Source organism: Streptomyces sp. NH27 (genome assembly GCF_056859195.1).
Genome location: NZ_JACEGK010000006.1, coordinates 1 through 42,438, shown reverse-complemented (window position 1 = coordinate 42,438; position 42,438 = coordinate 1). Strand labels below are relative to the sequence as shown.

General features: G+C 70.0%; 32 protein-coding genes. 19 read left to right on the top strand and 13 right to left on the bottom strand.

Features of this window, described 5'->3' with window-relative positions:
- Positions 1–111: 111 nt before the first annotated feature.
- Positions 112–1,101: a sterol desaturase family protein gene (locus AC13HU_RS01530; protein WP_483039848.1), complete on the top strand. Its 990-nt coding sequence runs from the start codon at positions 112–114 to the stop codon at positions 1,099–1,101.
- Positions 1,102–1,345: 244 nt separating this feature from the next.
- On the top strand, positions 1,346–2,335 hold the full coding sequence (moaA, locus tag AC13HU_RS01525; protein ID WP_483039847.1) for a GTP 3',8-cyclase MoaA: 990 nt from the start codon (positions 1,346–1,348) through the stop codon (positions 2,333–2,335).
- Here moaA and AC13HU_RS01520 read toward each other — a convergent pair.
- Together AC13HU_RS01520 and AC13HU_RS01515 are read right to left on the bottom strand one after the other, a co-directional pair.
- Positions 2,318–2,542, bottom strand: coding sequence for a hypothetical protein (locus tag AC13HU_RS01520; protein WP_483039846.1), 225 nt, complete (start codon positions 2,540–2,542; stop codon positions 2,318–2,320). The genes moaA and AC13HU_RS01520 overlap by 18 nt on opposite strands.
- A gap of 212 nt (positions 2,543–2,754) precedes the next feature.
- Positions 2,755–3,129 carry a DUF3099 domain-containing protein gene (locus AC13HU_RS01515; protein WP_483039845.1) on the bottom strand — a complete coding sequence of 125 codons (375 nt, stop codon included), beginning with the start codon at positions 3,127–3,129 and terminating at the stop codon, positions 2,755–2,757.
- 405 nt (positions 3,130–3,534) lie between these two features.
- On the opposite strand from AC13HU_RS01515, the gene AC13HU_RS01510 reads away from it, so the two are divergent.
- Positions 3,535–3,816 carry a GlsB/YeaQ/YmgE family stress response membrane protein gene (locus AC13HU_RS01510; RefSeq protein WP_483039844.1) on the top strand — a complete coding sequence of 94 codons (282 nt, stop codon included), beginning with the start codon at positions 3,535–3,537 and terminating at the stop codon, positions 3,814–3,816.
- Positions 3,817–3,909: 93 nt separating this feature from the next.
- On the opposite strand, the gene AC13HU_RS01505 is transcribed toward AC13HU_RS01510, so the two are convergent.
- From AC13HU_RS01505 to AC13HU_RS01495, 3 genes are read right to left on the bottom strand one after another with little or no spacing between them, the layout of a single operon-like run.
- Positions 3,910–4,494, bottom strand: a complete 585-nt coding sequence (locus AC13HU_RS01505) for an RNA 2'-phosphotransferase (protein WP_483039843.1) — start codon at positions 4,492–4,494, stop codon at positions 3,910–3,912.
- A 53-nt stretch (positions 4,495–4,547) separates the two neighbouring features.
- Positions 4,548–5,954, bottom strand: a complete 1,407-nt coding sequence (locus AC13HU_RS01500) for a metallopeptidase TldD-related protein (protein ID WP_483039842.1) — start codon at positions 5,952–5,954, stop codon at positions 4,548–4,550.
- A complete protein-coding gene (locus AC13HU_RS01495; RefSeq protein WP_483039849.1) occupies positions 5,951–7,492 on the bottom strand; it encodes a TldD/PmbA family protein in 1,542 nt (513 codons plus the stop codon). The genes AC13HU_RS01500 and AC13HU_RS01495 overlap by 4 nt, the downstream gene beginning before the upstream one ends.
- Before the next feature lie 166 nt (positions 7,493–7,658).
- On the opposite strand from AC13HU_RS01495, the gene AC13HU_RS01490 reads away from it, so the two are divergent.
- Genes AC13HU_RS01490 through AC13HU_RS01480 form a run of 3 tightly spaced genes read left to right on the top strand, consistent with a single transcriptional unit; the run spans position 7,659 to position 20,304 of the window.
- Positions 7,659–12,935: a DEAD/DEAH box helicase gene (locus tag AC13HU_RS01490; RefSeq protein ID WP_483039841.1), complete on the top strand. Its 5,277-nt coding sequence runs from the start codon at positions 7,659–7,661 to the stop codon at positions 12,933–12,935.
- Between the two features lie 5 nt (positions 12,936–12,940).
- Positions 12,941–15,991 (top strand): helicase-related protein, encoded by a 3,051-nt coding sequence (locus AC13HU_RS01485; protein ID WP_483039840.1) that lies wholly within the window; start codon positions 12,941–12,943, stop codon positions 15,989–15,991.
- Positions 15,988–20,304, top strand: coding sequence for an Eco57I restriction-modification methylase domain-containing protein (locus tag AC13HU_RS01480; protein ID WP_483039839.1), 4,317 nt, complete (start codon positions 15,988–15,990; stop codon positions 20,302–20,304). Before AC13HU_RS01485 ends, AC13HU_RS01480 begins: the two co-directional genes overlap by 4 nt.
- A gap of 66 nt (positions 20,305–20,370) precedes the next feature.
- Here the strand turns inward: AC13HU_RS01480 and AC13HU_RS01475 are convergent, their stop codons facing one another.
- The gene (locus AC13HU_RS01475) at positions 20,371–20,592 is read right to left on the bottom strand and encodes a DUF397 domain-containing protein (protein ID WP_483039838.1); all 222 of its coding nucleotides are present in this window, start codon (positions 20,590–20,592) and stop codon (positions 20,371–20,373) included.
- Positions 20,589–21,455, bottom strand: coding sequence for a helix-turn-helix domain-containing protein (locus AC13HU_RS01470; protein ID WP_483039837.1), 867 nt, complete (start codon positions 21,453–21,455; stop codon positions 20,589–20,591). Before AC13HU_RS01470 ends, AC13HU_RS01475 begins: the two co-directional genes overlap by 4 nt.
- Positions 21,456–21,648: 193 nt before the next feature.
- Here AC13HU_RS01470 and AC13HU_RS01465 point away from each other — a divergent pair, with 193 nt between their 5' ends.
- The gene (locus AC13HU_RS01465) at positions 21,649–22,158 is read left to right on the top strand and encodes an ATP-binding protein (protein WP_483039836.1); all 510 of its coding nucleotides are present in this window, start codon (positions 21,649–21,651) and stop codon (positions 22,156–22,158) included.
- 210 nt (positions 22,159–22,368) lie between these two features.
- Here the strand turns inward: AC13HU_RS01465 and AC13HU_RS01460 are convergent, their stop codons facing one another.
- The 4 genes from AC13HU_RS01460 to AC13HU_RS01445 form a co-directional block, all read right to left on the bottom strand.
- On the bottom strand, positions 22,369–22,821 hold the full coding sequence (locus AC13HU_RS01460) for a hypothetical protein (RefSeq protein ID WP_483039835.1): 453 nt from the start codon (positions 22,819–22,821) through the stop codon (positions 22,369–22,371).
- Positions 22,822–22,998: 177 nt separating this feature from the next.
- Positions 22,999–25,191, bottom strand: coding sequence for an ATP-binding protein (locus tag AC13HU_RS01455; RefSeq protein WP_483039834.1), 2,193 nt, complete (start codon positions 25,189–25,191; stop codon positions 22,999–23,001).
- 229 nt (positions 25,192–25,420) lie between these two features.
- Positions 25,421–26,044, bottom strand: coding sequence for a DUF6879 family protein (locus AC13HU_RS01450; protein ID WP_483039833.1), 624 nt, complete (start codon positions 26,042–26,044; stop codon positions 25,421–25,423).
- Complete coding sequence (locus AC13HU_RS01445; protein WP_483039832.1) at positions 26,037–26,306, bottom strand: hypothetical protein; 270 nt, start codon at positions 26,304–26,306, stop codon at positions 26,037–26,039. Before AC13HU_RS01445 ends, AC13HU_RS01450 begins: the two co-directional genes overlap by 8 nt.
- A 298-nt stretch (positions 26,307–26,604) precedes the next feature.
- Between AC13HU_RS01445 and AC13HU_RS01440 the strand changes: the two genes are divergently transcribed.
- The 7 genes from AC13HU_RS01440 (at position 26,605) to fabI (ending at position 34,283) form a co-directional block, all read left to right on the top strand.
- Positions 26,605–28,809: an AAA family ATPase gene (locus tag AC13HU_RS01440; protein WP_483039831.1), complete on the top strand. Its 2,205-nt coding sequence runs from the start codon at positions 26,605–26,607 to the stop codon at positions 28,807–28,809.
- Positions 28,806–30,017 carry an McrC family protein gene (locus tag AC13HU_RS01435; RefSeq protein ID WP_483039830.1) on the top strand — a complete coding sequence of 404 codons (1,212 nt, stop codon included), beginning with the start codon at positions 28,806–28,808 and terminating at the stop codon, positions 30,015–30,017. Before AC13HU_RS01440 ends, AC13HU_RS01435 begins: the two co-directional genes overlap by 4 nt.
- A gap of 394 nt (positions 30,018–30,411) precedes the next feature.
- Positions 30,412–30,825, top strand: a complete 414-nt coding sequence (locus tag AC13HU_RS01430; protein WP_483039829.1) for a globin family protein — start codon at positions 30,412–30,414, stop codon at positions 30,823–30,825.
- 90 nt (positions 30,826–30,915) lie between these two features.
- The gene (locus AC13HU_RS01425) at positions 30,916–32,022 is read left to right on the top strand and encodes a globin domain-containing protein (RefSeq protein WP_483039828.1); all 1,107 of its coding nucleotides are present in this window, start codon (positions 30,916–30,918) and stop codon (positions 32,020–32,022) included.
- A 10-nt stretch (positions 32,023–32,032) separates the two neighbouring features.
- A complete protein-coding gene (locus AC13HU_RS01420) occupies positions 32,033–32,587 on the top strand; it encodes a DivIVA domain-containing protein (RefSeq protein ID WP_483039827.1) in 555 nt (184 codons plus the stop codon).
- Positions 32,588–32,769: 182 nt separating this feature from the next.
- Complete coding sequence (gene fabG / locus AC13HU_RS01415) at positions 32,770–33,489, top strand: 3-oxoacyl-[acyl-carrier-protein] reductase (protein ID WP_483039826.1); 720 nt, start codon at positions 32,770–32,772, stop codon at positions 33,487–33,489.
- A 5-nt stretch (positions 33,490–33,494) separates the two neighbouring features.
- On the top strand, positions 33,495–34,283 hold the full coding sequence (gene fabI / locus AC13HU_RS01410) for an enoyl-ACP reductase FabI (protein WP_483039825.1): 789 nt from the start codon (positions 33,495–33,497) through the stop codon (positions 34,281–34,283).
- A 107-nt stretch (positions 34,284–34,390) separates the two neighbouring features.
- On the opposite strand, the gene AC13HU_RS01405 is transcribed toward fabI, so the two are convergent.
- Positions 34,391–35,074, bottom strand: a complete 684-nt coding sequence (locus tag AC13HU_RS01405; protein ID WP_483039824.1) for a FadR/GntR family transcriptional regulator — start codon at positions 35,072–35,074, stop codon at positions 34,391–34,393.
- A gap of 22 nt (positions 35,075–35,096) precedes the next feature.
- On the opposite strand from AC13HU_RS01405, the gene AC13HU_RS01400 reads away from it, so the two are divergent.
- From AC13HU_RS01400 to AC13HU_RS01385, 4 genes are all read left to right on the top strand, one after another.
- Entirely contained in the window at positions 35,097–36,476 is a 1,380-nt protein-coding gene (locus AC13HU_RS01400) for a CynX/NimT family MFS transporter (protein ID WP_483039823.1), read from the top strand.
- Between the two features lie 43 nt (positions 36,477–36,519).
- Complete coding sequence (locus tag AC13HU_RS01395) at positions 36,520–36,642, top strand: SGM_5486 family transporter-associated protein (protein WP_272933063.1); 123 nt, start codon at positions 36,520–36,522, stop codon at positions 36,640–36,642.
- Between the two features lie 265 nt (positions 36,643–36,907).
- Positions 36,908–37,168, top strand: a complete 261-nt coding sequence (locus AC13HU_RS01390; RefSeq protein ID WP_483039822.1) for a hypothetical protein — start codon at positions 36,908–36,910, stop codon at positions 37,166–37,168.
- Between the two features lie 177 nt (positions 37,169–37,345).
- Positions 37,346–37,867 (top strand): SixA phosphatase family protein, encoded by a 522-nt coding sequence (locus tag AC13HU_RS01385; protein WP_483039821.1) that lies wholly within the window; start codon positions 37,346–37,348, stop codon positions 37,865–37,867.
- 325 nt (positions 37,868–38,192) lie between these two features.
- Here AC13HU_RS01385 and serB read toward each other — a convergent pair whose 3' ends face one another.
- A complete protein-coding gene (serB, locus tag AC13HU_RS01380) occupies positions 38,193–39,461 on the bottom strand; it encodes a phosphoserine phosphatase SerB (RefSeq protein WP_483039820.1) in 1,269 nt (422 codons plus the stop codon).
- A 309-nt stretch (positions 39,462–39,770) separates the two neighbouring features.
- On the opposite strand from serB, the gene AC13HU_RS01375 reads away from it, so the two are divergent.
- A partial coding sequence (locus tag AC13HU_RS01375; protein WP_483039819.1) for an FHA domain-containing protein occupies positions 39,771–42,438 on the top strand: 2,668 nt, incomplete at its 3' end.

Here is a 42,438-nt window from a genome sequence, read left to right as displayed (position 1 = left end):
GGATAAGGGCCGTCGCCGACAGCGTTTCCCACCCCTCGGCTGCACAAGGTCGTTCTACCAGTGGGTAACAACGTCTGGCGTACCCCGGGTAACAGCCTCTATGGTGCGTTCATGCCAGATCTGCCGAACGTCGTGCTGTGGTCGGTGCCGGCCTTCGTGCTGCTCACCGTCGTGGAGTTGGTGAGCTATCGGATCCACCCCGACGAGGACGCCGCCGGATACGCCGGCAAGGACACCGCCGCCAGCCTGTCCATGGGCGCCGGCAGCCTCTTCACCGACGCGCTGTGGAAGATCCCGATCGTGGCGGTCTACTCCGCGCTGTACGCGCTGACGCCGCTGCGGGTGCCGCTGCACTGGTGGACCCTGCTCCTGGTGCTGCTGGCACAGGACTTCTGCTACTACTGGTCGCACCGCGGGCACCATGTGATCCGCGTGCTGTGGGCCTGTCACGTCGTGCACCACTCCAGCCGCAACTTCAACCTCTCCACGGCGCTGCGCCAGCCCTGGACCAGCCTCACCTCCTGGCCGTTCTACCTGCCGATGGTCGCGCTCGGCGTGCACCCGGCCGCGCTCGCGTTCTGCACATCGGTCAACCTCGTCTACCAGTTCTGGATTCACACCGAACGGGTCGACAAGCTGCCGCGCGCGGCCGAGTTCGTCCTCAACACCCCCTCGCACCACCGCGTGCACCACGCCTCCCAAGGCGGCTACCTCGACCGCAACTTCGGCGGCATCCTCATCGTCTGGGACCGCCTGTTCGGCTCCTTCACCGCGGAGACCGAGCGGCCGGTGTTCGGGTTGACGAAGAACATCGCCACGTACAACCCGCTGCGGGTCGCCACCCACGAGTACGCGGCCATCGCCCGCGACTTCGCGGCTGCCCGGACCTGGCGCGACCGGCTCCGCCACCTCTACCTCGGCCCAGGCTGGCAGCCGGCGGCTTCCGTCGTGGATGCGGGAGGTGCGGTACGTGCGGGTGACGTGGGAGGCGTGGAAGGTGCGGGGGATGCGGGGGAGCGCGCGTCCGTGGGGCTCGGCGTGGGCGGCGCCCCTGACCGTGACGGCGCCGCGGCCGGCCCGCGGGCCCGGCGCTCGCGCTGACGCCACCGGCCGCCGCCCCGGGCCGTCGCCACGCCGCCGCCCCGGCCGTTACGGGCCCGGGGAAGCGTCGAAGCAACGGCTTCAACAAAATGTTGCAAGGGTGTGAGTCGCGTACGCTGCGGCGGTACCCGCATCCGCATCCGCACCCGCGCGAGCCGCCGTATCGACGTCAGCGCGATCTAGTGTGGAGGCGAGGAAGCGGCAGCGGGCGCCACGCGGGCGTCCCGGCGGGAGAGGAGGAGCCGTGCTCGTCGACACCTACGGGCGGATCGCCACGGACCTCCGGGTCTCGCTGACCGACCGCTGCAACCTGCGCTGCACGTACTGCATGCCCGAGGAGGGCATGCAGTGGCTGGCCAAGCCCGACCTGCTCACCGACGACGAGATCGTCCGGCTGATCCGCGTCGCCGTCACCGAACTCGGCGTCACGGACGTGCGCTTCACCGGCGGCGAGCCGCTGCTGCGGCCCGGCCTGGTCGGCATCGTGGAGCGCTGCGCCGCGCTGCGGCCGCGCCCCCGGCTCTCGCTGACCACCAACGGGATCGGGCTGCGCCGTACCGCCGCCGCCCTGCGGACCGCGGGCCTGGACCGGGTCAACGTGTCGCTCGACACCCTGCGCCCGGACGTCTTCCGCACCCTGACCCGCCGCGACCGGCACCACGACGTGCTGGACGGCCTGGCCGCCGCCCGCGCCGCCGGGCTCACGCCGGTCAAGGTCAACACCGTGCTGATGCGCGGGGTCAACGACGACGAGGCGCCCGACCTGCTGAGCTGGGCACTGGCCGAGGGCTACGAACTGCGGTTCATCGAGCAGATGCCGCTGGACGCCCAACACGGCTGGCAGCGCTCCGACATGGTCACCGCCGACGAGATCCTGACCGCGCTCCGGACCCGCTTCGCGCTCACCGCCGAGGGCGAGTCGATCCGCGGCCACGCGCCGGCCGAACGCTGGCTGGTGGACGGCGGCCCGGTCCGGGTCGGGGTGATCGGTTCGGTCACCCGGCCGTTCTGCCGCGCCTGCGACCGGACCCGGCTGACGGCCGACGGTCAGGTGCGCAACTGCCTGTTCGCCCGCGAGGAGTCCGATCTGCGCGGCGCGCTGCGTTCCGGTGCCGCGGACGCCGAGGTCGCCGAGCTGTGGAAGGCGGCGATGTGGGGCAAGAAGGCGGGCTCGGGCCTGGACGACCCGTCCTTCCTCCAGCCGGACCGTCCGATGTCAGCTATCGGCGGCTGACCGCGCCTCCCACTCCGTCAGCAGCACCACGTCCTTCAGGAAGCCGCGCACCCCGAGGAACTGGGACAGGTGCTCGCGGTGTTCCTCGCAGGCCAGCCAGGTCTTGCGCCGCTCCGGTGTGTGCAGCTTGGGGTTGTTCCAGGCCAGTACCCACACAGCGGCCGCCCGGCAGCCCTTCGCCGAGCAGGTCGGCGTCTCGTCGCTCATGGCACCCAGTAAACACGGCGACGCCGGGCAGCCACGGGGGGAGCCGCCCGGCGTCGGTCCATCGCTCCGACGGGGGATGCGGAGCGCGTACCGCAGTATGTCACGCGGTCGGCCGCTCGTGGAGGGGAAATCCGATGATTGATCTGAGCCTTTCTTGAGCTTCCCGGTCGACCGTCATAGGTCTAGACCGGAGGTCGACGGAAACGGCGGGGTCAGCCCGCGTCCGGGTGTTCGCCGACCGGCTCATCGACCCGCTCGGGGGCGCGCTCCGCGGCCGCTTCCACCCTCGACGGCTCCAGCGCCGGCCGGGACAGCGGCGGGACGTAGGAGGAGGTGGGCAGGTGGGGCGTGTTCTCCCGCCCGCCGTTGGCGAATACCACGGCCACGTAGGGCAGCAGCAGACCCACCACGAGCGTCGCCCAGGCCAGCGGCCGTTCGATGTTCCACAGCACCACCGTGAGGACCACGGAGACGGTACGGATCGACATCGAGATGATGTAGCGCCGCTGGCGCCCGCGTACGTCGTCGGTGAGCCCGGTCCGTGCCCCGGTGATCTGGAAGATCTCCGGCCCGCCCTGCTTCCCCATTCCGCTCCACCGCCTGCTCCATACACCCGGACCGTGCCGATCACGGGTCACGACACCTGGTGCCCGGTAGGTCCAAGGTACGCCGCCGTGCTGCCGCGCAGCAGGGCGGGGCGGGCCCGTGTGCGGTGCCGGACCTGCGTCCGACGTGTTGGACCGGCCGGCACATGGAGGGCGGCGTCGCGGGCCGATGGCTCTCGCCCGGCCGGCTTCTCCTCGGTCACCACCGGCTCCGCCATGGCTATCTCGTCGGCACCGCCCGGACTCGGCCCCCGACCGCTCCTTCTCCCATCCACCATTTCCCGGTCGGTCCTATGTCACTGCCCGACATGCGGCGTAGACCACTCGGACGGACACTGGCGGGACGGCTGCCGGGCACCCGCCGTCCGGCCGGAGGAGGCGAGCGGCATGGGTTGGTTGTGGGCGATCATCGTCGGCCTTGTGCTCGGTCTGATCGCAAAAGCGATCATCCCGGGAAAGCAGAGTTTGCCCCTGTGGCTCACTCTGATCTGCGGTATGGGCGGCAGCGCGCTCGGCAACGGCGTGTCCAGGTGGCTCGGCGTCCGCGACACCAAGGGCATCGACTGGACCCGGCACGTCCTCCAACTGATCGGCGCGATCGTGCTGGTGGCTGTCGGCGACGCGCTGTGGTCCGCGCACAGGCGGCGGAAGCACACGACGACGGTGTGACGCTCGTACGCGGGGCGATGGGGGCGGCGCGGGGGCGGATGTCGGCGCGTGGCCGGCACGACGGGGATTGCGTGGGGGTACGACGGTGCCGGCTCAGCCGCGCGGCGCCCGCCGCGGCTCCCCGGGCTCCGGCAACTGCCGCAGCCACTGCGGCGGTACCCGGTCGGTGAGCCACACTCCGTTCGCACTGAGCCGGAACTCGTGGCCGTCGGCGGCCAGTCCCGCCGCGTCCACCGCCAGCACCACCGGGCGGCCGTGCCGCGAACCCACGCGCGCGGCCGTCTCGGTGTCCGCGGACAGGTGCACGTCCCGCCGGGACATCGGCCGCAGCCCGTCCCGCCAGATGAGCGGCAGCGTGGCCGCCGCGGTGCCGTGGTAGAGCTCCGCCGGGGGAGTGGCGGCGGACAAGCCCAGTTCCACCGGCACCGAGTGGCCCTGGCTGGCCCGTATCCGGCGGCCGTCCACGGAGTAGGCGAACCTGCGCTTGTTGTTCGTCGCGACCACGTGGTCCAGGTCGGCGCGCGAGATACGGCGGCCCTTGGCGGCGCACCCGGCGAGCAACTCGTCGACCTCCACCCAGCCCGCCTCGTCGAGCGTGATGCCGACGGCCTGCGGATCGTGCCGCAGCACCAGCGACAGGAACTTCGAGACCTTGACGGTCTGCTTCTCGTCGAGCATGTGGCCCTCCTCGGCCGGGGCCGGCCGGGTCCGTCCCGGCCGGCCCGTGCCGGTCAGACGCCCTGGCTGACCGAACTCATGTTGAAATCGGGAATCCGCAGCGCCGGGGTGGCGGCGCGGGTGAAGTAGTCGCCCCACTCACGGGGCAGGGTGCGCTCGGTGCGGCCCGCCTCGGTGGCCCGGCCCAGCAGGTCGACCGGCGACTCGTTGAACCGGAAGTTGTTCACCGCGCCGGTCACCTCGCCGCCCTCCACCAGATACACGCCGTCCCGGGTCAGGCCGGTCAGCAGCAGCGTCGCCGGGTCCACCTCGCGGATGTACCACAGGCAGGTCAGCAGCAGGCCGCGCTCGGTGTCGGCGACCATCTCCTCCAGCGACCGGGTGCCGCCGGCGTCCAGCACCATGTTGTCCACCGCGGGTGCGAGCGGCACCCCGGTCAGCTCGGCGCTGTGCCGGGTGGTGACCAGCTGGTTGAGGGTGCCCTCGCGGACCCAGTCCACCGGGCCGAGCGGCAGTCCGTTGTCGAAGACCGACGAGTCGTCGTCCGACGCGTGCGCGATGACGAACGGCGCGGCCTCCAGGCCGGGTTCGGCCGGGTCGCTGCGCAACGTCAGCGGCAGCGCGGCGATCTTCTCGCCGATCCGGGTGCCGCCACCGGTGCTGGAGAACACCGTGCGGCCCTCGCCCGCGTCGCGGGCCCCGGACGACCACAGCTGGTAGATCAGCAGGTCCGCGACCGCGGTGGGCGGCAGCAGCGTTTCGTACCGCCCGGCGGGCAGGTCCACCTTGCGCTCCGCCCAGACCAGGCGCTGCGCCAACTCGGTGTCCAGCGCCAGCGGATCGACGTCGGTGAAGTCGCGGGTGGAGCGGCCCGCCCACGCGGAGCGGGTGCGGTCGGGCGATTTCGCGTTCACCTCAAGGGTGCCGGACGGCTGGTCGTGCCGCAGCCGCAGCCCGGTGGAGGCGCCCAGGTAGGTGGAGGTCACGTAGTGGTGCGCGAAGCCGTACAGCTCCCGGCCGCCGGCGCGGGCGGTGCCGAACGCCTCGCCCAGCGCGGGCGCGAAGGCCGCGAACACGTCGGAGGAGGTCTCCGCGGGCGGCGCGGTGAAGTCGGCCGACGGGGCGCGGCCGGCCACCAGCGGCTGGGCGTCCTCCGCGGGCCCGGCCGCCTTGGCCGCCGCCTCCGCGGCCCGCACCAGCGGTTCCAGCTCGTCGGCGGTCACCGCGGAGCGCGACACCATGCCGGAGGCGGTGCCCTGGGCGCCGTCGACCGTGGCGATCACCGTGAGCGTACGGCCGCGGGTCACGCCGTTGGTGGTCAGCGCGTTGGCCGCCCAGCGCAGATTGGTGCTGGACTCCTCGTCCGCGATCACCACGCAGCCGTCGGCCCGGGACAGCGCCAGGGCGCGTTCGACGATCTCGTGCGGCTTGGTCGCCGCGCTGCTGGCACTGCTGCTCATCGGCCGGCCTCCTGCGTGGTGTTGAGAATGCTGACGTCCCGGAAGAGGGCCGACGGGCAGCCGTGGCTGACCGCCGCGACCTGGCCCGGCTGGGCCTTGCCACAGTTGAACGCGCCGCCGAGCACGTAGGTCTGCGGGCCGCCGACCGCGGCCATGGAGCCCCAGAAGTCGGTGGTGGTGGCCTGGTAGGCGACGTCCTTGAGCTGGCCGGCGAGCTTGCCGTGCTCGATCCGGAAGAACCGCTGGCCGGTGAACTGGAAGTTGTACCGCTGCATGTCGATGGACCAGGAGCGGTCGCCGACCACGTAGATCCCGCGGTCGACCGAGCCGATCAACTCCTCGGTGGACGGGCCGTCCGGCGCGGGCTGCAGCGACACGTTCGCCATGCGCTGCACCGGGACATGGCCGGGGGAGTCGGCGTAGGCGCAGCCGTTGGACCGCTCGAAACCGGTGAGCTCGGCGATCCGCCGGTCGAGCTGATAGCCGACCAGGACGCCGTCGCGCACCAGGTCCCAGGACTGGCCGGCCACGCCTTCGTCGTCGAACCCGACGGTGGCCAGGCCGTGTTCGGCGGTGCGGTCCCCGGTCACGTTCATGTGCGAGGAGCCGTACTTCAAGATGCCGAGCTGGTCGAAGGTGGCGAAGGAGGTGCCCGCGTACGCCGCTTCGTATCCCAACGCGCGGTCCAGCTCGGTGGCGTGGCCGACCGACTCGTGGATGGTCAGCCACAGGTTCGACGGGTCGACCACCAGGTCGTACCGTCCCGCTTCCACCGAGGGGGCGCGCATCTTCTCGGCGAGCAGGCCCGGGATCGCGGCCAACTCGCCGTCCCAGTCCCAGGTGTCGCCGGTCAGATACTCCCAGCCGCGGCCGACCGGCGGGGCGAGGGTGCGCATCGAGTCGAAGTCGCCGCTGTCCGGGTCGACCGACACGGCCGTCAGCGACGGGTGCAGCCGGATCCGCTGCTGGGTGGTGCTGGTGCCGGCGGTGTCGGCGTAGACCTTGTTCTCCTGCACGGTCAGCAGCGACGCGTCCACATGGGAGACGCCGTCGGCGGCCAGCAGCCGCGAGCTCCACTCGGCGAGCAGACCGGTCTTCTCCTCGTCGGGCACCTCGAACGGATTGACCTCGTAGGCCGACACCCAGGTGCGGTCCGAGTACACCGGCTCGGCGGCCAACTCCACCCTGCCTTCGGCGGAGGGACCCCCATGGGAGCTGGCGGCGGCGATCACCTTCGCCGACAGCCTGGCCATCGCGACGGCCTGCGCCGCGACCTTCGCCGCGCCGTCCATCGTCAGGTCCACGCCGGCGGCGAAGCCCCACGCCCCGCTGTGCACCACGCGCACCGCGTACCCCAGGTCCGTGGAGTCGGAGGCGCCGGCCGGCCGGGCGTCCCGCAACCGCCATGCCGCACTGCGCACCCGCTCCAGCCGGAAGTCCGCATGCTCAACGCCCAGCGCCCGCGCCCTCGCCAGCGCGGCGTCGGCCAGCGCGCGCAACGGCAACGCCACGAACGACTCATCCACCTCATGCGGCACGACGATCTTCCCTTCCTTCGCGTCTTCGCAGTGAACCATGTCGCGCGCTGTGCGGTCTTCGCCATAACGTTCCTCAGCGCCGGTAGGGTGAGGGGCGCCGGTCGCCCGGAGGTCGGGACGGTGCGACCGAACTCAGGTGTGTGCAAAAGGGAGATCGCCTTACACCGTGGATGTCTTCAGAGTTCACCAGCAGCTCATCGCCGACTACGACGCCTTCACCAGCTCTCTGGTCGGCGTGCGGAATCCCGAGATCCAGCGGCACTTGGACGACGAGAGAAGTCGCAAGGCCCGCTGGCCGGACCCCCGGATCTCCCTGAATCCGAATTTCCGCAGCGGCGGCACGGTTGCCCAGCTCACCGAGGAGTTGGCCCTGCAGCCCGAGTGCCGGAGCTACTTCCGGCACAAGGACCATGAGCGCGACCCTGGCGAGCGCACTCTTTCCCTGTACCGCCACCAGCGGCAGGCCCTCGAAGCGGCGTCATCCGGCGACTCGTTCGTGCTGACGACCGGTACCGGGTCGGGCAAGAGCCTCGGCTACATCCTTCCGATCGTCAACGACGTGCTGAAGCATCCGAACCCGCACGGGATCTCGGCGATTGTCGTGTACCCGATGAACGCCCTGGCCAACAGCCAGGTGTACGAGCTGCGGCGCTACTTGGAATGGGGAATTCCGGAAGAGCGTCGCCGGGTCACCTTCGCCCGCTACACCGGTCAGGAGAAGGCAGACCAGAAGAGCGCGGCGCTGCGGTTGAAGCCGGACATCCTGCTGACCAACTACGTCATGCTGGAATATCTGCTGACCCGGCCGGAAGAACGCCACGAGCTCATCAGCGCCGCCCGAGGGCTCCGCTTCCTGGCGCTCGACGAACTCCACACCTACCGCGGCCGCCAGGGCGCGGACGTGGCCATGCTGGTGCGCAGGTTGCGCGACGCCTGCGAAGCGCCGTTGCTGCAGTGCATCGGCACATCGGCGACCATGGCCAGCGCCCGCACTTTCAGGCAGGCGCAGATCGCGGTATCGGACGTAGCAACACGTATCTTCGGCACCTTGGTCCGTCCCGAGCAGGTGATCGGTGAGACGCTTGAGCGGGCCACCGACCCCGGCCCCGATATTCCTGCCGTAGCCCACCGTGAGGCACTCGCCCAGGCCGTCCGACGGGCTGCCGAGCCCTCCCCGGAACTGTCACGTGACTACCGCGCCTTGTCCGCCGACCCGCTCGCGGTCTGGATCGAGGACGCCTTCGGTCTCACCCGGGAGCCCGACACCGGCCAGCTGGTCAGGCGCGCTCCCATCACCGTCCAGCAGGCCGCCGTGGATCTTGCCGGGGACAGCCGTGTTCCTGTCCAGACGTGCGGTACTGCGATCGAGGCGATGCTCAGGGCAGGCGCGCGCGTGTTCCACCCAGATCACAAACGCCCTCTCTTCGCCTTCCGGTTGCATCAGTTCCTGTCCAAAGGCGACACGGTCTACACGAGCTTCGATCTACCGACGGAAGGGCGCCACCTCACCAGCCAGTACCAGGTGAGCGTGCCCAACGCGCCGCAGAAGCCGCTCATCCCGCTTGCCTTCTGCCGCGACTGCGGGCACGAGTACATGGTCGTCACGCGGGAACGGGAGGCTGTCGACGACCGCTTCGTCGCCCGTCGGGACCCGGATGCCCCGGCTGAAGAGGGTGACGGCTACCTCTACGCCAGCCCGGAGCGCCCGTGGCCGACGGAAGCCGACGAGATCCTCGCCCGGCTGCCCGACAGTTGGGTCGAGACGGGCAACGACGGACGCCAGGTCGTCAAGGCCCGCGCCAATGATCTGCCGCGAGAGGTCCAAGTGGCCCCGGACGGCCGGATCGTGCAGGGACCGGACGGACTGCGAGCCTGGTGGATGCCGGCGCCGTTCCGCTTCTGCCTGCGCTGCCGGGTCTCCTACGAGCAACTCCGGGTCAGCGACTTCGCCAAACTGGCGACCTTCTCCGCAGAAGGTCGCAGCTCGGCCGTCTCGCTCATCAGCGCCAGTATCGTGCGTTCCCTGCGCGGTGACGAAGGGCTCGACGACCCGGCCAGGAAGCTGCTCACTTTCGTCGACAACCGTCAGGACGCCAGTCTCCAGGCCGGACACTTCAACGATTTCGCCCAGGTCACCCAGGTACGTGGTGCTCTCTACCGGGCTCTTGCGCAGGCCGGGCCCGGCGGCCTGCGCCACGACGTGCTCCCCGAAGCGGTCACTGGCGCCCTCGGGCTGGACATGGACGTGTTCGCGCGCAACCCGCATGCCCGTCACCTTCAGCGCGAGCTGGCGCATGCGGCTCTGCGATCCGTTCTCGCCTACCGCGTCTACGCCGATCTGGAACGCGGCTGGCGGATCACGATGCCCAACCTGTCCCAGACCGGGTTGCTGAGTTTCGCCTACACCTCTCTCGACGAGATCGCCGCGGACCAGCAGTGCTGGCAGGACGCGCACTGGGCGCTGGTAGATGATTCGCCGGCCCACCGGACGAAGTTGGCCCGCACGCTGCTGGACGAGCTGCGCCGCTCGCTGGCCGTCGACGAACCACTGCTGACAGTGGACGGTTTCGAGGACCTGGTGCGGAGATCCGACGCACACCTGCTCGGTGTGTGGGCGGTCCCGCCCAGGGAACCGCGGGTGGCCTCGCGCGCGGTGTTCGCCGGTCCCAGCCCCAAGGGTTCCCGGTCCCACGACGACACGGTCCACCTCAGCGGCCTGGGGGCGTACGGACGGTACCTGCGGCGCCCCGGCCAGTTCGCCGCGCTGCCGCAGCTGGCCGGGAGACGTATGGCCGTGGCCGACGCTGACGCGGTGATCCGCAGCCTGCTGAAGATCCTCGAAAAGGAAGGGCTGGTGCGCGTCGCACGCGAGGAGAAGGATGGTTCGCTGGGTTACCAGGTGAGCACGGCCGCCTTGTGCTGGCTGCCCGGCGACGGGACCCACCCCGAGCCCGATCCACTGCGGAAGGTCGGCGACGTGGGCGCGGAACCGCGCGTCAACACGTACTTCCGCGACCTGTACCAGTTCACCGCCGCCGGCTTGAGTGGGCTGGTCGCCCGCGAGCACACCGCACAGGTTCCCGCCGACCTCAGACGGGATCGGGAAGATGCGTTCCGCACCGGGGAACTGCAACTGATGTACTGCTCGCCGACCATGGAACTCGGCGTGGACATCGCCACGTTGAACGCGGTGGCGATGCGCAACGTGCCGCCGACCCCCGCCAATTACGCGCAGCGCTCGGGACGGGCAGGGCGGTCCGGGCAGCCCGCGCTGGTCACGACATACTGCTCCACCGGCAGCGCCCATGACCAGTACTACTTCCGCCGACCCGAGCTGATGGTCTCCGGCAGCGTCACACCGCCCCGGCTCGACCTCGGCAACGAGGAGTTGCTGAGCTCTCACGTCCGCGCCATCTGGCTCGCCGAGACCGGAGTGGCGCTCGGTTCGAAGCTCACCGAGCTCATTGATGCCGAAGCACCCGCACCGGCTCCGGGAGAAGACGCTCCTCTGCCGCTGACAGCCACGATGCGAGTGAACCTCGACGACGAAGGTGCCCGGCGCCGAGCTATCGCCCGGGCTACCGAGGTGCTGGCTCCGCTCGTTCCCGAACTGGCCGAGCGCACCAGTTGGTGGCACGACAGTTGGATAGAGGACACCGTGCGCGGCGCCCTCGGCCGCCTCGACCGAGCATGTGACCGCTGGCGCCGGCTCTACCGGGCCGCCCAGGCGGAAGCAGAGCAGCAGCACCGCATCGTGGGCGACCTGTCGGTCGCGCCCAAGAAGCGCAACCAGGCCGCAGCCCGGCGTGCTGAGGCCGAGAACCAGCAGGCGCTTTTGCGCAACGAGGAGAGCAGCGAGGACTCGTTCAGCGACTTCTACTCCTACCGCTACTTCGCCTCCGAGGGATTCCTGCCTGGTTACTCCTTCCCGAGGCTGCCGCTCGCCGCCTACATCCCCGGCCAGCGCACCGAAGGCAGGCTCGGCCAGAAGAACGGCAGCTACATCCAGCGCCCCCGGTTCATCGCCATCGGCGAGTTCGGACCCGGCGCGCTCATCTACCACGAGGGCCACCGGTACGCCGTCGACCGGGTCCAGGTGCCGTACGGCGCGACCCCAGGCCAGGTCGCCACCAACGACGTCAAAGTATGTGACAGCTGCGGCTATTGGCACGACCGCAAGAGCGGCGCCGACCGCTGCGACGGCTGCGGAGCCCGGCTCACCCGCATCCTCAGCCGGCTGATGCACCTGAGCACGGTCTATGCCTCGCCTCGCCGCCGGATCTCCTCCGATGAGGAGGAGCGGCTGCGGGCCGGCTTCGAGCTGCGTACCTTCTTCCGCTTCAACGCGGGCGCGGGTCAGCGCCCCGGCGAACTCGGCGCGACCGTCTTCGGAGCCGACGGTCCCGTCGCCCGGATCACCTATGGCGACACCGCGGCCCTGCGCGTGGTCAATCTCGGATATCGCAAGCGCAAACACCGTGCGGACACTGGCTTCTGGCTCAATCCGGCCGACGGCAAATGGCTGGGCACCGGCAAGGCCGAGGCACTCACGGAAACGGCCTCCGAGGACGAAGGGCTCAGCCCGTTCTCCAGCGCCGACCGCCCCATGCAGGTCATCCCGTATGTCGAGGACCACAAGAACATCGCGGTCGTGCGCCTGTCGGAGCCGGTCGACGAGACGACCGCAGTGACGGTCCGCTACGCCCTGGAGCGGGGCATCGAGGCGTTCTACCAACTGGAGGACTCCGAATTGGGCAGCGAGGATCTGCCCGACGACGAGGACCGGGCCAGAATGCTCCTTGTCGAGGGTGCGGAGGGCGGCGCGGGAGTGCTCCGGTTGCTGCATGACGACGAGCAGGCGCTGGCCGATGTGGCGCGCGCAGCGCTGAAGATCATCCACTACGACCCGGACAGTGGCGAGGACCAGGATCGGGCCGACGGCGCCCACGAACGCTGCGAACTCGGTTGCTACGACTGCCTGCTGTCCTACACCAACCAGCGCTACCACACCCGCATCAACCGGCACCTGGCGGTGGGTGTCCTGATGGCGCTCGCGAAGTCCCGGACCAGCCCGGACCGTGCCCCTGCCGCCGATCCCCAGGAGGCCGCCGCCGGCCTTGCGACCAAGGCGGAGCACCCGGTGGGCGGCCCCTTTGTCGAGTGGCTGCGCGAGTGCGGGCACCGGCTTCCCGACCTGGCCTCGATGGAGGCAGCGGACACGGGAGTGGTGCCGGACTTCATCTACTATCTGCCGGGTGCGGAGGTCGCGGTCTTCCTGGAGACCTCCGGTCTTGCCGGGCTGCAACACGACGAGCGCGCCTCGTACCGGCTGATGAACGCCGGCTGGCTGGTGATCACCGTGCCGGGCGACGACGAAGAGGACTGGGAGCAGACAGTGCGCAGCCATCCGGACGTCTTCGGCACCGGGCACGGTGTCCGATGACACCCTTGGCGACAACCTCACCCACCCCCGGCACCCTGGTCTCGGCGCGTGGCCGTGACTGGGTGGTGCTTCCTGGCACGACCGAGGACCTGGTGATCGCCCGTCCGCTGGACGGCGACGTCGAGTTCACCGCCGGTCTCTTTCCCGACGAGGTCGGCACTCCCGGGTTCGGGCTGCCCGTCCTGGGCAGCGACGAGGTCGGCGACCACACGTCCGCGGGCCTCCTGCGCACGGCGTTGCGGATCGCGTCTGCCTCGTCGGCCGGTCCCTTCCGCAGCCTTGCCGGGATCGCCGTCCAGCCACGCCAGTACCAGCTCGTGCCGCTGATGATGGCGCTGCGTATGGACACCGTACGGTTGCTGGTCGCCGACGATGTCGGCATCGGGAAGACTGTTGAGGCTGCCCTCATCGCCAAGGAACTGCTCGAACAGGGTTCGGCTGCTCGGATGGCAGTGCTGTGCGGGCCGGCGCTGGCCGACCAGTGGCAGCGTGAACTACGGGAGAAGTTCGGACTGGAGGCAGAACTCGTCCTGCCTTCCACCGCGGATCGTCTGCAGAAGAGCGTCGGCGGTGACGGCCGTACCATCTTCGACCACTACCGCTGCACGGTCGTGTCCACCGACTTCATCAAGCAGCGCGACCGGCGCGAGGTGTTCCTTCGGACCTGCCCGGACCTGCTCATCGTCGACGAGGCCCACACCTGCGTCGGCACCGGCTCCGGCCACCAGCTGCGGTACGAACTGCTGTCCCAGCTCGCCACCGACCCCCAACGTCACCTGGTCCTCGTCACCGCCACCCCGCACAGCGGAGATCCGGTCGCCTTCGCGAAACTCACCGGGCTGCTGTCCGCAGACCTCAGCGAGCTCGACCCGAAGTTGCCCGCCCACCGCGATCGGTTGGCGCGCCACATGGTGCAGCGTCGCCGCGGCGACATCCGCTCGTTCTTCGGCCAGAACACGCCGTTCCCCCGCGACCGCAAACTCGGCGACACCCCGTACCGGCTCGACGAGGACTACGCACGCTTCGTCGCGGACATCCTGGCCTACTCCCGTGAGCAGGTCCGCCGCCCCAGCGGTGCCCTGCGGCAGCGTCTGAGCTGGTGGTCGGTCCTGGCATTGCTGCGCTGCGTGCTGTCGTCACCGGAGGCGGCAGCGGCCACCCTGGTCGCACGAGCCGGGATCACCGCCGCCAAGTCCGAGGAGGAGGCCGATCGGATCGGTCGCGAAGCTGTCCTCGAACTTACCGACGGTGAGGCGCAGGAAGGCTTGGACACGATCCCCGGAACCCGGCTTGACGACGAGGACGGCCACGAGAACCCTGTACCCGACGGTGGGACCAGCGGCCCCGCGGCAGCCGCGACGCGCCGCGACATCCGCCGCCTGAACGACTTGGCCAAGCGTGCCAAGTCGCTGTCCGGCCCTGAGCACGACGCCAAACTGAGGGCCCTCACCGATCAGGTGAAAGCCCTGCTCGTCGATGGATACGACCCGATCGTGTTCTGCCATTACATCCCCACCGCCCAGTACGTCGCCGCCTATCTCACAGCGGAACTCGACCGGTATGCGCACGTGGCGTCCGTCACAGGAAGCCTGCATCCCGAGGCCCGCCAGGAGGAGATCGACCGTCTCGTCGCCAAACGCGGACGCCACGTCCTGGTCGCCACCGACTGCCTGTCGGAGGGGGTGAACCTCCAAGAGCACTTCGGTGGAGTCGTCCACTACGACCTGTCGTGGAACCCCACCCGTCACGAGCAGCGCGAGGGCCGGGTCGACCGCTTCGGCCAGTCCCGTGACACGGTCCGGGCGGTCACCCTGTTCGACACCGACACCGGTATCGACGGCCTGGTCCTGGAAGTCCTCATTCGCAAGTACAGGGACATCGCCGACCAGACCGGTGTTGTCGTGCCCCTTCCGAAGGCCGGCGAGGAAGTCCTGCAGGCGCTCTCCAACAGCCTGCTGCTGCGCGGCCGGGACTCCGCCACCGACACGCAGATGTCTCTCGACCTCGATCTCGGGGGCGATGCTGCGATCGGCTCGGCGCGCGACAGGTTGCACCGGGAATGGGAGAGCGCCGCGGAACGCGAGTCGGGCGTGCTTACCAAGTTCGCCCAGTCCGGCATGCGCCCCGAGGAGGTCGAACGCGAACTGGCTGAGCTGCGGCAATCGCTCGGCGACCCCGGCGACGTGGCCGCCTTCGCCCGCGAAGCTGTCCGTGCGCTCGGTTCGTCCGTACGCCCCGACACCAAGAGCGCCGGCTTCACCGCTCCGGCCGCGCCGCTGCCCAAGGGACTCCAGCATGCACTGGGCCTCTTCGAGGACGACGAGCAGGCAGCCGCGCCCGGCGCGGGACAGCGCACTGCCCGCACAGCGAAGTCCAAGGGCCGCAAACCCGTCGCACCGCGGCAGCTCGTCTTCCGGGCCGACCTGCCCGTCGCACCCGGCGAACACGCCCTGGCCCGCACCGACCCCGCCGTGCGGGCCATCGCTCGCCATATCCTGGACACCACGCTCGACCCCACCGTGCCCGAACGCGACCGGCCCGCACACCGTCTGGGCGTCGTCAGCACCAGGGCGGTGACGGCCCGTACGGTGCTCCTGCTTGCCCGCTACCGGATGCAGTTGCGTATCCCCGGCCGGGTCGGCCGTCCGGCCCGCGAACTGGTGGCGGAGGACGCGCGCTTCCTTGCCTGGCGCACCGAGGCCGACGGCACTCGCAGCAGGCTCACCGATGAGCGGATCGCCGACCTTCTCACCGCGGACGCGGACCGAAACACCCTGCCCGCGCTGCGCAGCCAGCAAGTCGCACTCGCCCTGGCCGAGTTCCCCGAACTGGACCAGGAACTGCGGAACTACGGCGGCGAGCTCGCCGATCTGCTGGCCGCCGCCCACCAGCGCGTCCGCCAGCACTCCGGTGAGCGCGGCCGCGCCGCCGGTGCGGCCGCGGCGCGCCGGATCACCGTCACCCCCGCGGGGCCGCCCGACCGGCCGGATCAGCCTGATCTCCCTGATCTGCTGGGCCTGTACATCTACCTTCCCGTTCGCGGAGCCGCACAGTGACCGCCCTCGCCCCCGACCGCCTGCCGGCTGATGGCGCGGTCCGCAGCGAGGGCGGGCTGCTGTCCGCCGCGCTGATCGGTGCCGTCCGCCACGGGGACCGCGAACTCCCGGCCATCGCCCCCGCCGCCTACGGGCTGCCGCGCGGTGAGCGCCTCTCCGACGCCGCCAGCCGCAAGTGGAACTACCTCAAGGTCGTCTACGCCGGCTTCCGGCAGCAGCTCGTGGACCATCCCGAGAACGCCTCCGCCACCCGGCTCACCCGTGAGCAGTGGCTGTTCGTCCTGTTCGACCAGCTCGGCTACGGGCAACGTCTCCCCGCCGCCTCCAGAGCCGGGATCACCGTGCCGGGGCGCCGCGAGCGCTACCGCGTAAGCCACGAGTGGCAACCGCACCTGCCCGTCCACTTGCTGGCGTGGGGCACCCCGCTGGATCGCGGCACGGGCAAGGACCGCGCGCCGCAGTCGATGCTCCAGGAACTCCTCAACGTTTCGAGCAGCCGGCAGTGGGGGCTGCTCTCCAACGGCCGCGTGCTCAGGGTCCTGCGGGACTCCACCGCCATCACGGGTTCGTCCTACGTCGAGTTCGATCTTGAGGGGATCTTCGAACGGGACCTGTTCCCCGACTTCTTGCTGCTCTTCACGCTGCTGCACTCCTCCCGCTTCGCACTCGCCCCTAAGCCGGATCGGCGCCGCCGGACGGCTGAGCCCGAAGCGGAGGACGGTACGGCGGAGGACGGCGACGAAGCGAATGACGTCGCCCCGGACCTCGGCCCAGCCGACTGCCCCTTGGAGTGGTGGCGGCAGCACGGCATCGAGACCGGCACCCGCGCCCGCGACCGCCTGCGCGACCAGGTCAAGGAAGCTCTCAGGATCCTGGGCACCGGCTTCCTCACGGCGAACGCCCCGCTCCGCGAAGCACTGGCAAGTGGCGGCAAACCCGCACTCGACGACCTCCACCACGAACTGCTGCGCCTCGCCTACCAGTTGATCTTCCTGTTCGTCGCGGAGGACCGCGGCGCCCTGCTCGACCCGGACGCGCCGGAGGCTGCCCGCGACCACTACACGAGGTACTTCTCCACCGCCCGGCTGCGGCGGATCGCGGCTCGGCGGAAGGGCGACAACAACACGGACCTGTGGGTCGCACTCGTCCACGTCCTCGACGCCCTCGGGAAGGACGGCGGCCTTCCTGCCCTTGCCCTCCCGGGGCTCGGTGGCCTGTACTTCCGCGCCACGGCCGACGACCCCGGCACGGCCGCGCTCCGGCTCGGTGACCCCGAGCCGCTGCGCGCCTGCGTGCTGCGCAACGAGCACCTGCTGGACGCCGTCAACCTGCTCTCCCGCGTCCGCGACGACCAGGGCCGCGCCACCCGCGTCGACTACCGGCACCTCGGCGCCGACGAACTCGGCAGCGTCTACGAGTCCCTGCTCGAACTCGTCCCCCGGCACAACCCCGACGGCGGCTTCTGGCTCCAGGAACTCGTCGCGGGCAACAAGCGCAAGACCACCGGCTCCTACTACACGCCGGGCGTGCTCATCGAGAAGCTCCTCAACAACGCCCTGGACCCGGTCATCGCCCGCCACGCCGCCTCGAACATTCCCGGCGACCTCCTCAAGATCCGCCTCGTCGACCCTTCCTGCGGCTCCGGCCACATGATCGTCGCCGCCGCCCGCCGGATCGCCCTGAAGTACGCGGTCATGCACACCGGCGACGACGAGCCGTCACCGGACGCCGTACGGGAAGCCATGGCCAAGGTCGTCCGCGCCTGCGTCCACGGCGTCGACATCAACCCGCTGGCCGCCGAGATCGCGAAGGTGTCCCTCTGGCTCGAATCCCTGCGGCCCGGCGAGCCGCTGGCCTACCTCGACGACCGCATCAAGGTCGGCAACGCGCTACTGGGCACGACCCCGAAGTTGCTGGAGGCAGGGCTCCCCGACGGCGCGTTCAAGAAGCTCGCCGGCGACGACCCCGAGACCCTGCGGCACGCCAAGGCGGACAACAAGAAGGAACGCCCGGACCGGAAGGGCTCCCAGCGCTTCCTGGTCAACCCCCTCGTGCGCACCAGCACGGCAGAGGTGCGGGTCAAAGCGGACGAGCTGTCGCTGCTGCCTACCGCCACGCTCGCTGACATCCGTGAACAGGCTCGCCGTTACCGCGAGTTCGAGCAGGACGAGAAGCTCCGGGACCTCAAGCGGATCGCGGACGCGTGGTGCGCCGCCTTCCTGTGGCGCAAGCACGGTGACGCCCCGCCGCTGATCACCAGCGGCACGCTGTACGACCTCCAGCAGGGCGTGCCGCTGGAGCCGGAGGCGGTGGAGGAACTGCGGGCGATCGTCACCCGTAACCGTTTCTTCCACTGGCACCTGGAGTTCCCGCGCGTCTTCCGCGTCGAGGACCGCGACGCCCCCGACGCCAACCCGGTCACCGGCTGGCAGGGCGGCTTCGACGCGGTGCTGGGCAACCCGCCGTGGGAGCGGGTGAAGATCCAGGAGAAGGAGTGGTTCACCTCGGCCGGGCACGAGGCCATCGCGGACGCGGACAACGCGAGTGTGCGCAAACGTCTCATCGCCGCCTTGCAGACCAGCACGGACGAGCACGGCAACCGGGTCGAGGGTGACCGGGTGCTCCACGGTGAGTTCCAGACGGCCCTGCGCGAGGCCGCCGGCACGACGAACATGCTGCGCGACTCCGGCATCTTCCCGCTGACGGGTACGGGCGACGTCAACACATACGCGGTCTTCGCGGAGAAGGCACGGCACTTGCTCGCTCCGGAGGGCATGTCGGGGCTGGTGCTGCCGACGGGGATCGCGACGGACAAGACGACGGCGCCGTTCTTCGCGGATTTGGTGCGGGAGCGGCAGTTGGTCACGGTGCTGGACTTCGAGAACGAGGAGAGGCTGTTCGCGGACGTGCACCATGCGTATCGCTTCTGCCTGTTCACGATCGGCGGCTCGGCGCTGTCGTTCGAGCGTGCACGCCTCGCGTTCCAGGCACGACGGACTGAGCAGTTGGACGGGCGGGAGTTCACGCTGGACGCGGAGGGGTTTCGGCGGATCAACCCCAACACGCGGACCGCGCCGGTGTGCGAGGGGCCGGAGCACTTGCGCGTGTTGGAGGACATTCACAGGAATGCCGGTGTGCTGTGGGACCGAACGGCGGGGCCGGTGGCCGAGAATCCTTGGGGGTTGCGGTTCCAGCGCATGTTCGACATGGCTAACGATTCGGGTCGCTTCCGTATGGAGGATGCGCTCACCGAAGAGGGCTGGATGCTGCACGGAACGGTGTTCGTCAGGGGGGAGGAGCGCTATCTTCCCTTGTACCAGGCCAAGATGGTCCATCAGTACGACTCCCGCTTTGCCACCTATGAGGGAGCGACTGATGCACATCTCAAGGTGGGTACCCTGCCACGCCTGGATGTTGAGGACCACCTTGATCCTGCGAAGTTGCCGCGGCCGCGGTACTGGCTCCGCGAGCAGTTGGTTGAGGGGAGACTCGCAGCCGAACCAGGCAAGCCAGAAACTGAATGGTCGTACGACTGGGCGTTGTCCTGGCGAAACATCTGTCGGGGTTCTGACAAGCGCACGGTGATCCCCTCTGCATTGCCGCGCACAGCGATGTCCGACACGGAACCGCTCCTGCTGCCGATGGATGTCTCGGTTCCGCTGTACGGCCTACTAGCCAACTTGTCCTCATTCGTGCTCGACTTCACTGCCCGTCAGAAGATCTCAGGCGCTCACCTCACCTACACCTACCTCGAACAGCTCCCCGTCCTTGCTCCCGATACCTACGATGCCCCCGTCCCCTGGCTCGGTGACCGTTCGCCCGCCGCGTGGATCCGGGACCGGGTCCTGGAACTGACCTACACGTCCTACGAGATGGCGCCCTGGGCGCAGCATCTTCGCGATGACGGGCCGCCGTTCGTGTGGGACGAGGAGCGCCGCTTCGTGATGCGGGCGGAGTTGGACGCGGCGTACTTCCACCTGTACGAGATCGCGCGGGAGGACCTGCCGCTCATCCTGGACAGCTTCCGGACGTTCCGGAACAAGGACCCGGACCTCTTCCACGCCACCAGCGCGGAGATCACCCGCGTGTACGACGCGATGGCGAAGGGCGCCTACGCGACGGATCTCACGCCGGTTCCTGCCCGCGGCCAGCGTCACGCGCCCGGCTCCAGCCCGCTGACCCGCATCCGTCGCCCCGACCCGGAACCGCCGGGCGCCGATGCTCTGGCCGAGGAACCTGAGCCCGAACCCCCGGCCGACGACGGCCTGTTCAGCGTCACCGAGATCGGTCAGGGCGAACAGCTCAGTTTCTGACGCCGACACGCGGGAACGGCCGCCTCCCCTTCTGCGGGGAAGCGGCCGTCCTGTCGCTGCGCAGACTCAGAGTTCTCCGGCTATGACGCCTGCGCGGAACGCTGCCCACTCGTCGGCGGTGTAGCGCAGGGCCGCGGCTTCGGGTCGTTTGGAGTCCCGTACGGCCTTCCCGCCGTCGGGCAGGTCCGCGACCTCGACGCAGTTGCCCTCGGCGCCGCTGGCGGATGCCTTGCGCCAGACAGACGTGGAGAGATCTTGGGCGTACAGGTCTGCCTTCGGGTCGTTCACTGTCTGTGGCCTTCTTCCAGTCGAGCGATACGTGCGCGGGTGTCCTCTACCGACAGCGCTGTGGCACGGATGCGCTCGAACGCCTTGGCGAAGGGAGCTGTGCCATCGCCCTCAACGTACGTTGAACCACTCATGTTTTCCAGCACGAGCACGTCCGGTACCGGACCGGGGAATGTGACCAGGCTGAAGCCGCCCATCATGCCCGGGTGGGCGGTCGAATCCAGAGGCATCAACTGGATCGTCACATTGGGCATTTCGGACACATCGATCATGCGCCGGAGTTGCTCGCGCATCGTGGCCGGCCTGACGGCAAATCGCTGATGAAGTGCGGCCTCGTGGACAATCGCCCACAACTCCAGTGGCGAGCCCAGTCTGGTGAGGACGGACTGTCGTGCGAGTCGGACCTCGGCGAGGGCGGCAACTTCTTCCGGCGTCCTGAAGGTAGTGATGCCCGCGATGACCTCCCGCGCGTACGCGGCGGTCTGGAGAAGGCCGGGCAGCAGCAACGGAGCCCAGTCGCAAACCTGCTCGGCGTCCGACTCAAGAGAGATGTAGTCCGCGTACGACGGCGTCACCACGCCGCTGTACGTCTGCCACCAACCCTTCTTTCTGGCGTCCTTCGCCAGACTTTCGAGGGCGGTGCGCACGGACGCATCGCTGACCTTGTACACGCTGAGCAAGGCGGCGACATCGCCGGGTCGGATGTACTGCGTGGCGTTCTCGATCTTCGACATCTTCGGGCTGTTCCAGCCCATGGCGGCAGCGGCGCCGTCGAGGGTCATCCCTGCGTCGTTGCGCAGCCGTCTCAGCGCGGCCCCAAGGCGCCGTCGCCGCACGGTCGGAGTCACGGGGGAGTTGGGCATGAAGACAGCTTGCACCACGAACCGGGCTGCTATGGAGAGTTTCTGAGGAGCTAACACTTCCAAAGGTAGAAAGGTTGCGATTTTCGTGGGAGTCCGGCATGCTCATGGAGGAGTCACTCAAGGTAAATGTGCGAGTTCATGGCGTCACCGAAACTGACCGACCCAGCGGCCCCGGCCGCAGGCTGGAGGAACCGTGCACCTCATTACCGGTGAGCAGGGGCGACCCGCGCCGCGGGCCGCCGAGCCAGCCGCCACAGCCACCCCCGAACTCCCGCTGATGCCCGGCTTCTTCGCCCGAGAACGTCCCCAAGGCGTCGTCGTCCACATGCTCGGGTCGCCCGAGAACCTCTGCGCCGTACGGGCGTTGACGGCGGCGACGCTTGCCGCCCAGGGCGTCGCCACGTACACCGTGGAAGCGGCGCAACTGGTCGTGTCGGAACTGGTCGGCAACAGCATCAGGGCCTGCGGTCCGCACGTGCCGCTCGTGGTGGAGGTCTACACGCCGCCCTTCGGAGTGGCCGTGAACGTGCACGACCCTGACCCGCGCCACCTGCCGCGCCGCATGGGAGTGGCCCTGGACGACCCCGAGGCGGAGTCCGGCCGAGGGCTGGCGTTGCTCGACCTGCTGGCCCCCGCCTGGCACATCCGGCGTTCCCCGATCGGCAAGCAGGTCCGCTGCCTGCTGGCCCAGCCGGCGGGGTGAACCTTTCCGTACGGTGGCGCGCAGCGCATGGGGCAGGCCCGACGCCGAGCATGTCGTCGGGGGCGGGAAGCGGGCGTCCTGATCCAGGTCGAGCAGTTGGCACAGCGGCCGGCCGACGCCGCTGCCGTCAAGTACCTCGGGGATCCGCCGATCGAGGAGCCCGGGGTGTCCTGGCTTCTGGATCACGCCGAGGGCCGGAGCGCCGGCGGTTCACTCCTCTCGCGGGCCACCCGAGTCGAAAGGTGTCGCACGGGGCTCGGCCGTAGCGTGCGTGGTGATGGTGAGGCCGGAGAAGTCCCTGCCCTGGATGACCGGGCCGTACTGAGTGCCCCCGCTGATCTGGTTCGTCACCCTACTTCCACCCGTGCGCACCGACTCCGCCTGCTGCCGCCAACTCTCCAGGGCGAGGCCGAACTCCGCGTCGAGCGCAGCGCGCACGGCGAGGACCGTGCTCAGTCGCTGGGCTCGTTCCAACTCGTCGGGACTCTGGGCCAGCGCTGTGATTTCGGCCTCACCGGAACTCACTACGAGCGAATCATCGGCTTCACCGTGCCGGAACGGCCGGCGGATCAGCGCGCTCAGCGCCGTCCACGCCTGCCTGCCGGCCTCGCCACCGATGCCACCTGCCAGAGCAGCCAGCACGGCTGCCGAGATCGGGTCCATTCCCACTCTCCAGCGACTTGTCGGTTACCGCGCCCGCCCCTCTCGCGCCCTGGGCAACGCGCCTGCAGAGCATGCCCGGTTCAGTCCCGCGATATTGCACCTTGCGGACCTTCTCTGTCTGCTTCTTCGCCCTCACTGCCCGACGCCGGTCAAAGCCGACACATGCCGGGCACGGCTTCATTCGTCGACGGTGCCCAGGCGTTCCTGGACCCGGGCACGTAGAGCCGTGGCCCGTGGGTCGGTGAACGGCGCCAGCCCGTCCCGTGCCTTGGTCCAGTGCGCCCTGGCGGTCTGCGGGTCCTCGGGGGCGACGGCTGCCGCGAGCAGGTCCAGTTCCACGGCCTGCTGCCAGTCGTCGCCCAACTCGCGGTGTACGGCGGCTGCCCGGTGGTGGAAGGCAGTTGCTTCGCTCTCGCGCCCCATCGCGCTGTAGGTCTGCCCGGTGCCGCGCCATGCCAGCGCCTCCCGGCTGCGGTCGCCGAGCCGCTGATGCAGCATCCCGGACCGCTGGTAGGAGGCCAATGCGTCGCCGTACGCGCCTGCGGAGCGCTGCACGTCCCCGAGGGTCAGCAGCCAGAAACCCTCCCGGGCATGGTCCCGAAGCCCCAGAGCGATCTCCACCGCTTCGTCGATCGCCCGTCGGGCGTCGTCCAGTTCGCCCTGCTCTCGGTGTAGTTCTGCCGCGAGGCGCAGGGCGTTTCCTTCGCCGCGCCGGTTGCCCAGGGCGCGGTGGGCGGCCAGCGCCTGCTCCACCACCGAGGTGGCCTCGGGCAAGAGGCCCGCGCTCAGGCGGGTGCTCGCGATGTTGGACAGCACCGTGGCCGCCAAGTGGGCGCGGCCCAGGTCGCCGAAGATCGCCGCTGCCTCGCCGAAGTGCTCGTCGGCGGGACCGAGACGGCGGGTTCGGAGGTGGATGAGGCCGATGAGGTTGAGGGCGTATGCCTGGTCGGACCGGCTGCCGCACTCACGTGCGAGGACGACGGCCCTGCCCAGGCAACCCAGGCCGTCGCCGAAGCGGTTGAGTGTCCGGTAGGCCATGCCGAGGTTGATGTTCAGGCGGATCGACGCGGCGCGGTCACCGAGACGGGAAGCGGCCTCCAGCCCGAGGCGTCCCAGTTCCAGCCAGTCTCGTTCGCCCGACGATGGAGGCCGGCCGAACCACAGGAGGACGGCCAGTTGCCACGTCAGCTCATCGAGACCAGCCTGGGCGGCGGCGTGTACGAGAGGAAGGAAAATGCCCTGCTCGCGCTCGGACCAGTCCGCTGCGGCGTCGTAGTCGCGGAAGGCGAGCGGCTGCACACCGGGCTCTCGCTCGGGCAGCGGCACATGCTCCTCGGACGGGTAGAACCATGTCTGCGCCGCGTCGGCCGTGTGCATGTACCAGCTCAGGATGCGGCGCAGTGCCGCCTTTCGCTGCTCCTCCGGTTCTTGGGTGCGGGCCAGGTCGTTGGCGTAGGCGCGCAGCAGGTCGTGGAACTGGTAGCGGTCGGGTGCGGTCTGCTCCATCAGGTGGGAGCCGACCAGATCGTCCAGGAGCTGGCGGGTACGGCCGATGCTGAGGGCTCCCACGGCGCTTGCCGCAGCGAGACTGAATTCAGGGCCCGGATGGAGACCGAGGAGCCGGAAGAGCCTGGCCGCTTCGGAGGGGAGCGCCCGGTAGGACCATGCGAAGACGGTCCGGACGGCGTCCGCGTCGTCGTCGCTGCCCGTGCTGAGCGCTTCCCAGAGCGCGGATTCGTCGCGCAGGTCCGCGATCAGGTCGTCCAGACTCATGTGCGGGTGTCCGGCGGCGCGTTCGGCCGCGATGCGCAGAGCCAGCGGAAGGCAGGCACAAAGTCGGGCCAGTACGGTGAGTTTGTCCTCGTCGTCCTGAGGCCGGTAGCCCTTGGTGACGGTGCGCAGGAGAGCGACCGCCTCGCGCTCTGGGAGGGTGCCCAGGGCGATGCGGCGGGCTCCGTCGCGTACGGCGAGGCCGGTCAACCGGTTGCGGCTGGTGACCACGACCAGGCTGTTGCCGCCGCCGGGCAGCAGCGGACGTACTTGGCTGACGGTAGCGGCATTGTCCAGCAAAATGAGCAGGCGCCGATCGGCGACCAGTGAGCGATACAGTGCGGCGGCGTCATCGAGACCCTGGGGCACGTCGCCGGCCGGCACGCCGAGCGCGCGAAGAAAGCCGCGTAACGCCTGGAGGGCGCTGACCGGTTCGCCAGGGTCGTAACCGCGGAGGTTGACGAAGAGTTGGCCGTCCGGGAAGTCGTGCTTGACATGGTGAGCCCAGTGCAGTGCCAGTGAGGTCTTCCCCGCCCCGGCCGTACCGGCCACCACGTGCACGCCAACGAGCAGTTCGCCGCGCTGCGGACGGGTGAGCATTGCGTTCAGTTGCTGGAGTTCGTCCGTGCGATTGACGAACCCATGCACATCAGAGGGGAGTTGACGTGGCGTGGGACGTGTGCGGTCGGTAGCCGCGGACTCGTGGAAGTGGATGTCACCGGTGACGCTTCCGGCCTGGACGACATCACGGGACGACCCGGAGAGGTCGTTCTGCGAATCTCCGGGCCTTCCGTCGCGAGGGCCGGGTGTGCTGATCGCTCGGCTCCGTTCAGGCTGCGGGCGGCGGGGGTAGAGGGGCGACCACCCGGTCGAAGTAGGATTGGATGTCCTCGGCTGCGCCGTAGGCGTCACGTAGATAGTCGACCCAGTTCCGCACCGTTTCCGGGTCGGTGTAACGGACAGCGCCGTTGGGCCGTCCGGCCTCGGTGTACAGGACGCGGTAGAGGACGTTGTTGTCCAGCAGGGTCAGTTCCGGGAGTAGCCCGGCGGTCTCGGACGCGGCCACAGCCGCAGTGGGCAGGACACGGATCCTGTGCCCGCACGCCGCACTCAGTCTCAGCGAGTGGAGCTCCCACTGAACGTACGGAGTCAACGGCTCTTCCACCACGCGCACACGGCGGACGGCGGACCCGCGCTGCTCGTCATCCGATGCGGCGTCACAAAGGGTGCGGCGGGTCTCCTCGATGAGACGTAGGGCCTCGTCCCAGTCCCCTCGGCGAAGTGCGTCGCGGCTTCCGTCGTTGACCTCCTCGAAATGCTGCAAGCGTTCGAGCTTCCAGGATTCGCCGTCGCGGATCGCGCTGTGGCGGGCCCAGAAGTCGGCCCGGTAGGCGTCGCGAACGAGTCGTTCGCCCAGCTCCTCCGGAAGCGTGGGCGCGCGAAGGTCAAGCATCAGGAATGTCCGCCTTTGCCGCACTGAGCATATTTCCGGGGATCACGACGAGTCGCTCGTCGGGTCCGAGTGTCACTCCCCGCGGTAGCCGTGAGCCGTAGTCGGCTGTCAGGTCGCGGCCGATCACCGCGATGTCGCCGTTGTCCAACTGCCAGATGTCGGGGCACTCGTCCGTGCCGTTGGAGTTCCCCAACTCCGCCGCCGCTCTGCCCAGTCGCCTGACGAATAGCGCCGACGGGTCGGCCTCCCATGAACGCGCCACGGCTGTCCCTTGCCTCACGATGTCACGGACGGTGCTCACTACGATACCGGTCGCGGCGCGCGTGCAGTAGTGCGGCATCCCGCCATTTCGCGACCACCCGGCGGCGGATCGGCCGACCCGGAGCCGGGGCCGGCTCGGTCGAAGCGGCCGGCATCGCCGAGCTTCCGGAATCGGGAGTTGGCGGCGGTCCGGCGCCGGGTGTCGTACCCCGGCGCTATTCTCTCGGTCACGTGGCGGCGACTTGTACCGCAGTGCCGGAAGTAGGTCCCGCCAATCCTCGGAAGGCCGGAAGGAAACCGTGCGGACTCAGTTCCAGGTACGAGCCGCAGCCGTACACGCAGCTGTTGGCGTCCTCTCCGCTCACCAGCCCGACGGGCTGCCGTGGCGGGAGCTGTGGCCGCGCGTGCTGGCCGTGAACCCTTCGTTGGAGGATGACTGGCGCGCCGCCGCACCTGATGCGACGAGTGGCCTGGACACGAACCTGAGCCACAGCGGAACGAATCTCGTCAAGGCCGGCTGGCTGCGCCGGACGGGGCGACAGTGGCGGCTGACCGGGCTCGGCATGCAGGCGCTCGCGGAATATCCGGATCAGGAGGACTTCTTCGCCGAGGCCATCAATCGCTACCTGGCATGGCGCCGGGACCGCCCAGGATTCGATGCGGCAGCCGGTTTACTGTCCGAACTGCCCGACGGGCGTTGGGTCCGCATCAGCGAACTCGCCGCGGAGTACGAGCTCGATGCCGATGCACTGGCCGCCTGCCTCCAAGGCACTCGGCCCAACGGCTGGCACCTGGCACTGGGGCACATGGGCGACGTGTGGCCCGAGCTTCCGCTGCTGACTGAGGAACGCGACAAGTGGCGCGAGCTGCTCGAACGCGACGAGCTCTACGACGAGGAGCACTCCAGCGCCGATGTCGTGCGCGCCAGACCCGAGGCAAGGCTGGCCGCGCAGGAGATCACCGCCCTCGTCCTGGGGGAGTCCTCCGAGGTGGGGACGGTACCCGAGCAGCCGCGCAGAGTATGGATCGTGCGGGGCACGGACGATGCAGGCGCCAACCTGATCCGCACCCTGTGGCGGGACGAGGGCGTGGTGACCCTGCCCGCCGACCGGCTGCCCGTGATCGGTGAGGGCGCCGGACGCGAGCGGGTCCGTACGGTCGTCGACCAGGCGTACTCCAGTGCGCCCCCTGCGAGGCGGGAGCGGCTCACCAGCGAGCTGCACACATTCCTGTCGCGAATCAGCGAACGCGACATCGTGGTGTGCACCGATGGCGCCAGGACATACATCGGGCAAGTCAGGGGCCCGGCCCGGTTCACCACCCCGGAGGGCGGCCGTGCCGTCGTGCAGCGGGCCGTCGCATGGCGAAACCTCGATGCGCCGTTGGACTTCTTCAAGGACCTTCCCGCAGGTATGTCGGGGCGCCTCGCCGACGCCGATGCCCGGCTGGTGGAGGCCAGCGAGTTCGCCGGGGACCTGGAGGCACTGATCGGGGAGGAGCCCGAGCAGGCCCCGTCGGCCGCGGTCGTCGCGCCCGAACTTCCTGACGCGACTACGGAACTGGCGCTGGAACTCACCATCCGGGAAGAGGACGAGGAGGGCAGGGAATGGCTCCAGGAATGCGTGGAGTTGCTCCGGGAGAAGCGGCAGATCATCTTCTACGGGCCGCCGGGGACGGGGAAGACCTACACCGCCCTCGCACTGGCCCGGCACCTGACGGGCGGTAACCCGACGAACACTCGGCTCGTCCAGTTCCACCCGGCGTATTCCTACGAGGACTTCTTCGAGGGATTCCGCCCCCGCGCGGTGGACCCGGCGCCCGGCAGGGCGGGGACTGGTTCGAAGGAGGCGCCGAGGACGGACACGGCGTCATCCGGCATCGTCTTCGACCTCGTCAAGGGGCCGCTGCGCAGGCTCGCCGACTCCGCGGACGAACGGCCGGCCGAGATCTTCGTCCTCGTCATCGATGAGATCAACCGGGGAAACCTCGCCAAGGTCTTCGGCGAGCTGTACTTCCTCCTTGAGTACCGCGACCAGTTCGTGCACCTGCTGTACGGCTCCGACGAGGGCCGCGGCTTCCGACTCCCGCCCAACCTCTACCTCATCGGCACGATGAACACGGTTGACCGCAGCGTGGCTCTCATGGATGGCGCCATGCGGCGCCGCTTCTCCTTCGTGGAACTGCACCCCGACACGCCGCCCACGGCCGGAATGCTCCGCTCGTGGCTTGCCGCCCACTCACTTCCCGATGAGACGGCCGAACTGCTCGACGAGCTCAACCGGCGGATCGGCGAGGGTCCTGATCGCGACCGCGACTTCCGTATCGGTCCGTCGTACTTCATGCGCTCCAGCATTCACAGTGGCCCGAAGGCGCTGGAGCGGTTGTGGCGCGCGGAGATCCTTCCGCTGCTGACCGAGTACCACTGGGGCGACGGCATCGATGTCCTAGGGCTGTACGGCCTGGGCGTGATCCGTGACCATCTCGGCGGGGATGTCGCGCCGTGATCGCAGGGCCCCCGGTCCGTCTGAAGGAGAACGGCGAGTGGACACAATGGCGTCTGACCCACGACCAGGCGCGGACGCTCAGCGACTCCGAACTGGTCGAACTCAGAGCTGGCGCCGGCGGCCAATGGAAACTGCGGACGCACAGCGCCAAGGGAGTGGTCGGAGCTGTCCGACTGGGGCGTGGGTCGGCGGCGGTCGAGCTGTCCATTGCGCCCAAGATTCCTGTCGACCGCCTCCTGTACCTGCTCGGGTATGCCCCCGATGAGGTGAGGTGGTCCGACGAGCCCGTTGACGCGGCGACGCGTCCGGACCTGTTGCCCGCTGTCGCCCAGGCATTCGTCAGATCCGCGGGCCGCGCCGTACGGCCGGGCGTTCTGCTCGGCTACCGGGAGGTCGAGGACACCCTCCCGCTGCTGCGGGGGCGGCTGCGTACAGCCGCGCAGCTCCGTCACAGACCCGGTCTGGTCCTTCCGCTCGAAGTGGCCTACGACGACCACACCGTTGACATCCCGGAGAACCGCATTCTGCTGGGCGCCGTACGCCGGCTGCTGCGTACGCCAGGAGTGGCTCCGGCGGCCCGTGCAGCACTGCACGGCCTGGCTGTGCGTCTCGACGGAGTCACCGCACCCGTAAGCGGAGCCCCACTGCCACGATGGAGTCCCACCCGGCTCAACGCGCGGTACGAACAGGCCCTCCGCCTGGCGGCCCTCGTCCTCAGCGGCGGCTCGTACGAACTCGATAACGGCCGCACCGTCAGCGTGGACGGCCTTCTTGTGACGATGTGGCGGGTCTACGAGACCTTCCTCGGGCAGGCGCTCGGCGAAGCGCTGCGGCTGCAGATCGGCGGCCGGGCGGAAACCAAGGACCTCTCGCATTTCCTGGACACCACGCGACGCCACCAGCTGAAGCCGGATCTGGTCCACTACCGGTCGGTGCCTGTCGTTGTCGCCGATGCCAAGTACAAGCCCGACCGGGACCGCGGTGACCTCTACCAGATGCTCGCCTACTGTCTCCGACTCGGCCTCTCCGACGGCCATCTCGTCTACGTGAGCGGTGCCGAGGACACGGTCCGTGTCCCGGTGGCGACGGGTGCCGTACGCCTGCACCGGCATGTCCTGGACCTCACTCTTCCGTACCGGGAATTGGAGGCCCGGGTGGGGACACTGGCTGAGACTATCCTCAGGGCGCGCCGCGATACGCAGCCGTGACGGCGCGCAGACAGCGAGGTGCCGAAGGGGCGTCGCCGTCCCGACACCGCTCGGTGGTCCGATCCGGACGACGCCCCGGCCCGGCGAAGCTGTTGAATCCGGAAGGTGTCCGCGATCGTGAGCTATCCGATGAATTCTGACGGATGACCAGATGTACGACCCGGAGGTGGCGTCCGGAATGCGGAATTGTGGAGAGCGGGCGTCGGGTGCGTGCAGGGTCCACCTCGGCTGCTTGAAGGGCTCTTCGGGCCGGTTCCCCCGCATTGTCGACATGGCCGGTCTCCCGTACGACGCGATATCCGCCGGCCGGATCCTGGTATTCCGGGGGGGCGCCCCCTTCTTCTCCCGGGCACAACTTGTTCGATTCGTGTGCCCCTCGCTAGAGTCGGCCGCCATGACCGTAGACACTTCGCTGATCCGTAGCAGTTTCAAGGTTGTTGAGCCGAACGGTTCACAGGTCGCTGCATATTTCTACGACCACTTGTTCACCCATCACCCCGACGTGCGCCCGCTGTTCGCCCCGCACATCGACGAGCAGCGCGACCGCCTGTGGGCCGCGCTGGGCGCCCTGGTCGCCAACATCGACAACACCGAGACGTTGACGGGCATGTTGCAGAACCTGGGGCGCCGCCACGTGGGTTACGGCGCGCTGGCCGAGCACTACCCGGCGGTGGGGGCCAGCCTGATAGCCACCTTGCGGCACTACGCGGGCGACGCGTGGACGCCCGCCGTCGAGGAGTCGTGGATCGCGGTCTACGGCGTGATCAGCGACACCATGGTCGCGGCCGGCGATGCGGCCGCCCGCTGACGGAGCCGTCAGTGGCTCGTCACGGCGAGCCACCGACCGGCCTGCAACTGTCCGGAGGTCACCCCTGATGTCAGCCGCCGGTGGGTGGTCGTGAGCGATTCCCAGGCGTTGAAAGACTCCTTCGCCCTGGTCGGCAAGTCCGGGGACGAGGTGCCGCGGTACTTCTACTCCTACCTGTTCCTCATCGCGCCGCAGGTCCGGCCGATGTTCCCGGTGTCCATGGGCAAGCAGCGCGACCGGCTCGTCGCGGCCCTGGGCAGGATCGTCGCGGACGTGGACGATCCGGAGCAGCTTGTTCCGTATGTGCAGCAACTGGGCCGCGACCACCGCAAATTCCAGGTGGTGGCGGAGCACTACGAAGCGGTGGGACAGGCGCTTCTGGCCACGCTCGGCTACTTCCTGGGCGAGGCGTGGACCCCGGACCTCCAGCGCGGCTGGACCGACGCCTACGGCCTGGTGGCCCGCACCATGTTCCAGGCCGCCGAGGCCGACGGCACGGTGAACCCGCCGTGGTGGAACGCCGAGGTGGTACGGCACGAGCAACGCGCCTTCGACCTCGCGGTCCTCACGCTGCGCCTGGAGCAGCCAATGGCCTACGCCGCCGGGCAGTCCGTGATGGTGGAGACCCCGATGCTGCCGAGCACCTGGCGGTCCTTCACCCCGGCCAACGCGGTGCGCGCCGACGGCACCGTCGAGTTGCACGTGCGCTCCGTCGACGGGGGCCTGGTCAGCCCGGCCCTGGTCTACTCGCTGCGGCAGGGCGACGTGCTGCGCCTGGGCGCGCCGGTCGGCAACAGGCTGGTGCTGCGGCGGTCCCAGGGCCGGGACCTGGTGCTGGTCGCCGGCGGTACCGGCCTGGCCCCGCTGCGCGCCCTGGTCGAGGAGATCGCCTGGTACGGCCCGCCGCGCCGGGTGGACCTGTTCTTCGGGGCGCGCAACACCCACGGTCTGTACGACCTGCCCGTGTTGCGTCAACTGTCCGGGGTCCACCCGTGGTTCCACGTCACACCGCTGGTCGGTGCGGACTTCGGCACCTTCGAGAACCGCAGCCTGGCCGGCCCCGTCCTGCGTGCGGCCACGTGGCACGGACGCTCCGTGTACGTCTGCGGCTCGCCGGCGATGGTCTCCGCGACAGTGCGCGATCTGGCGGCCGGAGGCATCCCCCACGACCTGCTGCACTACGAAGACGCTCGGTGATCGGAGACACGTGAACGAGACACGAGCACACCACCCGGAGGAGCGCCGGGTGACGCCCGAGACGCTGCGCTCGATGACGTTCCCCCGCGCCCCCCTGACCCGTCGCGGCTACAACGAGGAGGCGGTGCACGACGCGCTGCGCCGCTGCGCGGCCGAACTGACCGCGCTGGCGCAGGAGAACGACCGGCTGCGCACGGACATGCAGCGCCATCGGGACTGGATCCGGGCGAACAACATCGGCGACGGCAGCAGCCCCACCGGAGTGCCGACCGTGGACGCGGTCCTGCAGCAGGCCCGCGCCCAGCAGTCGGCCGAGCAGACCGTCGTCGCGGCCCGCGAGCAGGCCCGCACCATGGTGCGCGCCGCCCGGGTGCAGGCCGAGGCGGTCCTGCGGCAGATCCAGGAACAGGACGGCAAGTCGACCGGCAGCGACCAGGAGGAGACCGAGCGGCTCATCTCCTATCTGCGCCAGATCGCGCAGTCGCTGACCGTGACCGTGGACCAGTACGCCACGAAGCGCACCGCGCCCGACGTTCCGGCCGCCACCACCCCGCCCGGCGCCTGACCGGAGCGACCGCGACCTGCGGCGCTGGGACGTATCCGCAGGCCCCGGGCGCGCCGGGCACTGTAGGAACCCCACAGGGTCCTCGTGAGCAGGCTGTACGGGCCGATCCCCCGGAACGGGACCGGTACCGATAGTTTTCAGGCAGACAGCCACGACCATCGACGCAGGAAAAGAGTGATCCGTTGAGCCGCTCGGTTCTCGTCACCGGAGGAAACCGGGGCATCGGCCTCGCCATCGCCCGGGTCTTCGTCGACGCGGGCGACAAGGTCGCCATCACGTACCGCTCGGGTGAACCGCCGGCGGAGCTGGTCGAGTCGGGTGTGCTCGCCGTGCGCTGCGACATCACCGACAGCGAGCAGGTGGAGCAGGCGTACAAGGAGATCGAGGAGAAGCACGGCAACGTGGAGGTGCTGATCGCCAACGCGGGCATCACCCGTGACCAGCTCCTGATGCGGATGTCCGAGGAGGACTTCACCACGGTCCTGGACACCAACCTCACCGGCACCTTCCGCGTGGTCAAGCGCGCCAACCGCGGCATGCTGCGGGCCAAGAAGGGCCGGGTCGTGCTGATCTCGTCCGTGGTGGGTCTGCTGGGCAGCGCCGGACAGGCCAACTACGCCGCGTCCAAGGCCGGTCTGGTGGGCTTCGCCCGCTCGCTCGCGCGTGAACTGGGCTCGCGCAACCTCACTTTCAACGTCGTCGCCCCCGGGTTCATCGATACCGACATGACCCGGGCGCTCACCGACGAGCAGCGGACCGGGATCGTCGCCCAGGTGCCGCTCGGCCGGTACGGCCGGGTCGAGGAGATCGCCGCCACCGTGCGCTTCCTCACCTCGGACGACGCCTCGTACATCACTGGAGCCGTCATCCCGGTTGACGGCGGATTGGGCATGGGTCACTGATCACCATGAGCGGAATCCTCGAAGGCAAGCGCATCCTGATCACCGGCGTGCTGATGGAGTCGTCCATCGCCTTCCACGCCGCCAAGCTGGCTCAGGAGCAGGGCGCCGAGATCATCCTCACCGCGTTCCCCCGGCCCACCCTGACCGCCCGGATCGCCAAGAAGCTGCCGAAGCCGACGAAGGTCATCGAGCTGGACGTGACCAACAGCGAGCACCTGGCGGGCCTCGAAGAGGTCGTGCGCAAGGAACTGGGCGGGCTCGACGGGGTCGTGCACTCCATCGGCTTCGCGCCGCAGGACGCGCTCGGCGGCAACTTCCTCGACACGCCCTTCGAGTCGGTGTCCACCGCGATGCACGTCTCGGCGTTCTCCCTGAAGTCCCTCACCATGGCGCTGCTGCCCCTGATGACGGAGACCGACGGCCCGGACGCGGTGAGCGGCGGCTCGGTGGTCGGGCTGACCTTCGACGCGCAGTTCGCCTGGGGGCAGTACGACTGGATGGGCCCGGCCAAGGCCGCGCTCGAGTCGACCTCCCGCTACCTCGCCCGTTACCTCGGCGACCAGAACGTGCGCTGCAACCTGGTGTCGGCCGGCCCGCTCGCCTCCATGGCCGCCAAGTCGATCCCCGGCTTCGGCGACCTGGCCGCCACCTGGGACACGCGCTCCCCGCTGGCGTGGGACCTGTCCGACCCGGAGCCGGCCGGCCGCGGCATCGTGGCGCTGCTGTCGGACTGGTTCCCCAAGACGACCGGCGAGATCATCCACGTGGACGGCGGCCTGCACGCGGTCGGTTGATCCGGCCGGCCGTGGGCGCACCGCGCACCCGGCCCCTCGCGTACACGGCTTGTGTGCACGGCTTGTGTGAACGGCCTCCTTGCCCGTTGCGGGCAAGGAGGCCGTACTCATGACCGGAGGGCGCCGAACCGGCAGGAGAACGCGTGGTCGCGGGCCTCGGCGGCGGCGCCGTCGGCGTCGCGGGCGCGGATGGTGGCCAGCAGCCGGGCGTGATCGACGTGGTCCTCGGGGCGCAGTTCGGTGCCGACGTCGGCGCGCAGGAAGTCGCGCAGCACCTCGCCGAGGTCCGCGTACAGCGCGGTGATGACGTCGTTGTGCGAGGCGGCCACCACCGCGAGGTGCCAGGTGGCGTCGGCCTGCACGAAGTCCTCGGCCTCGCCGGCGTCCCAGGCCCGCTCGCGCCGTTCCATCAGCGTGTCGAGCTTCCGCAGGTCCGCGTCGTCACGGCGCTCGGCAGCCAGCCCGGCCGCGGTGGCCTCCAGGGAACTGCGCAGCTCGGCGACGTGCAGCGGATCGGCGTCGGCGAAGCGGTGGTGCATCACCCCGGCGAGTTCGCTGGTCGCGACGACGTAGGTGCCCGAGCCCTGGCGGATGTCCAGCAGCCCGTTGTGCGCCAGGGCTCGGACCGCCTCGCGGACGGTGTTGCGGGCCACACCGAGCAGTGCGACCAGCTCGGGTTCGGTGGGGATACGCGAGCCGACCGGCCAGTTCCCTGCGGCGATCTCCGCGCGCAGCCGCGTGATGACCTGGTCGGCGAGAGGCGCTGGACGAGATACGGGTCCGAGATTCATCCCATCATTCTATGATGGGTCCATGCACGATGACGAATCTCTGGCCCTCGACCCCGCCGCCGCCGCATCGGAGCGCGCCGCGGGCCCGGCAGACGCCGCCCGCGCACCCGACCCCGCGGTCCGTCCGAACCTGCCCGTCCCCTGGGTGCGCCGCCTCGTCGTCGTCGCCCTGATCCTCGCCGCGGTCAACCTGCGCCCCGCCGTCACCAGCCTCGGCGCGCTGTTCAAGGAGGTCCGCGACGGCCTCGGCATGAGCGGCACCATGGCCGGGCTGCTCACCTCGGTGCCCGCCGCGTGCTTCGCGCTGTTCGGCTTCGCCGCACCGCGGCTGGCCCGCCGCTTCGGGCCCGGCGCGGTGGTCTGCGCCGGGATGGCCGCCATCGCCGGCGGTCTGCTGCTGCGCACGCTGGCCGGCAACACCCCGGTCTTCCTGGTCACCAGCGCGCTCGCGCTGGCCGGGATCGCGGTCGCCAACGTGCTGATGCCGGTCATGGTCAAGCGCTACTTCCCCGACCGGGTCGGCACCGTCACCGGCGTCTACTCGATGGCGCTGTCGCTGGGCACCTCCGTGGCCGCGGCCGTCACCGTGCCGCTCACCAACGCGATGGGCGGCAGCTGGCGGCTGGGCCTGGGCGTGTGGGCCGTGCTCGCCCTGGTGGCGTTCGTGCCGTGGCTGTCGCTGATACGGGACCGGTCGGGACAGCGGCCGGCGCCCCGGACCCGGACCGTACGAAGCCGGGCCGCCGCCACCGAAGCCGCCACCGGAGCCTCCGCCCCCACCGATGCCTCCGCCACCGCGCCCGCGCCCGTGCACGGCGAGCACGGCCGGATCGGCCGCAGCCGTACCGCCCGGATGCTCGCCTGCTACTTCGGGCTCCAGAGCACCGCCGCCTACGTGACCATGGGCTGGATGCCGCAGATCTTCCGGGACGCCGGACTGTCCGCGGACAAGGCGGGCCTGCTGCTGGCCGTCACCATGGCGCTGGGGGTGCCGCTGTCGTTCGTGCTGCCGCCGCTCGCCGCCCGGATGCGGTCGCAGGGTCCGATCGTCGTGACGCTCGCGATGTTCCAACTCGCCGGGTTCGCCGGGCTGTGGGCCGCGCCCGCCGCGGCGCCCTGGCTGTGGGCGCTGCTGCTCGGCTTCGCCAACTGCGCCTTCCCGCTGGTGCTCACGATGATCGGGATGCGCGCGCGGTCCGGCCCCGGCGTCGTACGGCTGTCGGCCTTCGCGCAGAGCACCGGCTACCTGATCTCCATCCCCGGACCGATCCTGGTCGGCACGCTCAACGAGGTCAGCGGCGGTTGGGGACTGCCGATGGCACTGATGCTCGCACTGGTGGTGCCCCAGGCACTGTGCGGCGTGCTGGCCGGGCGCAACCGCCAGATCGAGGACGAACTATGACCCCGGTGCGGGCCACCCGGGAAGCGATGCCAGACTGAACGTCATGCCCGTACTCGAACCGAATCCCCCGCAGCCGCAACGGCGGTTGCTGATCATTTTCGGCCTCATGATGGGTGTCCCCGCGATCGTCGCGGTGGTCGCCATCATCGCGGCCCGCATGGGTTAGACCGGCTCGGGCCCGGACCCCGACCGCCCGGACCCGGACCGCCCTGCGACGTTCCGGCGAAGACGTCGGCGACGTTCCGGCCGTGACCCCGGTCGCGACCCTGAGTGGGGGGTGGGGAGAACCCCACCTTCCCTAGGGGGTCAGGGTCAGGGTCAAGTGGGTGGACGACCGGATGGGCCGCCGCGCCCCGCCGCCGTAGCGTCGAACTGCACCTGGAAGAAGAGCAATCCGGCAGTTCGACGGTCCCAGCACGGAGGCGGTCACCGTGACCACGCAGTCCCCGCACCTGTACGAGCGGCAGCCCCGGTCCGCCGCCGCGCCCCGTGCCGACCGCGACTCGGGCAAGGCGTCGACCGCGCAGACCAGAGTGCCGTGGTGGGCGGTGGCGCTGCCCGTGATGGCGTTCGCCGTGCTGCTGGCGCTGCTCAGCGGCGGGACCGCGGACGCCTCGACGGCAGCGTCGGACGGCGACCTGTTCGGACGGCTCACGGCAGTCCTCAGCGCGCTGCTGCACCACCTGATCTGAGCGCCGGCCGATCCCGCGCCGATCCCGCGCCGACCCGGTGCGCGTCCGGCCGGGTCTGGACCGTTACCGGCCGTTACCGCCGGGGTGCGCGACTTCCGCGGGGCGGCGGAAGCCCGCCGACCCCGGGAGATCGGCCAGCCCGCGCCTGTCGGCCGGAATTCTGGAAAGCTGAAGAGTATGACCGCCGATTCGACCCGCACCATCGTCCTGCTCAGGCACGCCAAGGCCGACTGGCCGTCCGTGCCGGATCACGAGCGCCCGCTGGCCGACCGCGGCCGACTGGACGCGCCCGCGGCCGGCCGCCGCTTCACCGACGACGGCATCACCCTGGACCTTGCCCTGTGCTCCACCGCCACCCGTACTCGCGAGACGTGGAAACTCGTCGCGCACGAGATGCCGCACCGCCCCAAGACCGTCTACGAGGAGCGGCTCTACGATGCGAGCCTCGGCGACCTGCTGGCCCTGATCGGCGAGACGCCCGACAGCGTCGACTCGCTGCTGCTGGTCGGCCACAACCCGGGCATGCACGCCCTCGCCGAGGCGCTGGCCGGCTCGGCGGAAGGCGACGCGCTGTCCCGGATGCACCGCGGCGGTTTCCCCACCGCGGCCTTCGCCGTCCTCACCCTCACCGGGCCGTGGAAGTCCGCCGAGCACGGCGCGGCCCGGCTCACCGGCTTCTGGGCGCCGCACGAGGGCTAGTGCCCCTCCCGGCAAGGTTTGCCCCGCTCGCCGCCCTGGCACGCGCGTCCTCCCCCTACCTTCGGTGGGTGGGGGCACCCCCGGCGAAGCCAGGGGGAGTGCCCCCAGCGTTGGCGGAAAGCCCGAGTAGGCCCACTACGAGGGCTTCCGGCCGCCTTGCGGCCTGGGGGCACCCCCACGCCGAAGGCCATGGGGGAGCACCAGGACACCTCGCTACCGGGCAAACCTTGCCGGTCACGGCACTAGCGGACAGCGGTACACGGCTGCGCCCAGGGGCAGCGGGTGGCGCGCGGGCGGCCGGCTCACGCGCCCTACTCGCCCCGCGTCAGTCGGTGACGGTGCCGTCCATAGCGTCGGCCGCCTCGATCTCCTCGCGGGTGATCCCCAGCAGGTACAGCACGGCGTCGAGGAAGGGGACGCTCACCGCGGTGTCGGCTGCCTTCCGCACCAGCGGCTTCGCGTTGAAGGCCACGCCCAGGCCCGCCGTGTTGAGCATGTCCAGGTCGTTGGCGCCGTCGCCGATCGCCACCGTCTGGCTCAGTGGCACCCCCGCGAGCTGTGCGAAGGACCGCAGCAGCCGCGCCTTGCCGGCCCGGTCCACGATCGGCCCGGTCACCTTGCCGGTCAGCCGCCCGTCGACGATCTCCAGGGTGTTGGCGGCTGCGAAGTCCAGCCCCAGCCGCTCCTTGAGGTCGTCGGTCACCTGGGTGAAGCCGCCCGAGACCACGCCGACCTGGTAGCCGAGCCGCTTGAGCGTGCGCACCAGGGTGCGGGCGCCGGGGGTCAGCCGCACCTCGGCGCGCACCTTGTCCACCACGGACGCGTCGAGACCGGCCAGCAGCGCCACCCGCGCGTGCAGCGACTGCTCGAAGTCCAGCTCGCCGCGCATCGCCGCCGCCGTCACCTCGGCGACCTGCTCCTCGCACCTGGCGTGCGCGGCGAACAGTTCGATCACCTCGTCCTGGATGACGGTGGAGTCCACGTCCATGACCACCAGTCGCTGTGCCCGGCGCTGGAGCCCCGACGGCACCACCGCCACGTCCACCCCGCGCGCGGCGGACTCCAGGGCCAGGGCGGAGCGCAGCGCGGTGTGCTCGGCGCCGGACACCGCGAACTCCACCGCGGTCACCGGGTACTTCGCGAGCCGGAAGATGCGGTCGATGTTGCCGCCGGCGCCCGTGATCAGAGCCGCTATGGCCGCGATGGACTCCGGTGCGAGCGGCCGGCCGAGCACCGTGACATGGGAACGGCCCGCGCCGCGCGGACTGTTGTCGCCGGTCCCGGAGATGATCTCGGCCTGCATCTTCATCGACTCGGCCCAGCCGTGCACGGTGACCCGCAGGTCGCTCTCCGCGCCACGGGCGGTGGGGACGGTGACCAGCGCGCACAGCACGATCCGGCCGCGGGTCACCACCTGCTCGATGTCCACCACGGCCACGTCGTAGCCGGCCAGCGTGTCGAAGAGCCCGGCGGTGAGCCCGGGCCGGTCCTTGCCGAAGATCTTGACCAGGAGGGTCGGCGCGTCGGCCGCGGGAAGCACGGGGACGATCTCGTTCGCGGCGGCTGCCGGTGGGGTCTGCGGGGCGTCGTTCATGGTGGTCCCACCGTATCCGCCGTCCGCCTGCCGGGCACCAGCAGTCCCGGCTGGCGGACACTCGCGGCACCGGGGGAGCGCGGGCCGTCCGGCCGGGCGCGGGCCGCCCTGCCAGGGTGGTACTACTTATCCGGCACCCGCCGGACCCGCGTCGGTCCGAAGGCGCCGCGGTACGGAACCGGCGGTGCGCAAGGTGCGTCGTGGGGCGTGGAGGGTGGCTATCGGTGACCGATCCGAGCCTGAAATAGTTCCTCCCGATGTTCGCAATCCATAGACTGCCCCTCCATGGGGGACTTCGGGGGACAACAAATGGGGCATGGGGTGCCTGAACTCGTACTCGAACTCAACGGACAGACCTGGCCGCTGGACCCGTCCAGGTCCTACAGCCTCGGCCGTGACCCGCAAGGCGACCTCGTACTCGAAGACCCGAGGGTGTCCTGGCGGCACGCCACGATCCGCCGTGGTGAACGGGGCTGGCTGCTGGAGGACTTGGGCAGCACCAACGGGACCTTCGTGCAGGGTCGGCGGGTCCAGCACGCCGATGTCGGTCCGGGCGCCGCGGTCCACGTCGGCAACGCGACCGACGGGCCCCGGCTGGACTTCACCGCTCCGGCGGGCGCGGGTGCCGTAGCGAGCGCCGCGGGCGCGGCGGCCGCAGGGGCCGCCTCGGTCCAGGCCGCTCCGTCGGTCGCGCCGCCGCAGGCACCGCACCAGCCGCCCCAGCCGGCAGCCGCCTACCAGCAGGCCCCGCCGCAGGCGCGCCCGCAGCAACCGCCGCAGCAGCAGCCGCAGTACCAACCCCCGCAACAGCAGCCGCAGATGTACGCCGGGCAGCCGCAGGGTGTCCCGCAGCAGGAGCAGCAGGGCCCCGGGGGTTGGGGCGCGCCGCCCCCGCAGGTCCCGCCGCAGCAGCAGGGCTGGGGACAGCAGCCACAGCAGCCGCAGCCCGCCGCGCAGATACGTCAGGCCCAGCCACAGCAGCCGCCGCAGCACCAGCCACAGCCTCCGCAGCTGCCGCAGGACGGAGCGTCCGCCTACGGCGTGCGCAGCCCCACCACCTTCCACCAGCTCGCGCTGGGCCGGGTGATGAAGATCGGTCGTGCGCTGGAGAACGAACTGGTCGTCACCGACCTCCAGGTCTCCCGCTACCACGCGGAGTTCCGCGCGCACCCGGACGGCCGCTACGAGATCGTCGACCTGGGCAGCCACAACGGCACCTACGTCAACGGCCAGCCGATCCAGCGCCATCTGCTCGGCCCCAACGACATCGTCGGCGTGGGCCACTCCACCTTCCGGCTGGTCGGCGACCGGCTGGAGGAGTTCGTCGACACCGGCGACGTGTCCTTCTCCGCGCGCCGCCTGTCGGTCACGGTGCCGCACGGCAGGACCACGAAGACGATCCTGCGGGACGTCTCCTTCGGGGTGCCGGAGAAGTCGCTGATCGGCGTGATCGGCCCGTCCGGCTCCGGCAAGTCGACCCTGCTGCGCGCGCTGACCGGCTACCGGCCCGCCGACCAGGGCGAGGTGCTGTACGACAACCGCAACCTGTACAAGCACTTCGCGGAACTGCGCCAGCGCATCGGCCTGGTCCCGCAGGACGACATCCTGCACAAGGAGCTCCAGGTCAGGACCGCGCTGCGGTACGCCGCCAAGCTCCGCTTCCCCGGCGACACCGCGAGCGCGGAGCGCGAGGCGCGGATCGACGAGGTGCTGCGCGAGTTGAAGCTCGACATCCACGCGGACAAGAAGGTCACCTCGCTCTCCGGCGGCCAGCGCAAGCGCGTCTCGGTCGCCCTGGAGCTGCTGACCAAGCCGTCGCTGATCTTCCTGGACGAGCCGACCTCCGGCCTCGACCCGGGCATGGACCGCGACGTGATGAAGCTGCTGCGCGGCCTCGCCGACGACGGCCGCACCGTACTGGTCGTCACCCACTCGGTGGCGGAACTGGCGCTGTGCGACAAGCTGCTGGTCATGGCGCCGGGCGGCGCGGTGGCGTACTTCGGCCCGCCGGACGAGGCGCTGACCTTCTTCGGGTACGACAACTGGGCCGACGTCTTCTCCGCGTTCGAGAACTACCGCGACTACGACTGGTCCGGCCGCTGGCGCGGTTCGCAGCACTACCAGACGTACGCCGCCGAGCTGGACCAGTCGGCGCCGCAGGCCGCGCACTACATCCCGTACCAGGCGGCGCGGCCGCCCAAGCCGCAGGGTTGGGGCTCGCAACTGATCACGCTGGTGCGGCGCTACCTGTCGGTGATCGTCTCCGACCGGGGCTTCATCGGGCTGATGCTGATCCTGCCCGCGGTGCTCGGCGTGGTCAGCATCCTGATCCCCGCCGACTTCGGCCTCGGCCTCGGCAAGGCGCCGTACTTCCAGAACAAGGACGCGGGCACCATCCTGATGATCCTCGCGGTCGGCGCGTGCTTCGCGGGCGCGGCGAACTCGGTCCGCGAGCTGATCAAGGAACGGGTGATCTACGAGCGGGAACGCGCGGTCGGGCTGTCCCGGTCGGCGTACCTGATGTCCAAGGTCATCGTGCTCGGCCTGATCACCGCGCTCCAAGGTGCGATCATCTGCGGCATCGGCTTCGCGCCGCGCAAGATGCCCACCCAGGGTGTCATCCTGCACAGCCACCCGGGTGTGGAGATGACGCTGGTCATCATCATGTTCGGCTTCACCTCGATGATGGTCGGCCTGATCATCTCGGCGCTGGTGAAGACGGCGGAGAAGACCATGCCGTTGCTGGTCATGTTCGCCATCGTGCAGATCGTCTTCACCGGTGTGCTCTTCCAGCTCTACGGCAAGCCCGGCGTGGAGCAGTTGGCCTGGTTGATGCCGGCCCGCTGGGCGGTGGCCGGGGCGGGCGCCACGGCGAGCCTCAACACGCTGCTGCCATGGGATCCGACCCGCAGGACACACGACGCGCTGTGGCAGCACACCACGGCCGCCTGGACGTTGGACGTCGTGGTGCTGCTGG

What these genes read in the sequence shown, in the direction of transcription:
- AC13HU_RS01530 (WP_483039848.1), top strand. Translation starts at nt 112, where the DNA reads ATGCCAGATCTGCCGAACGTCGTGCTGTGGTCGGTGCCGGCCTTCGTG.
- AC13HU_RS01520 (WP_483039846.1), bottom strand. Translation starts at nt 2,542, where the DNA reads ATGAGCGACGAGACGCCGACCTGCTCGGCGAAGGGCTGCCGGGCGGCC.
- AC13HU_RS01515 (WP_483039845.1), bottom strand. Translation starts at nt 3,129, where the DNA reads ATGGGGAAGCAGGGCGGGCCGGAGATCTTCCAGATCACCGGGGCACGG.
- AC13HU_RS01510 (WP_483039844.1), top strand. Translation starts at nt 3,535, where the DNA reads ATGGGTTGGTTGTGGGCGATCATCGTCGGCCTTGTGCTCGGTCTGATC.
- AC13HU_RS01505 (WP_483039843.1), bottom strand. Translation starts at nt 4,494, where the DNA reads ATGCTCGACGAGAAGCAGACCGTCAAGGTCTCGAAGTTCCTGTCGCTG.
- AC13HU_RS01500 (WP_483039842.1), bottom strand. Translation starts at nt 5,954, where the DNA reads ATGAGCAGCAGTGCCAGCAGCGCGGCGACCAAGCCGCACGAGATCGTC.
- AC13HU_RS01470 (WP_483039837.1), bottom strand. Translation starts at nt 21,455, where the DNA reads ATGCCCAACTCCCCCGTGACTCCGACCGTGCGGCGACGGCGCCTTGGG.
- AC13HU_RS01460 (WP_483039835.1), bottom strand. Translation starts at nt 22,821, where the DNA reads ATGGACCCGATCTCGGCAGCCGTGCTGGCTGCTCTGGCAGGTGGCATC.
- AC13HU_RS01455 (WP_483039834.1), bottom strand. Translation starts at nt 25,191, where the DNA reads ATGCTCACCCGTCCGCAGCGCGGCGAACTGCTCGTTGGCGTGCACGTG.
- AC13HU_RS01450 (WP_483039833.1), bottom strand. Translation starts at nt 26,044, where the DNA reads ATGCTTGACCTTCGCGCGCCCACGCTTCCGGAGGAGCTGGGCGAACGA.
- AC13HU_RS01430 (WP_483039829.1), top strand. Translation starts at nt 30,412, where the DNA reads ATGACCGTAGACACTTCGCTGATCCGTAGCAGTTTCAAGGTTGTTGAG.
- fabI (WP_483039825.1), top strand. Translation starts at nt 33,495, where the DNA reads ATGAGCGGAATCCTCGAAGGCAAGCGCATCCTGATCACCGGCGTGCTG.
- AC13HU_RS01405 (WP_483039824.1), bottom strand. Translation starts at nt 35,074, where the DNA reads ATGAATCTCGGACCCGTATCTCGTCCAGCGCCTCTCGCCGACCAGGTC.
- AC13HU_RS01400 (WP_483039823.1), top strand. Translation starts at nt 35,097, where the DNA reads ATGCACGATGACGAATCTCTGGCCCTCGACCCCGCCGCCGCCGCATCG.
- AC13HU_RS01395 (WP_272933063.1), top strand. Translation starts at nt 36,520, where the DNA reads ATGCCCGTACTCGAACCGAATCCCCCGCAGCCGCAACGGCGGTTGCTG.
- AC13HU_RS01385 (WP_483039821.1), top strand. Translation starts at nt 37,346, where the DNA reads ATGACCGCCGATTCGACCCGCACCATCGTCCTGCTCAGGCACGCCAAG.
- serB (WP_483039820.1), bottom strand. Translation starts at nt 39,461, where the DNA reads ATGAACGACGCCCCGCAGACCCCACCGGCAGCCGCCGCGAACGAGATC.